The sequence below is a fragment of the Blautia faecis genome, assembly GCF_027662325.1.
Classification (GTDB): domain Bacteria; phylum Bacillota; class Clostridia; order Lachnospirales; family Lachnospiraceae; genus Blautia_A; species Blautia_A faecis.
The window spans coordinates 12229-68250 of record NZ_JAQDKY010000017.1; the positions used below are offsets into that span (position 1 = coordinate 12229).

The 56022-nt window shown below is 42.4% G+C and carries 68 protein-coding genes and 2 pseudogenes; 13 read left to right on the forward strand and 57 right to left on the reverse strand.

The annotated features are described in order from the left end of the window. Positions 1 to 73: 73 nt before the first annotated feature. Positions 74 to 301, reverse strand: coding sequence for a hypothetical protein (locus tag PGQ38_RS09635; RefSeq protein ID WP_118581326.1), 228 nt, complete (start codon positions 299 to 301; stop codon positions 74 to 76). A 240-nt stretch (positions 302 to 541) separates the two neighbouring features. Here PGQ38_RS09635 and PGQ38_RS09640 point away from each other — a divergent pair, with 240 nt between their 5' ends. Then, entirely contained in the window at positions 542 to 1114 is a 573-nt protein-coding gene (locus PGQ38_RS09640) for a xanthine phosphoribosyltransferase (RefSeq protein WP_118581157.1), read from the forward strand. An 83-nt stretch (positions 1115 to 1197) separates the two neighbouring features. Here the strand turns inward: PGQ38_RS09640 and PGQ38_RS09645 are convergent, their stop codons facing one another. The 41 genes from PGQ38_RS09645 to murB all read right to left on the reverse strand — a co-directional run bounded on the left by PGQ38_RS09645 (position 1198) and on the right by murB (position 27989). After that, positions 1198 to 2664, reverse strand: coding sequence for a substrate-binding domain-containing protein (locus PGQ38_RS09645; protein ID WP_195699040.1), 1467 nt, complete (start codon positions 2662 to 2664; stop codon positions 1198 to 1200). 63 nt (positions 2665 to 2727) lie between these two features. Then, positions 2728 to 3372, reverse strand: coding sequence for a WYL domain-containing transcriptional regulator (locus PGQ38_RS09650; protein ID WP_195699041.1), 645 nt, complete (start codon positions 3370 to 3372; stop codon positions 2728 to 2730). Between the two features lie 101 nt (positions 3373 to 3473). After that, positions 3474 to 4199: a type 1 glutamine amidotransferase gene (locus PGQ38_RS09655; protein WP_118581166.1), complete on the reverse strand. Its 726-nt coding sequence runs from the start codon at positions 4197 to 4199 to the stop codon at positions 3474 to 3476. After that, positions 4196 to 5533, reverse strand: coding sequence for a Mur ligase family protein (locus PGQ38_RS09660; RefSeq protein ID WP_195699042.1), 1338 nt, complete (start codon positions 5531 to 5533; stop codon positions 4196 to 4198). Before PGQ38_RS09660 ends, PGQ38_RS09655 begins: the two co-directional genes overlap by 4 nt. Before the next feature lie 125 nt (positions 5534 to 5658). Continuing rightward, complete coding sequence (locus PGQ38_RS09665) at positions 5659 to 6513, reverse strand: phosphatidylinositol-specific phospholipase C/glycerophosphodiester phosphodiesterase family protein (protein ID WP_204453732.1); 855 nt, start codon at positions 6511 to 6513, stop codon at positions 5659 to 5661. Between the two features lie 83 nt (positions 6514 to 6596). Continuing rightward, positions 6597 to 7133 (reverse strand): bL17 family ribosomal protein, encoded by a 537-nt coding sequence (locus tag PGQ38_RS09670; RefSeq protein WP_118581175.1) that lies wholly within the window; start codon positions 7131 to 7133, stop codon positions 6597 to 6599. 110 nt (positions 7134 to 7243) lie between these two features. Continuing rightward, entirely contained in the window at positions 7244 to 8203 is a 960-nt protein-coding gene (locus tag PGQ38_RS09675) for a DNA-directed RNA polymerase subunit alpha (protein WP_118581178.1), read from the reverse strand. Between the two features lie 54 nt (positions 8204 to 8257). After that, positions 8258 to 8851 carry a 30S ribosomal protein S4 gene (gene rpsD, locus PGQ38_RS09680; RefSeq protein WP_118581181.1) on the reverse strand — a complete coding sequence of 198 codons (594 nt, stop codon included), beginning with the start codon at positions 8849 to 8851 and terminating at the stop codon, positions 8258 to 8260. Between the two features lie 22 nt (positions 8852 to 8873). Further along, entirely contained in the window at positions 8874 to 9269 is a 396-nt protein-coding gene (gene rpsK / locus PGQ38_RS09685) for a 30S ribosomal protein S11 (protein WP_148461639.1), read from the reverse strand. Positions 9270 to 9326: 57 nt separating this feature from the next. Further along, positions 9327 to 9695, reverse strand: a complete 369-nt coding sequence (gene rpsM / locus PGQ38_RS09690) for a 30S ribosomal protein S13 (RefSeq protein ID WP_117852568.1) — start codon at positions 9693 to 9695, stop codon at positions 9327 to 9329. A 299-nt stretch (positions 9696 to 9994) separates the two neighbouring features. Beyond that, the gene (gene rpmJ / locus PGQ38_RS09695; RefSeq protein WP_003022746.1) at positions 9995 to 10108 is read right to left on the reverse strand and encodes a 50S ribosomal protein L36; all 114 of its coding nucleotides are present in this window, start codon (positions 10106 to 10108) and stop codon (positions 9995 to 9997) included. Positions 10109 to 10399: 291 nt separating this feature from the next. Beyond that, positions 10400 to 10618, reverse strand: coding sequence for a translation initiation factor IF-1 (infA, locus tag PGQ38_RS09700; protein ID WP_117852566.1), 219 nt, complete (start codon positions 10616 to 10618; stop codon positions 10400 to 10402). 33 nt (positions 10619 to 10651) lie between these two features. Beyond that, positions 10652 to 11410, reverse strand: coding sequence for a type I methionyl aminopeptidase (gene map, locus PGQ38_RS09705; RefSeq protein ID WP_118581184.1), 759 nt, complete (start codon positions 11408 to 11410; stop codon positions 10652 to 10654). An 18-nt stretch (positions 11411 to 11428) separates the two neighbouring features. Continuing rightward, entirely contained in the window at positions 11429 to 12073 is a 645-nt protein-coding gene (locus PGQ38_RS09710) for an adenylate kinase (RefSeq protein ID WP_118581187.1), read from the reverse strand. Between the two features lie 71 nt (positions 12074 to 12144). Then, a complete protein-coding gene (gene secY / locus PGQ38_RS09715) occupies positions 12145 to 13461 on the reverse strand; it encodes a preprotein translocase subunit SecY (RefSeq protein ID WP_148461640.1) in 1317 nt (438 codons plus the stop codon). A 13-nt stretch (positions 13462 to 13474) separates the two neighbouring features. Continuing rightward, a complete protein-coding gene (rplO, locus tag PGQ38_RS09720; RefSeq protein ID WP_118581190.1) occupies positions 13475 to 13915 on the reverse strand; it encodes a 50S ribosomal protein L15 in 441 nt (146 codons plus the stop codon). 21 nt (positions 13916 to 13936) lie between these two features. After that, a complete protein-coding gene (rpmD, locus tag PGQ38_RS09725; protein ID WP_117852555.1) occupies positions 13937 to 14119 on the reverse strand; it encodes a 50S ribosomal protein L30 in 183 nt (60 codons plus the stop codon). A gap of 14 nt (positions 14120 to 14133) precedes the next feature. Further along, on the reverse strand, positions 14134 to 14643 hold the full coding sequence (gene rpsE, locus PGQ38_RS09730; RefSeq protein WP_117852552.1) for a 30S ribosomal protein S5: 510 nt from the start codon (positions 14641 to 14643) through the stop codon (positions 14134 to 14136). Positions 14644 to 14661: 18 nt separating this feature from the next. Next, on the reverse strand, positions 14662 to 15030 hold the full coding sequence (rplR, locus tag PGQ38_RS09735) for a 50S ribosomal protein L18 (RefSeq protein ID WP_118581193.1): 369 nt from the start codon (positions 15028 to 15030) through the stop codon (positions 14662 to 14664). A gap of 17 nt (positions 15031 to 15047) precedes the next feature. Further along, a complete protein-coding gene (gene rplF / locus PGQ38_RS09740; protein ID WP_118581196.1) occupies positions 15048 to 15587 on the reverse strand; it encodes a 50S ribosomal protein L6 in 540 nt (179 codons plus the stop codon). Positions 15588 to 15682: 95 nt separating this feature from the next. Continuing rightward, positions 15683 to 16084 (reverse strand): 30S ribosomal protein S8, encoded by a 402-nt coding sequence (rpsH, locus tag PGQ38_RS09745; RefSeq protein WP_118581199.1) that lies wholly within the window; start codon positions 16082 to 16084, stop codon positions 15683 to 15685. A 198-nt stretch (positions 16085 to 16282) separates the two neighbouring features. Beyond that, entirely contained in the window at positions 16283 to 16468 is a 186-nt protein-coding gene (locus PGQ38_RS09750; protein WP_117852543.1) for a type Z 30S ribosomal protein S14, read from the reverse strand. A 73-nt stretch (positions 16469 to 16541) separates the two neighbouring features. Next, on the reverse strand, positions 16542 to 17081 hold the full coding sequence (rplE, locus tag PGQ38_RS09755; RefSeq protein ID WP_118581202.1) for a 50S ribosomal protein L5: 540 nt from the start codon (positions 17079 to 17081) through the stop codon (positions 16542 to 16544). 22 nt (positions 17082 to 17103) lie between these two features. Then, the gene (rplX, locus tag PGQ38_RS09760; RefSeq protein ID WP_118581205.1) at positions 17104 to 17415 is read right to left on the reverse strand and encodes a 50S ribosomal protein L24; all 312 of its coding nucleotides are present in this window, start codon (positions 17413 to 17415) and stop codon (positions 17104 to 17106) included. An 11-nt stretch (positions 17416 to 17426) separates the two neighbouring features. Continuing rightward, positions 17427 to 17795 carry a 50S ribosomal protein L14 gene (rplN, locus tag PGQ38_RS09765; protein ID WP_022067326.1) on the reverse strand — a complete coding sequence of 123 codons (369 nt, stop codon included), beginning with the start codon at positions 17793 to 17795 and terminating at the stop codon, positions 17427 to 17429. A 14-nt stretch (positions 17796 to 17809) separates the two neighbouring features. Further along, the gene (rpsQ, locus tag PGQ38_RS09770) at positions 17810 to 18064 is read right to left on the reverse strand and encodes a 30S ribosomal protein S17 (RefSeq protein ID WP_302672207.1); all 255 of its coding nucleotides are present in this window, start codon (positions 18062 to 18064) and stop codon (positions 17810 to 17812) included. A gap of 21 nt (positions 18065 to 18085) precedes the next feature. Next, on the reverse strand, positions 18086 to 18295 hold the full coding sequence (gene rpmC / locus PGQ38_RS09775; RefSeq protein WP_118581208.1) for a 50S ribosomal protein L29: 210 nt from the start codon (positions 18293 to 18295) through the stop codon (positions 18086 to 18088). Next, complete coding sequence (gene rplP, locus PGQ38_RS09780; RefSeq protein WP_117852531.1) at positions 18285 to 18722, reverse strand: 50S ribosomal protein L16; 438 nt, start codon at positions 18720 to 18722, stop codon at positions 18285 to 18287. The genes rpmC and rplP overlap by 11 nt, the downstream gene beginning before the upstream one ends. Continuing rightward, a complete protein-coding gene (rpsC, locus tag PGQ38_RS09785) occupies positions 18722 to 19378 on the reverse strand; it encodes a 30S ribosomal protein S3 (RefSeq protein ID WP_117852529.1) in 657 nt (218 codons plus the stop codon). Before rpsC ends, rplP begins: the two co-directional genes overlap by 1 nt. Before the next feature lie 11 nt (positions 19379 to 19389). Beyond that, a complete protein-coding gene (rplV, locus tag PGQ38_RS09790) occupies positions 19390 to 19779 on the reverse strand; it encodes a 50S ribosomal protein L22 (RefSeq protein ID WP_117852663.1) in 390 nt (129 codons plus the stop codon). A gap of 97 nt (positions 19780 to 19876) precedes the next feature. Continuing rightward, a complete protein-coding gene (gene rpsS, locus PGQ38_RS09795) occupies positions 19877 to 20158 on the reverse strand; it encodes a 30S ribosomal protein S19 (RefSeq protein ID WP_015526921.1) in 282 nt (93 codons plus the stop codon). A 15-nt stretch (positions 20159 to 20173) separates the two neighbouring features. After that, complete coding sequence (gene rplB, locus PGQ38_RS09800) at positions 20174 to 21019, reverse strand: 50S ribosomal protein L2 (protein ID WP_118581211.1); 846 nt, start codon at positions 21017 to 21019, stop codon at positions 20174 to 20176. Between the two features lie 195 nt (positions 21020 to 21214). After that, entirely contained in the window at positions 21215 to 21514 is a 300-nt protein-coding gene (rplW, locus tag PGQ38_RS09805; RefSeq protein WP_117852524.1) for a 50S ribosomal protein L23, read from the reverse strand. Next, positions 21514 to 22134 carry a 50S ribosomal protein L4 gene (gene rplD / locus PGQ38_RS09810; protein ID WP_118581214.1) on the reverse strand — a complete coding sequence of 207 codons (621 nt, stop codon included), beginning with the start codon at positions 22132 to 22134 and terminating at the stop codon, positions 21514 to 21516. Before rplD ends, rplW begins: the two co-directional genes overlap by 1 nt. Before the next feature lie 21 nt (positions 22135 to 22155). After that, a complete protein-coding gene (gene rplC / locus PGQ38_RS09815) occupies positions 22156 to 22788 on the reverse strand; it encodes a 50S ribosomal protein L3 (RefSeq protein ID WP_117852520.1) in 633 nt (210 codons plus the stop codon). Between the two features lie 80 nt (positions 22789 to 22868). Further along, a complete protein-coding gene (gene rpsJ / locus PGQ38_RS09820) occupies positions 22869 to 23186 on the reverse strand; it encodes a 30S ribosomal protein S10 (protein WP_117852518.1) in 318 nt (105 codons plus the stop codon). A 568-nt stretch (positions 23187 to 23754) separates the two neighbouring features. Continuing rightward, positions 23755 to 24822: a hypothetical protein gene (locus PGQ38_RS09825; RefSeq protein ID WP_118581217.1), complete on the reverse strand. Its 1068-nt coding sequence runs from the start codon at positions 24820 to 24822 to the stop codon at positions 23755 to 23757. 31 nt (positions 24823 to 24853) lie between these two features. After that, positions 24854 to 25108 carry an HPr family phosphocarrier protein gene (locus PGQ38_RS09830; protein WP_118581220.1) on the reverse strand — a complete coding sequence of 85 codons (255 nt, stop codon included), beginning with the start codon at positions 25106 to 25108 and terminating at the stop codon, positions 24854 to 24856. Then, a complete protein-coding gene (gene whiA, locus PGQ38_RS09835) occupies positions 25105 to 26064 on the reverse strand; it encodes a DNA-binding protein WhiA (RefSeq protein WP_118581223.1) in 960 nt (319 codons plus the stop codon). Before whiA ends, PGQ38_RS09830 begins: the two co-directional genes overlap by 4 nt. Before the next feature lie 17 nt (positions 26065 to 26081). Then, positions 26082 to 26960: an RNase adapter RapZ gene (gene rapZ, locus PGQ38_RS09840; RefSeq protein ID WP_118581226.1), complete on the reverse strand. Its 879-nt coding sequence runs from the start codon at positions 26958 to 26960 to the stop codon at positions 26082 to 26084. A 117-nt stretch (positions 26961 to 27077) separates the two neighbouring features. Beyond that, positions 27078 to 27989, reverse strand: a complete 912-nt coding sequence (murB, locus tag PGQ38_RS09845) for a UDP-N-acetylmuramate dehydrogenase (RefSeq protein ID WP_118581229.1) — start codon at positions 27987 to 27989, stop codon at positions 27078 to 27080. 229 nt (positions 27990 to 28218) lie between these two features. Between murB and PGQ38_RS09850 the strand changes: the two genes are divergently transcribed. Beyond that, positions 28219 to 28638 carry a stage V sporulation protein AB gene (locus PGQ38_RS09850; RefSeq protein WP_173716322.1) on the forward strand — a complete coding sequence of 140 codons (420 nt, stop codon included), beginning with the start codon at positions 28219 to 28221 and terminating at the stop codon, positions 28636 to 28638. Positions 28639 to 28669: 31 nt separating this feature from the next. Here PGQ38_RS09850 and PGQ38_RS09855 read toward each other — a convergent pair whose 3' ends face one another. Further along, positions 28670 to 29674: an AraC family transcriptional regulator gene (locus PGQ38_RS09855; RefSeq protein ID WP_118581232.1), complete on the reverse strand. Its 1005-nt coding sequence runs from the start codon at positions 29672 to 29674 to the stop codon at positions 28670 to 28672. A gap of 221 nt (positions 29675 to 29895) precedes the next feature. Between PGQ38_RS09855 and PGQ38_RS09860 the strand changes: the two genes are divergently transcribed. The 8 genes from PGQ38_RS09860 (at position 29896) to phnE (ending at position 38371) form a co-directional block, all read left to right on the forward strand. Then, the gene (locus PGQ38_RS09860) at positions 29896 to 30366 is read left to right on the forward strand and encodes a SpoVA/SpoVAEb family sporulation membrane protein (protein ID WP_118581234.1); all 471 of its coding nucleotides are present in this window, start codon (positions 29896 to 29898) and stop codon (positions 30364 to 30366) included. Then, positions 30363 to 31457, forward strand: a complete 1095-nt coding sequence (locus tag PGQ38_RS09865; RefSeq protein ID WP_118581237.1) for a stage V sporulation protein AD — start codon at positions 30363 to 30365, stop codon at positions 31455 to 31457. Before PGQ38_RS09860 ends, PGQ38_RS09865 begins: the two co-directional genes overlap by 4 nt. A gap of 113 nt (positions 31458 to 31570) precedes the next feature. After that, positions 31571 to 31927: a SpoVA/SpoVAEb family sporulation membrane protein gene (locus PGQ38_RS09870; RefSeq protein ID WP_118581240.1), complete on the forward strand. Its 357-nt coding sequence runs from the start codon at positions 31571 to 31573 to the stop codon at positions 31925 to 31927. Positions 31928 to 31982: 55 nt separating this feature from the next. Continuing rightward, the gene (locus PGQ38_RS09875) at positions 31983 to 32594 is read left to right on the forward strand and encodes a stage V sporulation protein AA (protein WP_270431529.1); all 612 of its coding nucleotides are present in this window, start codon (positions 31983 to 31985) and stop codon (positions 32592 to 32594) included. 295 nt (positions 32595 to 32889) lie between these two features. Further along, on the forward strand, positions 32890 to 34176 hold the full coding sequence (locus tag PGQ38_RS09880) for an O-acetylhomoserine aminocarboxypropyltransferase/cysteine synthase family protein (RefSeq protein ID WP_148461650.1): 1287 nt from the start codon (positions 32890 to 32892) through the stop codon (positions 34174 to 34176). A 747-nt stretch (positions 34177 to 34923) separates the two neighbouring features. Further along, entirely contained in the window at positions 34924 to 35955 is a 1032-nt protein-coding gene (locus PGQ38_RS09885; protein ID WP_148461651.1) for a phosphate/phosphite/phosphonate ABC transporter substrate-binding protein, read from the forward strand. A gap of 93 nt (positions 35956 to 36048) precedes the next feature. Then, entirely contained in the window at positions 36049 to 36828 is a 780-nt protein-coding gene (gene phnC, locus PGQ38_RS09890) for a phosphonate ABC transporter ATP-binding protein (RefSeq protein ID WP_204453739.1), read from the forward strand. Beyond that, entirely contained in the window at positions 36821 to 38371 is a 1551-nt protein-coding gene (gene phnE / locus PGQ38_RS09895) for a phosphonate ABC transporter, permease protein PhnE (protein ID WP_204453741.1), read from the forward strand. The genes phnC and phnE overlap by 8 nt, the downstream gene beginning before the upstream one ends. A gap of 99 nt (positions 38372 to 38470) precedes the next feature. Here the strand turns inward: phnE and PGQ38_RS09900 are convergent, their stop codons facing one another. From PGQ38_RS09900 to PGQ38_RS09920, 5 genes are all read right to left on the reverse strand, one after another. After that, entirely contained in the window at positions 38471 to 40462 is a 1992-nt protein-coding gene (locus PGQ38_RS09900; RefSeq protein WP_173716329.1) for a glycoside hydrolase family 31 protein, read from the reverse strand. 91 nt (positions 40463 to 40553) lie between these two features. After that, positions 40554 to 42227 carry a glycoside hydrolase family 13 protein gene (locus tag PGQ38_RS09905; RefSeq protein ID WP_270431532.1) on the reverse strand — a complete coding sequence of 558 codons (1674 nt, stop codon included), beginning with the start codon at positions 42225 to 42227 and terminating at the stop codon, positions 40554 to 40556. 103 nt (positions 42228 to 42330) lie between these two features. Further along, positions 42331 to 43173: a carbohydrate ABC transporter permease gene (locus tag PGQ38_RS09910; protein WP_173769318.1), complete on the reverse strand. Its 843-nt coding sequence runs from the start codon at positions 43171 to 43173 to the stop codon at positions 42331 to 42333. Continuing rightward, complete coding sequence (locus PGQ38_RS09915) at positions 43170 to 44057, reverse strand: carbohydrate ABC transporter permease (protein WP_226836902.1); 888 nt, start codon at positions 44055 to 44057, stop codon at positions 43170 to 43172. Before PGQ38_RS09915 ends, PGQ38_RS09910 begins: the two co-directional genes overlap by 4 nt. 130 nt (positions 44058 to 44187) lie before the next feature. Beyond that, the gene (locus PGQ38_RS09920) at positions 44188 to 45453 is read right to left on the reverse strand and encodes an ABC transporter substrate-binding protein (RefSeq protein WP_204453745.1); all 1266 of its coding nucleotides are present in this window, start codon (positions 45451 to 45453) and stop codon (positions 44188 to 44190) included. Positions 45454 to 45824: 371 nt separating this feature from the next. On the opposite strand from PGQ38_RS09920, the gene PGQ38_RS19935 reads away from it, so the two are divergent. Beyond that, entirely contained in the window at positions 45825 to 45965 is a 141-nt protein-coding gene (locus PGQ38_RS19935) for a DUF6783 domain-containing protein (RefSeq protein WP_334304071.1), read from the forward strand. A gap of 34 nt (positions 45966 to 45999) precedes the next feature. Here the strand turns inward: PGQ38_RS19935 and PGQ38_RS09925 are convergent, their stop codons facing one another. Further along, a complete protein-coding gene (locus tag PGQ38_RS09925; protein WP_173771802.1) occupies positions 46000 to 47007 on the reverse strand; it encodes a LacI family DNA-binding transcriptional regulator in 1008 nt (335 codons plus the stop codon). Continuing rightward, positions 47004 to 47507, reverse strand: coding sequence for a GNAT family N-acetyltransferase (locus PGQ38_RS09930; RefSeq protein WP_173769321.1), 504 nt, complete (start codon positions 47505 to 47507; stop codon positions 47004 to 47006). Before PGQ38_RS09930 ends, PGQ38_RS09925 begins: the two co-directional genes overlap by 4 nt. 476 nt (positions 47508 to 47983) lie before the next feature. On the opposite strand from PGQ38_RS09930, the pseudogene PGQ38_RS20985 reads away from it, so the two are divergent. Next, a pseudogene (locus PGQ38_RS20985) lies at positions 47984 to 48160 on the forward strand (tetratricopeptide repeat protein); the annotation flags it as partial. Between the two features lie 78 nt (positions 48161 to 48238). Here PGQ38_RS20985 and PGQ38_RS09940 read toward each other — a convergent pair. The 6 genes and pseudogenes from PGQ38_RS09940 to PGQ38_RS09965 form a co-directional block, all read right to left on the reverse strand. Further along, positions 48239 to 48400, reverse strand: a pseudogene (locus PGQ38_RS09940) (carbohydrate kinase); the annotation flags it as partial. After that, on the reverse strand, positions 48384 to 49748 hold the full coding sequence (locus PGQ38_RS09945; RefSeq protein WP_118581281.1) for an MFS transporter: 1365 nt from the start codon (positions 49746 to 49748) through the stop codon (positions 48384 to 48386). The pseudogene PGQ38_RS09940 and the gene PGQ38_RS09945, both read right to left, overlap by 17 nt. 18 nt (positions 49749 to 49766) lie before the next feature. Further along, entirely contained in the window at positions 49767 to 50159 is a 393-nt protein-coding gene (locus PGQ38_RS09950) for a VOC family protein (protein ID WP_117760520.1), read from the reverse strand. Between the two features lie 9 nt (positions 50160 to 50168). Beyond that, complete coding sequence (locus PGQ38_RS09955) at positions 50169 to 51197, reverse strand: zinc-dependent alcohol dehydrogenase (protein ID WP_204453746.1); 1029 nt, start codon at positions 51195 to 51197, stop codon at positions 50169 to 50171. A gap of 236 nt (positions 51198 to 51433) precedes the next feature. Beyond that, entirely contained in the window at positions 51434 to 52828 is a 1395-nt protein-coding gene (gene ltrA, locus PGQ38_RS09960; protein ID WP_270431537.1) for a group II intron reverse transcriptase/maturase, read from the reverse strand. Between the two features lie 634 nt (positions 52829 to 53462). Next, positions 53463 to 54665, reverse strand: a complete 1203-nt coding sequence (locus PGQ38_RS09965; protein WP_179988302.1) for an ROK family transcriptional regulator — start codon at positions 54663 to 54665, stop codon at positions 53463 to 53465. A 107-nt stretch (positions 54666 to 54772) separates the two neighbouring features. On the opposite strand from PGQ38_RS09965, the gene PGQ38_RS19505 reads away from it, so the two are divergent. After that, positions 54773 to 54913: a hypothetical protein gene (locus PGQ38_RS19505; RefSeq protein ID WP_302199063.1), complete on the forward strand. Its 141-nt coding sequence runs from the start codon at positions 54773 to 54775 to the stop codon at positions 54911 to 54913. 47 nt (positions 54914 to 54960) lie between these two features. Here the strand turns inward: PGQ38_RS19505 and PGQ38_RS09975 are convergent, their stop codons facing one another. Beyond that, complete coding sequence (locus PGQ38_RS09975; RefSeq protein ID WP_118581329.1) at positions 54961 to 55722, reverse strand: helix-turn-helix domain-containing protein; 762 nt, start codon at positions 55720 to 55722, stop codon at positions 54961 to 54963. Positions 55723 to 56022: the final 300 nt, after the last annotated feature.

The following is a 56022-nucleotide window of genomic DNA, read 5'->3' on the forward strand; positions in this document are numbered from 1 at the left end:
AAAGTCTTTTTCAAACATGCTCTAAGGTCGTTGTTGTAAGCAGTAGCTTAAAATCCGCTTCGTGACCTGCAGCTTATATTTCCGTAAAGGAACATCTCTGTTTGATCTGGGAGGTCTGGATGTCAAATATGATGGTGCCATCTTCCAGAACCGTCTTCTCATAGGTTACTTCTTTTCCCTTAAATTTATTCTTTACATATTCTTCCGGGTCTTCTATCTCCACCTCATCTACAAACACATCCCGCATCTGATTCCTGGGGCATTTGTTGAAAATTTCCCAGATTACTTCATACTCTTTCATATTCTCACCTGCTCTTTTTTGTAAAACTATCTGCTCCTTTGTCATCTCCCGCATTTGCATTACTGTTTATCCGGCTGACTGCAGATGTTTTTCACAATAAAGCTAATCCTTTTTCCATAAATTAATTTTATTATAGATATTTTGTACTTTTTTGTCAAAAATAATTGAACTTCTTCAGAGAATGTCGTATCATAGAAATACTAAAATCGAAACGACATGAAGCGAAAAGGAGATATAGCCATGCAGCTTTTAAAAGAACGTATTCTGAAAGATGGCGTTGTGAAACCAGGCAATATATTAAAGGTAGACAGTTTCCTGAACCACCAGATGGACATTGACCTGATCAATGAGATTGGTAAGGAGTTTAAGGCGCGTTTCTCAGACTGCCCCATCACCAAGATCCTCACTATTGAAGCTTCCGGTATTGGCATTGCCTGTATTGCAGCACAGTATTTTCATGTTCCTGTAGTATTTGCCAAGAAATCCCAGAGTGTAAACCTGGACGGCGAGATGTACTGCACCAAGATTGAATCCTTTACCCATAAGAAAGTTTATGATGTTATTATTTCCAAGAAGTTCCTTAGTCCGGAGGATCACGTACTTCTTATTGATGATTTCCTTGCAAATGGCTGTGCTCTTCTCGGACTGATCGATATTGTAAAGAAATCCGGAGCTACTCTTGAAGGTGCCGGAATCGTAATTGAGAAGGGCTTCCAGCACGGCGGACAACAGATCCGCGATATGGGTGTCCGTCTGGAATCTCTGGCTATCATTGATTCCATGACAGATGATTCCCTAACCTTCCGCGATTAATTTTTAGGAGCAAAAATACCAGTAATCACCAAACGATTACTGGTATTTTCATTTTACTTACGTATTTTCATTTTACTTCCGTTTTATGCTTTTCCACTACTCTGCAGCTTGCTATTGCTCTCCTGGTTTTCTCCATCCTTTACAGCCGGAACTTCTTCTGTGCTCACTTCAGGCTCATCCTTTGGAATTACCTGGCTCTTTTTCTCAGGCTCACCACCTTCCGGTGTAAGACTCGCCTCCGGCGTCACTGTCACTTCCGGTGTCGGACTTACTTCCTCGGGAACAGGCGTAGGAGAGGCTTCCGGCGCGATCATTTCTGCCAGATAGAATCCATTATCCACAAGAATCTGATAATTATCCTTATCGATCAGCTTTCCATCACAGGTAACCGTTCCAATGATCTTCACACCATTATCATACTGGGAATAATTATTGATATCAACGTCATCCCCATTCAGGTAGGTTTCCACCAGCTTCGTCAGTGCTTCTGCCAGATCCCGGCGATCCAGCATGACTGTAAAACCGATTTTTTCTTCTGCCACACTTTTAACAGCATCTGCATCTGCATTTACACCTGTGATCAGAGGCCAGTTCTCATCACCAGGCTGGAGCTGCTCTTTTTCCAGAAGCTCCAGAGCTGCCAGAGCAAAATCATCAGAAGCAGTGCAGATAATATCCGGAGTTTTCTCCAGAGAATAAAATTCGTCTATCTCAGATTTCAGCTGCTTCTTCGCAGTATCTGTATTCTGATCCATAATGCTGGTTTCATCAAAAGTCACACGGCCGGAACGGCAGATCAGGGTACCATCGTCAATATACTCCTGCAGAACCTCCATTATTCCGTTAAACAGGAATAACGAGGCGTCATCATCCGGAGAGCCCATAAGAAACTCTATGGTACGGGCACCTCTGTCTTCCCGGACTTTATCCAGTTCTTCTTTCTCTACAATATTTTTGGCAATCTCTTTTCCAATTGCACGCATATTAAAAGTGACAAAATATTTCACGTTGGGCGTATCCATGATCAGATTGTCATAGTCAATCACCGGAATTGAGAGCTCAGAAGCCTCTTCCAGTACATCTGTAAGACCATATGGATCAACAGGTGAAATTACCAGTGCTTTCAGTTTCTCATCCTGAAGAAGCTCCCTGATCTGTTCTGCCTGGGTGTCAGAATCGTCCCCGGCAAAATACATAGCAGCTTCATAACCTGCCTCTTCCAGACGTGATTTCAGTTCTGTACGCTCCAGACTGCTGTTGATATCCTCTCCCTCTTCCGGAAGCAGAACCCCCACCTTATCAAGATTTTCCTCCGGTGCTTCAGTTGTCTCACTTTCTTCTGAATTTTCATCACTTTTATCACTGTCCTGTTTATCGGACTTTTTATTCGTATCCTTTTTGCTGTCAGCGTCCTTCGTGTCTCCAGTGCCCTCATTTTCGTCCTCAACGCTCTCTTTTACAGCCTCGGTGGCTTCATTTTTACCACAGCCTGTGAGAAAAGCACTGCACACCAGAAGTCCGGTAAGAAGTCCTGCAATTTGCTTTTTCATAAAAATTCCTTTCTATGTAACTTCATATCATTCTCTATTTTCAAGCTTTTTCAAATAGTATTCTTACTTATATTCTTTCAGGATTCCCTTCAGATAATCACGGTAAGCCTGAACTGACTTCTTAGGCTTCATAAGGATTACATCTTTCCCCATGCCTGTAAGCCATCCGTAAAACTCAGAGGTCTCATCCACCTGCACTGCAGCAACGAAAGTATCCTCTTCTTTCTCCTTGTACTGGGCATAATTTCCAAGTGCTGCCATGACTTCTTTCTTTTTCTTATTTCTGCAAAGAAGCTTCACCGGTTTATCCTCCTCAGAATCTGACGGTGGAAGCAGCCAGGAATTTTTCGCTTTTTTGTGAGCCTCATTGGAAAATGCATTGCCTTCATTCTCTGCTCCAGCCCTGTTTTTTGCAGAGTCTTCCGGATTTGCACCATTCATTTCTGTAGTGGATGTATTTACGCTCTCTGCGGCAGCTTCTCCGGCAACATAATATCCGGTATACTTTCCTCTTTTAAACTTAATGTCCATGCCAAAGCTTCTCAGCACTTCCATATCGTCATAAATACTTTTTCGCTCAGCACTGACTCCGTTTTCCTGAAGTCTTCCGATAATTTCCTGCATAGTGCACGGATGTGTTTCACTGGTCTCTCTCAATATTTTTTCAAGATAAAGGATTTTCCCTTTTTGATTGATTCCTTTTGCCATATCGTTCCCCTTATTTTTATCTGTACATATCAGAGCATGTTTGAAAAAGGCTCTCTGCAAGGCAGGAATGATTTTCAAACAGGCTTTGGAGCTTGTTTGTATCAGTTCTCTTTTACAAAGCGATGATATACGTAATCATTTGCTGCCTTCTCTTCTGTATCATCCAGCGGCGCAAGCTGGACTTCCTTTCCATATTTCTGCTCAAGAGCATGTGCGATCAGCCAGTCTGCCAGCTGCGGGTTCTTGGGAAGAAGCGGACCGTGAAGGTACGTTCCGATCACATTCTTGTAAACCACACCCTCATAGCCTGTTTTTCCATCATTTCCAGATCCATAGAGTACTTTTCCCAGAGGCTTGCAGTTATTAATACAGGTTCTTCCTCCATGGTTCTCAAATCCAACCACAGGCATATCAAAAAGGTCGCTTTTCAGCACAATATTGCTGATCAGACGTCCCTCTCCCTGTTCGGTGTAAAGATCTACCAGGTCAAGCCCTGTAATGGTTCCCTGATCTGTCTTATAATATTTTCCAAGAAGCTGGTAACCACCGCAGATAGCGATAACTACGCCTCCATCTTCCACATATTTCTTAAAATCCGGCTGAATTTCCTTCAGTTTCTCACAAACCAGCATCTGCTCCCTGTCGGAACCACCGCCCAGTAGCACAATATCCAGTCTGGAAAAATCAATCTTGTCACCCAGTTCAAAAGCAATGGTCTCTGCCTCAATTCCACGCCACTGGCAGCGTCTCATAAGGCACTGGATATTTCCTCTGTCTCCATACAGGTTCAGGAGATCAGGATATAAATGTCCGATTGTCAGTTTCATTCCTTTTCTCCCTCCATTTTCTTAAGAATATTATGAGTGCTGAATAATGCAGTGTAGTTTACCAGAACGTAGAGATTGCCTACGCCGTCTTCAATTCTTTTTCGGATCGCTGTTTCCACATTTTCCTCAAGCATAACCGGAATGTCCACATATTTCATCCGGAGGCGCATATCCTGGCAGCGGATACCGCTGACTGTAATGGAATGAATGCTTGCATCGCCCAGAAGGTCAAAATCCACATCCCAGAGCCAGGAAATATCTGTTCCATCCTGTGCATTGTCGTTGATGGTGATAATAATATCTTTCTGTGTTTTATCCTGCATAACTGCGGAAATATTCTGGTTAAAACCGGCAGGATTCTTTGCAAGGTTCAGCATAACACCAGTGCCTTTAATACGGAACTGTTCCATACGACCATTTTCCGGATTAAATTTCTGAAGCATATTCTGGAAATGCTCTCCGGAAAATCCAGCTGTACGCAGCCCGGCATAAGCAGCCAGAATATTATATACATTATAAAAGCCTTTGTAATTGGCTGTAAGGTGCTTATCCTCCACCTGAAAGGACAGTTGATCACCAACCTTTACATCATGGGCATCATATTTGATTTCCGGTCTTGCAAAGCCACAGGATGGGCACTTGTAATCCCCCAGCTGACTATAGTGGTAAAAACTGTATTCCAGCCTGGCACCACACTTTTTACAAAAACGTCCTTCCCGTATCTCGTTTGCCGCACTCTTCTGGACAGGCTTACTGATTCCGTATGTGATATACGGATTGCCGCTGTCCATAGCAAGATACGCCGAAAGCGCATCATCCGCATTTACGATTACCTGCATTTTCGGTACTGTGCGGATCATCTCTTCCAGAATGTTCATGGTAATATCAATTTCACCGTAGCGGTCCAGCTGGTCGCGGAACAAATTAGTCAGAAGCATGTAGTCCGGCTTCAGGCCTGGAAATACATGGCGGGTAGAAGCCTCGTCTACCTCAATGCAGGCGTAATCTGCATCCAGCCTGCCTGTAGGTCCGGCAGCCAGCACAAAGGCTGCTACAACGCCGTTTAACATGTTAGAACCGGTGTGATTGCAGACTACTTTCTGCCCTTCATTTTCAAGGGCTGCGCAGAGCATGTTGTTGGTGGTTGTCTTACCGTTGGTTCCACAGGTTACAAATATTTTCTTCCGCACCTGAGAAGAAAGATCTTCCAGGATATCAGGATTGATCTTTAATGCGATCTTGCCCGCCCAGGTCACTCCCTGGCGTCCCATTTTCCTGCAGATAAAGCCTGCAGATTTCGCTGCAAAAACAGCAGCCATTGTTCTGATTCTCATGTGTATTTAATCCTTTTTCACTACTATTCACAGGGTAAAGCTCAAAAAGCAATTATGAATGAGCCAATGAATGGCAGTCCTTTTCAAGTATTATTTTCGTATGTTATATAATTAGACAGTGCAGCTTAATTCAGGTTATCTGTGATCAGTACATCTGTACAGACACCTTGCGCCCCATTCGCCAGATATCTTCTGGCTTCCTCTTTGTCATTTATGGTATAAATATATACCAAAATGTCCCGTTCGTCAAAAATTTTCTGCACTTCTTCGGACCAGTAGTCACGATAAATGGTTACAGCCATGATTTTATTGGTTTGACAGAATTCTGCAATATCGTTCAATTCTTCTGTGGTATATTCCTGCCACAGAGAATAGATATATGCAGGAAATTTATACAAAAGTGCTGTTCCAGGATACATGGCTGAATTGTATATTTCCGGGATGATCTGTTTAAGCGTATGCTCGATGCCAGCTTTTATAGAGATTTCCCTGTACTGTGCATAATCCTCAAGAGTACGCTGGTAATTGCGGACAGAATATTGTTTGGAATCTATCATTACAAATGCATCCGGATATTCGTCCAGCAGTTTCAGAAGGTCTTCAAAGGTCATAGGGGTGTATTTCCCATATATAGGCGTATTTAAAAATTCTTCTGAGGATAGAACTATTCGTTCTTCTCCTTCCCATTGTCCAAGAGACTCTTTCCAGTTATGGCGGCACACCCATACTCCATCACTGGTCTGCGTCAGATCCACTTCAAACAGGCGGCAACCTTTATCATAATAATTGATAAAGCTTTCTCTGGAATTTAAGTATGTGAGACCGTCAATCCCACCCAGAGCATGCGTTATAATATTATAATTTTCCCAGTCAAATTCCGGTGTATTCACTGGAATTTCTTTTTTCGCTTCGTACCGAGCGGAGCCTGTCAAAAGCCAGGCTAACAAACAAATTTCTATTAATAAAAGTAACTTTCTCACATTGGTATCCCTAAATTAAGAAAAAAGAGATATCTACGAAACGTAAATATCTCTTTTCTTATGATCAGTAATTCTGTTTCGGATTAAACCAGCTCGATGAGCACTTCCATAGCGCCATCACCTTTACGCTGTCCAATCTTAACGATTCTGGTGTATCCACCGTTACGGTTAGCGTATTTTGGTGCGATTTCCTCGAACATCTTCTTAACCATATCTACATCTTTGGTGTTTTTCTTCTTGCCAGCGCCCTTAGCCGGAACTTCTTTAACCGGGTAGAACACTTTCATCATCTGACGACGAGCGTGAAGTCTGGATGGAGCATCTTTTGTGATCTGCTTCTCAACTTCATCGTAAACAGTTTTCTTCTTACCGTCTACAACTTCTTTCACTCTCTTGCCTTCAGCGTCTTTTCTTGCAACTTTAGCTGTTACAGTAACAGTCTCAAAGTTGTCTTTCTCGCGAACAGCCATAGCTACAAGGCCTTCAGCGATCTTACGGATCTCTTTAGCTTTAGCTTCTGTTGTAACAATTTTTCCATTGTATAACAGATTTGTAACCTGGTTTCTTAACAGAGCTTTTCTCTGGTCAGCTGTTCTGCTTAATTTTCTATATTTTGCCATTTAATTTTCCTCCATCTGTGGGACAGCAGTCCACGCTTGTTCGGTCTTACTGGGCTGCTGCTTAGCAAATCCCCACTGTAATAATCTTACGCGATACCTTTATGGTTATCTTACTCTTCTGTTGGCTGAAGCTGTAAGCCCAGCTCTTTCAACTTGGCAAGTACTTCCTCTAAAGACTTACGTCCAAGGTTACGTACTTTCATCATGTCGTCAGAAGTCTTATTGCAAAGCTCCTCAACAGTATTGATGCCTGCTCTCTTCAGACAGTTGTAAGAACGAACTGAAAGCTCAAGCTCATCAATGCTCATTTCAAGAACTTTCTCTTTCTCATTGTCTTCTTTCTCGATCATAACCTCAGCGGTCTTTGCATTCTCGGAAAGGTCAATGAAAAGGCTTAAATGCTCGCTTAATACCTTTGCTGCAAGGCTTACTGCCTCATCAGGATCCAGCGTGCCATTTGTGTATACATCAAGTGTCAGTTTATCAAAGTCTGTAACCTGACCCACACGTGTATTCTGCACAACCATATTGACTCTCTCAACCGGGCTGTAGATTGCATCAACTGCAATTACACCGATTGGCATGTCATCTGATTTGCCCTTATCCGCACTCACATATCCGCGGCCTTTTGTAATGGTAAGTTCCATTGCAAGTCTGCAATCCTTACCACCGTTTAAGGTAGCGATTACCTGATCCGGATTCATGATCTCGATATCCTGATCTGCCTGAATATCAGCAGCTGTCACAACACCTTTGCCCTCACACTCAATGTATGCGGTCTTCGGCTCATTGTCAGCACTGTTATTCTTAATTGCAAGACTCTTAAGATTCATGATGATCTCTGTCACGTCTTCTTTTACTCCAGGGATGGAGCTGAATTCATGAAGAACACCATCGATCTTAACCTGACTTACTGCAGCTCCCGGCAGGGAGGACAGCATAATTCTTCTAAGAGAATTGCCAAGTGTAGTACCGTAACCTCTTTCAAGAGGTTCTACAACGAATCTTCCAAATTTTTTATCTTCAGATATCTCGGTAATTTCGATTTTTGGTTTATTAAAATCAAACACTATAAATTTCCCTCCTTCTGGGTTGTATGCAATTGAGGGTATTATCAGGGCTCATTATTTGGAGTACAACTCGACGATAAGCATCTCGTTTACAGGAACGTCAATTTCTTCTCTTGTAGGAAGCTCTTTTACAACGCCCTTAAGATTCTCCTGGTCAGCCTCAAGCCAGTTCGGAACAAGTCTTCCGCCTGTTACCTCAAGGATTCCTTTGTATCTCTCAGAACCTTTGCATTTCTCTTTGATCTCGATGCTGTCGCCAGCTTTTACGAGATAAGAAGGAATGTTAACGCATTTTCCGTTTACAAGAACGTGCTTGTGGTCAACGATCTGACGAGCTTCTTTTCTTGTTCTTGCAAATCCCATACGGAAAAGAACATTGTCAAGTCTTGTCTCAAGCATGATCATCAGGTTCTCACCAGTCTGACCTTTCATTCTGTCGGCTTTCTTATAGTAGTTACGGAAAGGTTTCTCCAGAACGCCATAAATGAATTTTGCTTTCTGTTTTTCTTTTAACTGAAGACCGTACTCAGATACTTTACGGTTTGCACGTTTTAACTGTCTTGTGGATTTTTTATCAATTCCTAAATAAATTGGATCCATTCCAAGGGATCTACATCTTTTCAGGACCGGTGTTCTATCTACTGCCATCTTGGCTTACCTCCTAATTCAATTAGACTCTTCTACGTTTTGGTGGACGGCATCCGTTGTGCGGAACCGGAGTTACGTCACGGATACTTGTTACTTCAAGACCGCATGCCTGAAGGGCACGGATAGCAGCCTCACGACCTGATCCTGGTCCTTTAACCATTACGTCTACTGTTTTTAATCCATGAATTAAAGCAGCCTTTGTTGCAGTCTCAGCTGCCATCTGTGCTGCATAAGGAGTAGATTTCCTTGAACCTCTAAATCCCAGACCGCCGGCACTTGCCCATGAAAGAGCGTTTCCTTCGTTGTCAGTCAGAGTAACAATTGTGTTGTTAAAAGAAGACTGGATATGTGCCTGTCCGTGTTCAACGTTTTTCTTGACACGACGTTTTGTTGTCGTTTTTTTAGTTGTTTTTGCCATTTTAAAACTAACCTACGCTTTCCTTAATCAATCAAAATTTATAGTTAGGATACTGAATTATTTCTTCTTATTTGCTACTGTTCTCTTCGGACCCTTGCGTGTTCTAGCATTGGTCTTGGTCTTCTGACCACGAACCGGAAGTCCTTTACGATGACGGATTCCTCTGTAGCATCCGATTTCCTGCAGTCTCTTAATGTTCAGGGCGATTTCTCTACGAAGATCACCTTCTACCATCATTGTCTCATCAATGACAGCCTGAAGTCTCTTAACTTCATCATCAGTCAGGTCTCTGACACGTGTGTCAGGATTTACATTTGCCTGAGCAAGGATTTTGTCTGCACTTGGTCTTCCGATACCATAAATATAGGTAAGACCGATTTCGATTCTTTTCTCTCTTGGTAAGTCTACACCAGCTATACGAGCCATGTACTGTTTCCTCCATTTTCTTTACTGAAAGTTCTGCGTCTTCGTACATCACTTGTATCAGATACAAGGTGAAATGGGATGCATCCATACGCACTCTTTCTTAATTCTTAGTTCCTAATTGGGGTGCCTCGGTATAACACCCAGCTGCTTTTGGCGATTCGCAGCCTTTCCGAAATTTGCGGCCAACGGGCCAACGTTGCCTCCGGTATTAGGCAATACATGCTTAGTTCATTATATGTCAGATGATACAACCCGTCCGGGTGTTTCACCTGCAGCCGCATTCACAAACAATGGATCAATCAACCCTGACGCTGTTTGTGCTTTGGATTCTCACAGATAATTCTGATAGAACCTTTTCTCTTAATGACCTTGCATTTCTCGCAGATCGGTTTTACAGATGATCTTACTTTCACTGGAAATCCTCCTTCCGTAAAATATAGCATTAAAATCTGCAGTTTAGGGCGCAGTTATACACACGTACAAGCGCGTCCGCATTGTATTGTAGCATTATGGTCTACAAAATGCAAGCAGTTTTTTAAATTTTTTTTACATTTTTCTAATTTTTTTAGTTTCCTGAAGTTTGAAACATTTTTTCTGTGTTCAGTTTCTTCTATAATAGAAGAAACTCCTGTACCATAGAAGCATTTTCTCAGGCACAGGAGTTTTATATTCATTAATCCGAATTTGCTATTAACGAATCTGAATTACTTATCTCGCCAGATGATTCTTCCCTTGGAAAGATCATATGGGGAAAGCTCCATTGTTACTTTGTCTCCTGGAAGAATACGGATAAAGTTCATGCGCAGCTTGCCGCTGATATGAGCAAGTACAACATGTTTGTTTTCAAGTTCCACTTTAAACATTGCGTTTGGCAGCTTCTCTAAAACAGTGCCTTCTACTTCAAGTACATCTACTTTTGACATTTTATACCTCCTGTATCGCCTTAATGATAATGATTAATACTCTGTGAGTGTCAGAATCTCCGGTTCGCCATCTGTAATCAGTATGGTGTTCTCATAATGTGCGGAAAGGGAACCATCCATGGTCACCACTGTCCATTCGTCATCCAGCCAGCATACATCTGCTCTGCCCATATTGATCATGGGCTCTATGGCAAGTGTCATGCCTGGAAGTAATTTCACTCCCCTGCGTTTCTGAGGGAAGTTGGGAATCTGCGGATCTTCGTGAAGATGAGTACCAATCCCATGTCCCACCAGATCTCGTACAATACCATAACGGTATTTCGCCGCATACGCTCCGATTGCCTTGGAAATATCATTGAGATGATTTCCTGCTTTCGCGAATTTTATTCCTTCAAAGAAGCACTGCCTGGTTACATCCATAAGCTGCTTGGCTTCTTTGGAAACTTCTCCGACTGCATAAGTACGGGCCGCATCAGAATGATATCCTTTATAGATCAGTCCTGCATCAATCTTTACCAGATCACCATCCTGGATAATTTTGTCCTCCGAAGGAATTCCGTGGACCACTTCATCATTCAGGCTGATGCAGAAGGAGCCAGGAAAGCCTCCATAATTCAGAAAATTGGGAATGCATCCCATGGAACGGATCATATCTTCGCCGATACGGTCGATCTCCTTGGTACTCATTCCTGGTTTAATATAAGGGATCAGCCCGTCATGGACTTTTTCCAGAAGATGTCCGGATTCCCTCATAAGTTCAATTTCTTGTGCTGTTTTTATTGAAACTGACATTACTTCTTATCCTCTATTCTATTCGCCAAGGATCTTCACAATATCACCAAATACCTCATCCAGGTTCTTGGTGCCATCTACAGTTTTCAGTACGCCCTGACCAGTATAGTAGTCGATAAGCGGCTGAGTCTGCTCATGATATACATTCAGACGCTTCTGTACAGTCTCCGGCTTGTCATCGTCACGAAGCACAAGATCCTCACCGCATGTATCGCAAACCCCCTCTGTCTTCGGAGCTGCAAATACAACGTGGTAGGTTGCACCACATTTTACGCATGCGCGTCTTCCACCCATACGGTTCACGATATTCTCATCCGGAACATCAACATCAATAGCATAATCAATCTTGCTTCCCAGCTTGCTTAAAGCATCGGTAAGGCATTCAGCCTGTGGGATTGTTCTTGGAAAACCGTCCAGAACATAGCCGTTCTTGGCATCCGGCTGCTGGATTCTGTCCACAACAAGGTCGCAGGTAAGTTCATCCGGTACAAGCAGTCCCTGGTCCATATAAGTTTTTGCTTTTTTCCCAAGTTCTGTGCCATTTTTGATATTGGCACGGAAAATATCGCCTGTAGAGATATGGGGAATACCATATTTCTCAGCAATTTTCTTAGCCTGGGTTCCTTTTCCTGCACCTGGTGCACCTAACATGATAATTCTCATAAAAAGCCCTCCATTTTCTCATACTACGAATTAAGGCTGTGACGCATATAAGCACCACAACCTTTATTCTTTTAGTTGTTCAGGAAGCCTTTGTAATTGCGGACAAGCATCTGTGATTCAATCTGTTTCACAGTCTCCAGGATAACTCCAACAATAATGATGATGGAAGTACCACCGAAGGATACGTTTGCACCGAATACTCCATTGAAGAAGAACGGAATAACCGCAACGATAATCAGGCCTACTGCACCTATAAATATAATATAATTTAAGATTTTAGTCAAATAGTCTGACGTTGGTTTTCCTGGACGGATACCAGGAATGAAACCACCCTGCTTTTTGATATTATCTGCAACTTCCAGCGGGTTGAATGTGATGGAAGTGTAGAAATATGCAAAGAATACGCAAAGTACAATATACAGAAGCAGTCCCCAGCTATACTGTGGCTGACTTGGATTACACCAGTTATTGGATGATAATCCTCGAATAATCTCACTGCCGATGCCGGTTCCATTAGCTTTTCCTGCAAGCTGTGCGATTACGCCTGGGAAAGACATAATTGAGGAAGCAAAAATAACCGGAATAACACCAGCGGTGTTAACTTTCAGCGGTATATTGGTAGTCTGACCACCCATCAGCTTTCTGCCGACCATTTTTCTGGAATACTGAACAGGAATTCTTCTCTCTGCACCGTTAAGGATCAGTACAAATACCACCATGACAACGATTATTGCAACAATGATAACCCCTGCAAGCAGTCCTTTTGCAATTGTTTTTCCTTTGATGAAGTTCTCATAAAGAAGAGATAAGTCACTTGGAACACGGGAAACGATGTTAATGGTCAGGACGATGGAAATACCATTTCCAACACCCTTCTCAGTAATACGCTCACCGATCCACATCAGCATGGCAGAACCAGCTGTGAGGCAAGCAACTACAGTTAAGCCTTTAAAGAAGTTCATGTTCGGGATCAGACCCTGGCGACCAAAACCGATTGCCATTGCCACAGACTCAAACAACGCAAGACCAACAGTTACATAACGGGTAATGGCAGTAATTTTCTTTCTGCCCTCTTCTCCATCTCTCTGCATCTCCTCCAGAGCCGGAATAGCAATTGTGAGAAGCTGCATGATAATGGATGATGTAATGTATGGCGTGATGTTCAATGCAAAGATTGACATCTGGGTAAATGAGCCACCAGTGAACGCATCAAAGAAATTGAATGCGTCACCAGTGTTTTTAGCAAACCACTCTTTAAAGAAATCGCTATCTACTCCCGGAACAGGAAGCTGTGATCCGATACGGATGACAAGAATCATCCATAATACATAGAGGAGTTTACGTCTCATCTCTTTTACTCTGAAAACGTTTTTGAGAGTTTCAAACATTTGATCACCTCTATTAGATCAGCTCTACTGTACCACCTGCAGCTTCGATTTTAGACTTTGCAGTCTCACTTACAGCATTTACTTTAACTGTAAGCTTCTTGGTAAGCTCGCCGTTTCCAAGGATTTTAACGCCGTCACCAGCTTTGGAAATTGCACTGCTTGCAAGTAAGCTCTCAACTGTAACCTCTGCACCATCCTCAAAACGGTTCAGAACATCAACGTTGATTGCAATGATCTCTTTAGAGTTTCTGTTTGTGAATCCTCTCTTAGGCAGACGTCTGTATAAAGGCATCTGTCCACCTTCAAATCCCGGTTTCTTGTGTCCGGAACGTGCTAACTGTCCTTTATGGCCTTTACCGGCTGTTTTGCCGTTTCCAGAACCATGTCCACGGCCTCTTCTGAAGTTATCGCTGTGCTTAGAACCCTCAGCTGGTCTTAAGTTTGATAATTCCATTATGGCACCTCCTTTTTGTAATTATGCTTCTTCTACTTTTACCAGGTGCTGTACCTGCTGAATCATTCCTCTTGTTGCCGCATTGTCTGGCATCTCAACTGTTTTGTGCATTTTGGTAAGACCCATTGCTTTAACAGTAAGTTTGTGCTTCGGAACTGCGCCAATCGGAGATTTTACTAAAGTAACTTTTAATGTATTTGCCATTTTAATATTCCTCCTTAAGCCAGAATCTCATCAACAGATTTTCCACGAAGTTTTGCAACTTCTTCCGGAGTTTTTAACTGTCTTAAGCCTTCGATGGTTGCAAGAACAACATTCTGCTTATTTCTGGATCCCATACATTTTGTACGGATGTTTTTGATACCAGCTAACTCGATAACGGCACGAGCCGGGCCGCCGGCGATAACTCCAGTACCTTCCGGAGCTCTCTTAAGAAGCATGGAAGCGCTTCCGTAAGAACCTACGAAGTCATGTGTAATGGAACCATTCTCATCTCTTGCTACGGTTACTAATTTCTTAATAGCATCCTCTTTTCCTTTGCGGATTGCTTCCGGAATCTCGGCTGCCTTTCCAAGTCCTGCACCAACGTGTCCATTGCCGTCACCTACAACAACTAAAGCTGTGAAACGGAAGTTACGACCACCTTTAACAACCTTGGTAACACGCTTGATTGATACTACTTTATCTTCTAACTCTAACTGACTAGCATCAATAAGATTACGTTTCATGTGTTTCGCTCCTCCTTATTAGAATTTCAGTCCAGCTTCTCTTGCTGCGTCTGCCAGTGCTTTTACTTTACCGTGGTAAATGTATCCACCTCTGTCAAAAACAACTTCCTCGATGCCGGCTTCCACTGCCTTCTTACCGATTACAGTGCCAAGATATGCTGCTGCTGCAACATCGTCGGTGTTCTCAAGCTGTGCTTTTACGTCTTTCTGAAGAGTAGAAGCAGATACTAAAGTCTTTCCAACGGTGTCATCGATAATCTGTGCATACATGTGTTTATTGGAACGAAATACTGCAAGACGCGGAGTTGTTGCAGTGCCATTTAAATGATGACGTAATCTTCTATGCTTTTTCTCGCGAATTTCCGCTCTAGATGCTTTATTAACCATTTTCTCACTCTCCTTAATTATTTCTTACCAGTCTTACCAACTTTGCGTCTGATAACCTCAGTATCATACTTAATACCTTTACCCTTATATGGCTCAGGTCTTCTCTTATCTCTGATCTCAGCTGCAAACTGTCCAACTTTTTCCTTGCTGATACCGGAAACGATAATCTTGTTACCGTCTACTTTGGTCTCAATACCTTCCGGATCTTCCATTTCTACCGGGTGAGAATATCCAAGGTTTAAAGTAAGCTTCTTGCCCTGCTTAGCGGCTCTGTAACCAACACCGTTAACTTCAAGAGTCTTGGTGTATCCTTCGCTTACACCAACAACCATGTTGTGGATAAGGCTTCTTGTTAAGCCGTGAAGGGATTTCATTTTCTTTAAGTCGTTTGGTCTTGCAACAACTACATGACCATCTTCAACTTTGATTTCCATCTCTGTTGGAAGCGCTCTCTCAAGTGTTCCTTTTGGTCCTTTTACGGTTACTACGTTTCCTTCTGCAACAGATACTTCAACTCCTGCCGGAATAGCAACCGGAAGTCTACCGATACGTGACATACTATGTGTCCTCCTTACTTAGATTATCGGAGAGGTTTTCGCAACCTCTCTGTTTTCAGTGTTTCGTCTACTTCTTGAATGAATGGAGCCGAAGCTTACCATACAAATGCAAGAACCTCGCCGCCTACCTGAAGTTTACGAGCTTCTTTATCGGTGATAACACCTTTATTAGTGGAAAGGATTGCGATTCCAAGTCCTCCAAGAACCTTCGGAAGCTCTTCCTTACCAGCATAAACACGAAGACCCGGTTTAGAAATTCTCTTTAAACCTGTGATGATCTTCTCGTTTTTGTCTTCGCCATATTTCAGTGTGATATGGATGTTTTTAGCAACACCATCTTCAACTAAATCGTATTTTGCAATGTATCCCTCATCAACAAGGATGTTTGCAATTGCAATTTTCATCTTGGATGCTGGTACATCTACTGTGTCGTGTTTTGCAGTGTTTGCATTACGAATTCTTGTAAGCATGTCTGCGATTGGATCGCTCATTGTCATGTTAGTTTCCTCCTCATATTCAGACTTTACATGTCATAGTATATTTATATAAATTTACGTGTTACCTGTGTAACATCATCCCGTGCTGAACTGGTACTGCACCTTGCGGCTTGCACTCGTTAAGGTTTGGGATGGACTTTGCACGAAATTCATGTTCGCCTTACGGCTTACATTCATTAAGCGACTTTCAGCTTCGGCTTACCAGGAAGCTTTCTTAACTCCCGGGATCTGTCCTTTGTAAGCTAACTCACGGAAGCAGATTCTGCAGATTCCGTATTTTCTTAAATATGCATGTGGACGTCCACAAATTCTGCAACGGCTATATTCTCTTGTAGAAAATTTAGCTGGACGCTGCTGTTTGATTTTCATTGCTGTCTTAGCCATGAATCGTTCCTCCTATATCAGATCTGCTGACCCCGGCAAGGAGCCGGCGGTCAACTTTGGAATGTTCCTCTACTTATTTCGCAAAAGGCATGTTGAACAGCTTCAGTAACTCACGAGCTTCCTCATCAGTATTTGCTGTTGTAACGAAGATAATATCCATACCTCTTACTTTGTCAACTTTATCGTACTCAACTTCTGGGAAGATAAGCTGCTCTTTGATACCAAGAGCGTAGTTTCCTCTTCCATCGAATGCGTTAGGATTAACGCCACGGAAGTCACGTACACGTGGAAGTGCCAGGTTGATCAGACGATCAGCGAACTCATACATCTTCTCGCCTCTTAATGTTACTTTACATCCGATCGGCATTCCCTCTCTGATTTTGAAGTTAGCAACAGATTTTTTAGCTTTTGTTGCGATAGCTTTCTGTCCTGTAATCAGCTCCATATCTGCAATAGCTGCATCAAGAAGCTTAGCGTTCTCTTTTGCTTCACCAACACCCATGTTAATTACGATCTTGTCGAGTTTTGGCACTTGCATAACGTTTTTATATCCGAATTTTTTGGTCATGGCATCCATGATCTCATTAGTATAAAGTTCTTTTAATCTACTCACTTATGTCTGCCTCCTCTCTCAATTAATCGATAACCTTACCTGTTGCTTTGGCAACGCGGACTTTTTTGTCACCATCCATCTTAAAGCCAACTCTTGTTGCTTTTCCATCTGCCATAAGCATTACGTTGGAGATGTGAAGCGGAGCTTCTTTTGTGATGATTCCACCATTCTGGTTTGCAGCTGATGGTTTGGTGTGTTTTGTAACCATATTAACGTTCTCTACTAATACGGTATTGTCTTTTACGTTAACGGCAAGGACTTTGCCTTCTTTGCCTTTATCTTTACCAGCGATTACTGTAACAGTATCACCTTTTTTAATCTTCATAGCTGACATTAGGCACCCTCCTATAATACTTCCGGAGCTAAGGAAACGATCTTCATGAATTTTTTCTCACGAAGCTCTCTGGCAACTGGTCCAAAGATACGTGTTCCTCTCGGAGTTAAGTCGTCTTTAATGATTACGGCAGCATTTTCATCGAAACGGATATAGGATCCGTCTTTACGACGAGCGCCTTTTTTGGATCTAACTACAACAGCCTTTACTACGTCACCTTTTTTAACAACGCCGCCTGGTGTTGCATCTTTAACAGTAGCAACGATTGTATCGCCGATGTTTGCATATCTTCTTGTAGAGCCACCCATAACACGGATACAAAGGATTTCTTTTGCACCAGTGTTGTCGGCAACTTTCAGTCTTGTTTCCTGCTGAATCATACTGGTTATCCTCCTTATTTAACTCTCTCTACTACTTCAACCAGTCTCCATCTCTTGTCTTTGGACAGCGGTCTGGTCTCCATAACTTTTACGGTATCACCGATGTTGCACTCATTGTTTTCGTCATGAGCTTTTAATTTATATGTTCTCTTCACGATTTTCTTGTAAAGAGGATGTTTTACATGGTCTTCAATTGCAACTACGATGGTCTTATCCATCTTATTGCTGACAACCTTACCCACGCGGGTTTTTCTCAGATTTCTTTCCACGATTATGTCCTCCTAAATTCACTATTTGGAAGCGTTAGCTTTCGCAGTGATCACTGTCTGGATTCTGGCAATATTTCTGCGAACCTCTTTGATTCGTCCTGTATTGTCTAATTGATTGGTTGCATTCTGAAATCTCAGATTGAAAAGTTCTTTCTTAGCAGCTACTAATTCTTCGTTTAATTCTGCAGCTGATTTTGCCTGTAAATCTTCTACGAATTTATTAATTTTCACTGTTATCACCGCCTTCTAACTCTGCACGAGAAACTATTTTGCATTTACATGGTAACTTGTGCATTGCAAGACGTAATGCCTCACGAGCGATTTCTTCTGAAACGCCTGCGATCTCAAACATAACACGTCCTGGTTTAACAACTGCTACCCAGTATTCCAGGGCACCTTTTCCGGAACCCATACGAGTTTCTGCTGGTTTTGCTGTTACTGGTTTATCTGGGAAAATCTTGATCCAAACCTTACCACCACGTTTGATATAACGGGTCATAGCAACACGGGCTGCCTCGATCTGATTAGATCTGATCCAGCAAGGCTCGGTAGCAACAAGACCGAATTCACCATAATTGATCTGATTACCTCTAAGGGCTTTTCCTCTCATGGAGCCACGGAATTGTTTACGACGTTTAACTCTTTTTGGCATTAACATTATTTATCGCTCCCTTCCTTAGTTCCTTTAGTTGGAAGAATCTCACCATTGTAGATCCATGCCTTTACACCAACTTTGCCATATGTGGTGTCTGCTTCTGCGAAACCATAATCGATGTCTGCACGAAGTGTCTGAAGCGGAATAGTTCCATCGCTGTAGAACTCTGTACGAGCCATATCAGCTCCACCAAGACGTCCGGATACGGATGTTTTGATTCCCTTTGCTCCAGATTTCATTGTACGCTGCATTGTAGATTTCATAGCACGTCTGAAGGAGATACGGTTCTCCAGCTGAAGAGCGATGTTCTCTGCAACAAGCTGAGCGTCTCTGTCTGGTCTCTTAACTTCTTTGATATCAACGATAAGCTTCTTGTCTGTGTATTTAGCAAGTTCAGCTTTAACTTTCTCGATCTCAGCGCCGCCTTTACCGATTACGATACCAGGTTTAGCTGTGTAAATGATAACTTTGACTCTGTCAGATGCTCTCTCGATCTCGATCTTGGAAACACCTGCGCTGTATAATTTCTTTTTGAGGAATGTTCTGATGTTGTAGTCCTCTACCAGATAGTCTGCGAAATCGCTCTCTGCATACCATCTTGAATCCCAATCCTTGATAACACCGACTCTAAGGCCATGTGGGTTAACTTTCTGTCCCATGTCTATCCTCCTTATTTCTCATCCAGCACGATGGTAATATGGCTTGTTCTCTTCTCGATTCTGTAAGCTCTACCCTGTGCTCTTGGCTGGATTCTCTTCATTGTAGGTCCTTTATTTGCATAGCAGGCTGCAACGACGAGATTGTCTGCGTTCATTCCGTTATTGTTCTCAGCGTTAGCAATAGCTGATTCCAGTAACTTTTTGATTACGCTGGAAGCGTATCTTGGGTTGTATGTCAGGATACCAAGTGCTGTCTGCACATCTTTGCCACGGATTGCATCTAAAACGTAGCAGGCTTTCTGAACAGAAATTCTTGCATAAGATAATTTTGCAGACGGTCTTGTCTCTCTATTATTCTCATTTCTGGCTCTCTTAATCTGGCTTCTATGTCCTTTTGCCATTTTAAAGTGCCTCCTTTCGTCATATTCAATATTCAGGTAAACACCTGGGTTGCCCGGACCGCTTCTTGCGATCAGGCAGCCTGGTGAAAAGTACTAACTAGCGAACACCGGATTTCTTTTCGTCTTTTCCGTGTCCTCTGTAGGTTCTGGTAGCAACAAACTCACCAAGTTTGTGACCAACCATATCCTCAGTAATATATACCGGCACATGTTTTCTTCCGTCATGGACAGCGATTGTATGTCCAACAAAAGACGGGAAGATTGTGGAACGGCGTGACCAAGTTTTGATTACGGATTTATCATTTGCAGCGTTTAATGCATCTACTTTTTTAAGTAAGCTCTGATCTGCAAAAGGTCCTTTTTTCAGTGAACGAGACATTCTTAATCCTCCTTATTATTTGCTTAAAGCTTTTCCATCGCGTCTTCTTACGATGAGCTTGTTGGACGCTTTGTTTTTCTTTCTTGTCTTCAGACCAAGAGCAGGTTTGCCCCAAGGTGTACACGGACCTGGACGTCCAACCGGAGCGCGGCCCTCTCCACCACCATGTGGATGGTCATTCGGGTTCATAACAGAACCGCGAACTGTAGGTCTGATTCCCATGTGACGCTTACGACCAGCTTTACCGATGTTGATCAGGTTGTGATCACCATTTCCGATAATACCTACTGTAGCACGGCAGATGATCGGAACCATTCTCATCTCACCAGATGGGAGACGAAGTGTAGCGTATTTGCCTTCTTTAGCCATAAGCTGAGCACCATTACCAGCGGAACGAACCATCTGTCCGCCCTTTCCTGGGTGAAGCTCAATGTTATGAACCATAGTACCAACCGGGATAAGCTCTAACGGTAAGCAGTTACCTACACGGATTTCAGCTTCCGGTCCGTTCATAACTTTCTGTCCAACTTTAAGTCCTTCCGGAGCAAGAATGTATGCTTTCTCGCCATCTGCATAGCAGATAAGTGCGATGTTTGCTGTTCTGTTCGGATCATACTCAACAGATTTAACTACTGCCGGGATTCCATCTTTTCTTCTCTTGAAGTCGATGATTCTATATTTTCTACGGCTTCCGCCTCCCTGATGTCTTACAGTGATCTTACCCTGGTTATTACGTCCAGCGTTTTTCTTTAAAGACACGGTAAGGGATTTCTCTGGTGTTGCTTTCGTAATCTCAGAGAAGTCGGAACCAGTCATATGTCTTCTAGACGGGGTATATGGGTTATAACTTTTGATTCCCATTTCTTTTCTCCTTTCAAATTTGTTCTCACGCTTTTGAATGCGTATATTCGCGATATTCAGAGTGCCAAGAATTCAGAAGAAGCAGGTCGTCATGCTTGCATGTAAGACCGGATTCTTATGAAGACTTGAAAGCGTGTAACGCGACCGAGGAAGCAAAGCTTCCGAGGTGCACTCGTACGAATCGCAAGCTATCAATTAAAGACCCTCGAAGATCTCGATGTCTTTGCTGTCCTCTGTAAGGGCTACGATAGCTTTTTTGGATTTAGCAGTTTTTCCAACTACCATTCCACGGCGTTTTTTCTTACCATCAAGATTCATGGTATTTACGCTTTTAACTTTTGTTCCATCGAACATTTTCTCAACTGCTTCTTTGATCTGAGCTTTGTTTGCTTCCGGATGAACAAGGAAAGTATATTTCTTCTCACCCATAGCAGCCATGGATTTTTCAGTGATCACTGGTCTTTTGATCACGTCGTAATATTTAATATCTGCCATTATGCGTATACCTCCTCGATGGATGCTACAGCGTCTTTAGTTACTACTACAGTACCGTGGCTCATAACATCATATACGTTGATGCCGTTAGCAGCTACAGTCTGTACGTTCTCGATATTTCTTGCAGAAAGGATTACGTTCTTGTCTTCCTGTGCTGTTACAATAAGAGCTTTCTCTGCTTTCAGGTTTGTAAGGACCTTCTGCATTTCTTTTGTCTTTGCATCAGCAAGTGCAAGGCTATCAACAACTACGAATTTATTGTCCTGAACTTTGGAAGTCAGAGCGGATTTAAGAGCTGCTCTTCTTTCTTTTTTGTTCATTTTTACTTCATAATCTCTTGGAGTTGGTGCGAAAATAATTCCGCCGCCTGTCCACTGTGCAGCACGGATAGATCCCTGTCTAGCATGACCGGTTCCTTTCTGTCTCCAAGGTTTTCTTCCGCCACCGCTTACTTCAGAACGAGTTTTCGCTTTCTGAGTACCCTGGCGTTTATTTGCAAGCTGACGAACAACAGCAAGGTGAACAAGATGCTCATTGACTTCAACGCCAAATACTGCATCGTTCAGCTCCATTGTTCCAACTTCATTGCCTTCCATATTATAAACAGTTACGTTTGCCATTTGTGTGCTCCTCCTTTCTTATTATAAGGACTTTACTGTCTCTTTGATTGTAACCAAGGATTTCTTAGGTCCTGGAACAGCACCTTTAACTAACAGTAAGTTATTCTCTGTATCTACGCGTACGATCTCAAGATTCTGAACAGTTACCTGCTCGCTTCCCATATGACCTGGCATGTGTTTTCCTTTGAATACCTTGCTCGGATCAGAACAAGCACCATTGGAACCTGCATGACGATGATATTTGGAGCCGTGAGCCATAGGTCCTCTGGACTGTCCATGTCTCTTGATTGCGCCCTGGAAGCCTTTACCTTTTGAAACTGCTGTTGCATCGATGTGATCTCCAGCTGCAAAGATATCAGCTTTAATTTCCTGTCCTACCTCATATTCAGCAGCGTTCTCAAAACGGAATTCTTTAACGAATCTCTTAACTGCAACGCCTGCTTTTGCAAAGTGGCCTGTTTCCGGTTTGTTCACCAGTTTCTCTCTGATGTCGCCGAAGCCAACCTGAACTGCTGTATATCCGTCGTTCTCATCTGTTTTAACCTGAGTTACGACACATGGACCAGCCTGTAAAACGGTTACCGGAATTAACATTCCATCTTCGTTGAAGATCTGAGTCATTCCGACTTTGGTAGCTAAAATAGCTTTCTTCATCTTTCTTCCTCCTATAGCGGATTGCCCTTTCGGGTAATCATATAATAAATAGCTAAATGCTTATGCATTTACAAGATTAATTATTTTGCCTTCATCTTGATGTCGATATGAACACCAGCAGGCATTTCCAGTCTGGACAGTGCATCAACTGTCTTCTGGGTCGGAGCAATGATATCAATCAGTCTCTTATGTGTTCTCTGCTCAAACTGTTCTCTGGAATCTTTATATTTGTGAACAGCTCTTAAGATTGTAACAACTTCCTTCTTAGTTGGAAGCGGAACCGGTCCGCTAACTGTTGCACCATTCTTCTTAACAGTGTCGATGATCTTTGCAGCAGATGCATCTACTAACTGATGATCGTAAGCTTTTAATGTGATTCTCATTACCTGATTTGCCATAAAAAAAGTCTCCTCCTATTCGTACTCACTATCAGTACGACAAGCGGCGACTGTACACATCTCCGTGTGTGTCCTAAAACATCTTCCTGCTACGGACATTCTCTCACACGTCCCATCCCAAGATGGCTATTGAACTTGTACAGTGACTTGTCGTCAGTTTCCTAACTTGACATTCGCTCCACGGAAAACCCGCCTTACTCGGCGGCAACCTCGCGCTTCATTGCTATCATGTCACAGCAGATATTAGTATACACAAAGGTTTTAAAAATTGCAAGTGTTTTTTTCAAAAAATCCAGATGTTTTTTTGTATTATTTTAAATACAATCTAGGGTGTATCTGAAAAAGGCTTTCTGCAAGATGTGAGTGTGTATATTCCAGTTTTTTCTTTCTTCCTATTATATAGTGCTTCTAATAGTTGTCCGTTATACTCCTGCTGGCAACTGACAATCAGCTTTCATTATTTAATACAGTGGTTCTAAAGCCTCGCGAAGTCATTGTCTTTTCCTTAATAAAAAAAGAGAAGAGGCATCATCATCGAATGCCTCTTCTTTCCTATTATAATAATGAATCAATCTTCATCATCATAGTATTCATCTTCGTCCTCATCTTCGTCAGCAAAGATATCAGAATAATCAAACAAAGTAACCTTTGTTATCTCATCCTTCACAATGTCAGGAGCATCTCCTTCTTTCTTTGCTTTCGCAGCAAGCTGCGCCGGTGAATATCTTGGGATTGCCAGTTTCTTGATCTCAACTGGTTTATCCTCTTCTTCCTCATGAATCTCCGGAGCTGCTTTCTTCTTCGGTGCTGCCTTCTTAGTCTGTGTTGCAGGCTTAGCAGACTTCCTGACTGGTTTGGAGTCCTTTGCGGTAGCTGCTGCTACTTCTTTCTTCAGAAGTTCATGTGCTTCACTTGTAGCACTCTGTACAGCTCTTTGTGGCGCTTCCTCTTCCTCTACATCAAAATCGTCTTCATCGATTTCATCCACAAAGCCACCGGTACGGATCTTACGCTTCTCTTTCTTGCTGCGCTTGCCCTGTGCTTTGATCTCACGCTCTTCATCACGGTACTCACGCTCTTTACGCTTCTCTTCTTTCTTCAGCTCTTTACGGCTCTTCACGTATCCTGGTTCTGTATCCTCCGGATAGTCGTCATAATCATCCTGATCTTTTTTCCAGAGTTCTGCGATTACATAAAGAATAATCAGAAACAGAACGGTAAGTCCAAGAACAATCAGCCCCTCAATACTCTTGGTAGCTGCCATCAGATATCCGATAAACGGAATTGTTACAACAATTTTCGGAAGGTAGCTTCCAATTGCCACATTAATCGGCTGTCCCTGAGAAACAGTTGGATCCATAGCAGTACCTGTACCATTTGCGACATCAGCGCTGGCCAGTGTATAACGATACACTGCATTCTCATCATTTACAAGGATCGGTGTACCCAGAGCTGCTTCTTCGGTTTTAACCGGAATTGCATATGTAACAGATCCCATTGCCAGATTTGACTTGACTGTGGAGTCGTCTCTGATTTCAGTCGTCACTCCAAAGAATGGAGGAACCGCTAATGCAACCACACAAAGTATGGTACATATTACAACAAAATGTACTATAAATTTTAAAAACTTAGACATTGGTAACCATCCTCACTTTTTACGGCAGCCTTTACTGGTTGCTCAGATACTGTTCAATACTGCTCATCGCAGCTTCTTCATCTTCACCATTAGCAGAAAGTGTAATCTCCTCACCGGCGTCAAGTCCCAGTGTCATCATACCCATAATACTCTTGGCATTCACTTTCTTCTTACCTACTTCTACGTAGATTTCACTGTTGAACTGACTTGCCACCTGTACCAGCTGTGCAACGGGTCTGGCTTCAAGCCCTGTGGACAGGTGAATGGTGATTGGTTTTTTAATCATAATAACTCCTCCTTGTTTTCCCTCAGGTCATCTGCAAGCAGGCTTAATTTACGAAGCCGGTGATTTACTCCAGACTTTCCAACCTGTGGGTTCAACATCAATCCTAGTTCTTTAAGTGTTGCTTCCGGATACTGCAGCCGCAATCTGGCGATCTCTTCAAGTCCTTCATTCAGACTCTCCAGGCCCACCTTTTCCTCAAGAAGTCTGATATCCTCGATCTGCTTCACTGCTGCATTAACCGTCTTATTTATATTAGCAGTCTCACAGTTTACCTTCCGATTCACAGAATTGCGCATCTCTTTCAGGATACGGATATTCTCCAGATCCATAAGAGCTACATTTGCTTCCATAATAGCAAGCATGTCTACAATCTGCGCCCCTTCCTTCACATAGAGTACATAAGACTTCTTACGCAGAACCATCTTGGCATCTATATGAAAGCTGTGAATAATTTCCTGCAGCTGCCCGCTGATCTCCTGGCTGGGACATACAATTTCGAAATGGTATCCCTTCTGAGGATCACTGATCGAACCTGCCGAGAGAAAAGCACCGCGTACAAACGCCCTTTTGCAGCAATCCCTCTGATATACAATAGAATTGGATACAAGTGGCATCCCTCCGCTCACTCCCGAAAATTCCAGCTTGGCAGAATCCAGTATTTCCTTTACTAAAAACTGATCAATAATGGAAATACAATAAAGATTTCCCTTTCTGAAACGGTCAATCCGGGAATTTGATACATCTGTCTCTATATTAAATGTTTTTTGCAATAATGTAAAGCCTTTTCTTGAAAGTGCCTCATTTTCTGTCTGGATACGCAGGGATTTTCTCCCATCAGTTCCAGCCTCCAGGCTGCCGCAGAAAGTAAAGATTGCAGCCAGTTCCGCAATCCTGCAGTGTCTTCCGGAGCCGATATGCCTGGAAAGTTCTTCTTTCACCATCCCTGAAAAAGACATTCCACGATCTCCTCTTTCTATTTTTTCAATAGGCGATCTTTATCCACATCTCTGTGCTCCAATCGAAAACCATATTCACCATTTCTGGCAATCCGGCTGTACAACTCCCTTGCAATGGTAACAGAACGGTGCTTGCCCCCTGTGCAGCCAACTGCAATTACAAGGCTTGTTTTACCTTCCTGTGCATACTTAGGAATCAGGAACTCCACCATATCTTCCAGTTTATTTGCAAAAATCCTTGCGGTCTCATTATCCATTACATAATTAAACACGCTTTCATCCATACCGGTAAGGGGACGTAATTCATCTTCATAATATGGATTCGGAAGAAAACGCACATCGAATACCAGGTCTGCATCTGCCGGAATTCCATACTTAAATCCAAAAGACAGAACCGTGACCATCATATTACAGAATTTTTCATTATTTACAAAAATCTTCTCAATTTCCTGGCGCAGCTCCCTTGTAAGAAGGTGACTGGTATCAATAATATAATCAGCTCTCTTACGAAGAAAATCCATTTTCTGGCGTTCCAGACGGATTCCGTCATCTACCCTGCCGTTACTGGCAAGCGGATGGCTGCGTCTGGTTTCCTTATAACGCTTTACCAGCACGGAATCTTCTGCATCCATAAAAAGAATCTCAAAATCATATCCAGCTTCTTTCATATGATCCAGAACCTGTGCCAGTTCTTCCAGAGAGTGACCGCTTCTGGCATCAATACCAAGAGCCGCATTCTGGACTCCTTCTTCATGTACTTCCAGCATCAGGGAAGCAAATTTCTCCACCAATGGAATAGGAAGATTGTCCACACAAAAATAGTGGGCATCCTCCAGCATTTTCAGCACAGTAGACTTACCTGCGCCGGAAACGCCTGTAACAATTACAAATCGCATAATTTATCTCCTGCCGGGCAAAACAGTGTCACTGCTCACGGCCTGACCAGTAGCAGTAAAACGGACTCTTCTGCCTCTTATGTGTCTTAAATCCATTCCAAAGGATTCTTCATGGCTCTAGAATTCTCCCAGAAACTTCACCTCTGGTTCAAGCTTCACACCAAATTTCTCCATAACAATTCTTTGAACATCAGACATCAACGTGGTAACATCTTTCGCTGTGGCATTTCCTGTATTGATCACGAAACCGCAATGCTTCTCAGAAACCTGGGCACCGCCTACCTGATAGCCTCGCAATCCGCTGTCCATGATCAGTTTGCCTGCAAAATAGCCCTCTGGCCGTTTGAAAGTGCTTCCTGCACTTGGATAAGAAAGTGGCTGCTTGCTGGTTCGCATCCCTGCTAGCTCCTGCATACGGCTGCGAATCTCCTCCTGATCACCCTTTTCAAGAGAAATGACAGCTTCCAGAACAATATAGCCTGCTTCTTTTATCACACTGGTTCGATAACCCATGTGAAGTTCATCTGCCTGCAAGGTCAGGACTCCGCCCTCTGGAGTAAGAACCGTGACTTCTTTCAGAACATCCTTCATTTCTCCGCCATACGCTCCTGCATTCATCACCACAGCGCCGCCTAAGGTTCCCGGAATTCCCCCTGCAAACTCAAAGCCAGTCAGCGATGCCTCTCTTGCAGCTGCAGCAATTCCAGATAAAAGAGCTCCTGCCTGGGCATGGATCCTGCTGTCTTCAACTCTGATCTGTCCAAAGTTTCTATACAGCTGCACTACTACTCCCTGATAGCCCTTGTCGCTTACAAGAAGATTGCTTCCATTTCCAAGAATAAAATACGGAACATTTTTTTCCTTACAAACAGCTATGATTTTCTTAATCTCATCAGCATTCTCCGGTACCAGAAAGAAATCTGCCGGACCGCCAATTCGGAATGTAGTATGCCTGCTCATAAGCTCCGCTTCCAGTATCCGGTTATCTTCCAGAATTTCCTGGAACCGCTGTTTTAAATTTACATTCACAGATTTACATCCTCTATCTTTCTATACTCAACTTTTCTATCAAATGATATCTGCGCCAATCCTATTCTTTCCATTGCCGCATCGTTTTATTATACTATTTAACTTCACAAATGTACAGAAAAAACGCATATTTTCCAAGATTCTTTCCATACTAAATGTTGTTATGACAGTTGCAAAACAACAAACTTTTCTCAGCGACAGGTTCGTTTCGTGAAAGGAGATCTCACCCATGCTCCAGCAAATTTTCCTATCCATAGTTGGCTTCTGCTCTGGAATCATCATCGCAGGCGGTGTAGTTGGCCTGCTTATCGGTCTTTCCATCGTTCCCCGCTATGCCGGTATCACTCATACAGGAAAACATATATTGTTATATGAAGATATTACGCTTCTTGGCATTGTATGTGGTAATCTTTTTTTCCTCTATGGCTGGCACATTCCAGGCGGAACCTTTACTCTGCTCCTTTATGGACTTTTTTCCGGTATCTTCCTGGGCGGATGGATCATGGCACTTGCTGAGATGGCAGATGTTTTCCCCATCTTTTCCAGAAGGATCAAACTGACCAATGGAATCCGATGGGTCGTAATCGCAGTGGCCTTCGGAAAAGCTTTGGGATCTTTGTATTATTTTTATAAACGGTGGTTTCCCTGAATTGCGTAAAAAAATCAACGCAGCTAATTTTCTATAATAAATAAGAAGGAACGTTTTTACCAGACTTTCCTTTTTTATCCTTCTTTGACACCTTGGCGCTTTCTTCTTTATTTTCTCCGGTGATTATCGGACATTCATCTGACAGGTCACGGTACCATTTCCGATAATCTGCAGGAGAACAGCCCATCTCTTTTCGGAAAGTCTCTGAAAAATAGCTTGCTCCTGCAAAACCATTTTCCACTGCAATATCTCCCATGGAAGCTGTCTTCTCCAGAACTGCATCCATACTGTTCCAAATTCTGCATTTCTGCAAATATTCGAATGGAGTCATCTCCATATGTTTCTTAAAGAAACGGCAAAAATCACCAGTGCTTACCTGACATGCTTCTGCCATAGCAGAAAGAGTCAGTTTCTCGTTACAATGCTCAGTGAGATATCCTGTCATACGATTCAGTTTCACCCGTTCTCTGATCACTGCATTCTTACATTCCGGACGCGGCTGGGCAAATTTCTTATAAAGACTTCCCCATGCAGTGAACAGCCAGCTCTTCATATCCAGTTCATAGGCCATATCCCTGCCTTCTGCTGTCTGCGCAGCGGCGAGAAGTGCCTGAAGAAGAATGTCTTCATCTGTATCTTCCTCAGCTGACGGCATAAACCTGCAATAAGCGAAGGATTCTGCTTCTGCAACCGGTGAAATATATTTATTCTGAAGGCTCTCATCTCCAGCTGCCAGATACTCTCCAGCCACCTCAATTATATAAAAACTGCTGCTTTCCTTCTCACTTCTGACCAGACGATAGGACTGTCCTGCATTGATAAATAACGCCTCGCCAGCTTCCAGATCTACTTTTTCCTGATTTATCTGACACTGTATTTCTCCTTCTTCTGCCAATAGAAAAGTGAATGCATTCCCACTGATGCATGGCATATGTCCAAATTCCGGCTGAAGCAGTCCCAGCTTATAGATTCTGATCTTATTCTCAGTTTCCTCTGTAAGGAGCTGTACTCCCTTCCCTATAAAATATTTTCCCATAAGGTACCTCTCTTCTTCGGTTTATAATATGAGGCTACTGTCATTCTGTTTATGAGCAATAGCATCATCTTCCGTAATAACTATAACAATACTATCATGATAGTATAAATTCAGCTAAAAAGAAAGTATATTTTACATATTTTTTCACATAATAATAGAAACCAAAAGGTTACTGTACTCTAAGCAAGCAATTCCATTCATCATAGCTACAGGAGGCATTTATGAACAGTTCCATACCAAAAGCAAAGCAGAAACAATACGCCGACTATGTAAAACAGATCACCCCTACCCACAGTCTTCCCATGAACATGGCAAAGGCTTTTCTCACAGGCGGTGTAATCTGTGTCGTTGGGCAGATTATAACAAATTTTGCAAAATCCAGAGGATTAGACCAGGATATGGCCGGTACCTGGTGTTCTGTTACCCTGGTTTTCATCAGTGTTATTCTTACTGGATTTAATATTTATCCAAAGATTGGAAAATTTGGCGGAGCGGGAAGTCTGGTTCCAATCACCGGTTTTGCTAATTCCGTAGCCGCCCCTGCCATTGAATATAAAACGGAGGGTCAGGTCTTTGGAATCGGCTGCAAGATTTTCACCATTGCAGGTCCTGTAATCCTTTACGGAATCATGAGTTCCTGGATTGCCGGAGTGATCTACTATCTTCTGAAAATAATGGAGGTGATTTCATGAATCCACAGACACCAGCCAGACTTACCGGTTCTGCCAGTATGAGCTTTCAGAATCCGGTTTACGTTGTAAGCTGTGCTTCTGTAGTTGGAAAAAAGGAAGGGGAAGGACCTCTTGGAAGCAAATTTGATCTGGTCTGCGAAGAACCTATGTTTGGAGAGGCTACCTGGGAAGCTGCGGAAAGCACCATGCAAAAAGAAGCAGCCGCATTGGCCCTTGGAAAAGCCGGACTTACTCCAGGGGATATCCGCATGACCTTCGCAGGTGATCTTCTGGCTCAGACTACCGCCTCTTCCTTTGGAATTGCCGGAATGGGAATCCCATTTTACGGACTTTTCGGTGCATGCTCCACCATAGGGGAATCCCTCTCTCTTGGCGCCATGTCTGTTGCAGCCGGATACGGAGAACATATTCTCTGTGCCACTTCCAGCCATTTTGCCAGCGCAGAAAAAGAATTCCGATTTCCTCTGGCTTACGGAAACCAGCGTCCTCTCTCAGCCACGTGGACGGTTACCGGGAGCGGTGCCTGTGTTCTCTCCGGAACTTTGCCTGTTCCGGAAATTCCGGAAAAGACTGATCCGCTAATTTCAGCAGAAGGATGTGTCCAAATAACAGGACTCACCACTGGAAAGCTGATTGACTTTGGACTTAAGGATTCTCTGAACATGGGTGGATGCATGGCACCTGCCGCCTGCGATACCATTTACCGGAATTTTTGTGACTTTGACCGAACACCTGATGATTATGATGCAATCTTCACCGGAGACCTGGGAGCTGTTGGAAAACGGATCCTGCTGGATCTGTTAAAAGAAAAAGGATATGATATAGAGTCCATTTATCAGGACTGTGGACTTTTAATCTTTGATGGTGAAACACAGGATACTCATTCTGGTGGAAGTGGTTGTGGATGCAGTGCATCTGTGCTGGCTGCTTATATTCTGCCGGAACTGGCAAAAGGAACCTGGAAAAAGGTGCTCTTTGTTCCTACAGGAGCATTGCTTTCCAAAACAAGTTTTAATGAGGGAGATTCCATTCCGGGGATTGCACATGCTGTAGTATTAGAGCATGTTTCAAAAAAAGATCAAAAGCAGTAAACTAAATAATTGTGCGTACTTCCTGTATAATTGCAGTCCTATAAGCCGTACTGTATTAATTATAATCTGTCTCTACCAACTATCTTTTTCTGTATCTATGAGGAGATGATTTCATGGACTATTTTAATGCATTCTGGGTAGGTGGCCTGATCTGCGCCCTTGTCCAGATTTTACTTGATAAAACCAAACTTATGCCTGGACGTGTCATGGTTCTTCTTGTATGCACCGGCTCTATTCTTGGCGCCATAGGCATTTATCAGCCTCTGATTGATTTCGCCGGTGCCGGTGCTGCTGTGCCATTACTTGGTTTCGGGAATACACTATGGAAAGGTCTGAAAGAAGCCATCGACACAGATGGTGTCATCGGGCTTTTCACAGGAGGCTTCACCGCCTGCGCAGCTGGTGTCTCTGCAGCCCTGATTTTTTCTTATCTGGCAAGCTGGTTTTTTAAACCGAAAATGAAAGAATAACAACGTACTTTATCCTTGCCTGAAACCAACATTTTTTACAATGGGAGTGAATTTCATGAGTGACACACTATACATCCAAACCGAAGAAAACGTGGAGGTTCATCACCCCCATGTCTATCTTCAGGACATTGCCAAGCTATCCTGCACCAATTCCAAAATTTTAAATCACCTAAGGGTTCTCCCGGTAGCAAACCTGGATCCGGACAAGACAGGCCGGTATGTGATTTCTGTTATGGATCTTATAAATGATATCCAGCTCAAAGAGCCTGATCTTGATATTACGCATATTGGCGAACCAAACTTCATCATCACCTATCAGAAGGAAGGAACTGTCAATATTGTTATAAGATGGTGCAAAGTCATATTTGTCTGCCTCGCCACCTTTTTCGGTGCAGGCTTTTCCATTATGACCTTTAACAATGACGTAGACATCCCCGCTCTATTTGAGCAGATCTACACCCAAGTCACCGGACAGCCCACAACCGGCAATACTGTCCTGGAAATCTCCTACTCTCTCGGTATCGGTCTTGGTGTCCTGTTCTTCTTCAACCACTTCGGTAGAATAAAGCTCACCGACGATCCCACACCTATGCAGGTGCAGATGCGTCTGTATGAAGATGACATAAATACCACGATCATTGAAGATATTTCACGAAATAAAGAATGACCGCTCACAGTAAGTTACTGTTCACTCCGTGACCAGTAACACGCTTCGCGATGCACAGAAATCATGCATTCGCATGATTTCGCGCCGCAATTCTCGTTTTTTTTGTGAACTTTGTTCACAAAAAACACCTCGCGGAACATTACCAGTGAACAGTAACCACAGTAACTCTTTCTCGTCACAATTTGCACCAAGCCGTTGCTATTTTTATAAAAAAATGATACTATATCTTTATGTGAATGCTCTCTGTGAACACTTTTCCACAGGGAGCTTATTTTACCAGAAGAGGAGACACATCATGAACAATTACAGAATGGGAACAAAATGTGTTCAGGCCGGATATAAACCGGGAAATGGTGAACCAAGACAGATCCCGATCATTCAGTCAACAACATTCAAATACGATACCAGCGAGGATATGGGAAAACTTTTCGACCTTGAAGCTGAGGGTTATTTCTACTCCCGCCTTCAGAATCCTACCTGCGACCATGTTGCAGCCAAGATTGCTGCAATGGAGGGTGGAACTGCAGCTATGCTCACTTCTTCCGGACAGGCAGCCAATTTCATGGCTCTGTTCAATATCTGTGAGTGCGGAGACCACATTGTGGCTTCTTCTTCCATTTATGGCGGAACCTTCAACCTGATCTCTGTTACCATGGCCAAAATGGGAATCACCGCAACCTTCGTTTCCCCAGATGCTACTGAAGAAGAATTAAACGCAGCTTTCAAGCCAAATACCAAAGTTATGTTCGGCGAAACCATTGCGAATCCGGCACTTACCGTCCTGGATATTGAACTTTTTGCAAAAGTTGCTCACGAACATGGGGTTCCCCTTGTAGTCGATAACACCTTCCCTACACCAGTAAACTGCCGCCCCATCGAATGGGGTGCTGACATTGTTACTCACTCCACCACCAAATACATGGACGGACATGGCGCAGCATTAGGCGGTGCTATAATTGATGGCGGTCACTTTGACTGGATGGCGCACAAAGACCGATATCCAGGACTTTGCACGCCAGATGAGAGCTATCACGGAATTACATATGCTGAGAAATTTGGAAAAGAAGGCGCATTCATCACGAAATGTACCGCTCAGCTTATGCGTGATTTCGGTTCCATGCAGTCCCCGAACAGTGCTTTCATCCTGAATCTTGGACTGGAGTCTTTGCATGTACGCATGCCGAAGCATGTGGAGAATGGACAGGCTGTAGCAGAATTTCTGGAAAGCCACCCGAAGGTAGCTTATGTAAATTACCCGGGACTTCCATCTAATAAATACTATGACAGAGCAAAGAAATATCTGCCAAACGGTGGCTGCGGCGTTGTTTCCTTCGGTCTGAAGGGCGGCCGGGAGGCAGCTTCCACCTTTATGCAGAACTTAAAGCTTGGCGCAATTGAGACTCACGTAGCAGATGCAAGAACCTGTTGCCTGAACCCTGCCACCTCCACCCACAGACAGATGACAGACGAGCAGCTCATTGAAGCTGGCGTACCGGCAGAGCTGATCCGTATCAGCCTTGGTCTTGAGGATAAAGAAGATCTGATCGCGGATATTTCCAATGCGCTGGATGCAATTAAATAATTGCATGCTTTCCACAATAACGGATTGAAATTATAGAGTTTTACACTTTTTATAACTATTCCTACACATAAATCCCCATAACAGACCTTAAATTTGATCTGTTACGGGGATTTTTCTTTCCCTCACTAAAGCATATACCACGTCAATTATTTTCGATGGAGAACTGCCATGTTTTTTTTCCATATTATTGAACTTCGAATAAGCAATAACTTCTCCATCTCCATTTTTACAAATGCTATGCCAGAATTTTTTATTGTAATTCCAGGGCAGGTATGATACAATTTATCCGGTTAACGGAATGCAGCACCAGGGGGAGCGCCCTTGTGCTGCGGTCAGAATTTGTGATGACGAAAACCAGATTGCGAGGGAGCCCGTAAGTCCGGGTTGAGAGGATCCCGTCAGGATCGACCGAAACCTGTTCACCTTTTTTGCAGGTGGATTGTCAGCATCTGCTCGAAAGTCATTTTCGATACATGCTGGGAGGCATGTATTTTTATTTATATGAATAATGAGCCCTTCTCACCATGGCATATTTGAGAATCCATTGCTGTAATCTCTATTCCCAGCTTTGCAGAAAATTTTTTCAAACATTCTATAGTAAGAAATTGGGCAATTTTCTCGTTATAACCGACTTCCAGCAGAAATAAAGTTACTGCCCATTTTATTCGCAGCGATTCGCTTTGCGTAACATTTCAAATGCACAGTAACACATTATATGATCAAACAAAAGCATGGAGGTATTTCACTATGAAGAAACACATTGTATCCGCACTTTCCCTGGCATTATGCCTGGGACTTACCGTTGGGAGCACTGTCACTGTTTTTGCAGAGGACACCAAAACCATTGATTCTCTGAAGATTGCATTTTCCCCATATGCAGATTCCGACACCATCACCACTGCTACCGAGCCGCTGGAAGATTTACTGAAGGAAACATTGCTCACCAAGGGGTATGACGTGGAGAACGTGGACATGACAGTAGGTACAAGCTACACCGCTGTTGGCCAGGCTTTAAGTGCTGGAAGCGCAGATATCGGATTTATTTCAGGCGGAAATTACGTACTTTTCTCTGATGACTGTGACGTTCTTCTTACCGCCCTTCGCTATGGAATCAACAAAGATTCTGATGATCCGAAAGATTGGAATGATGGTACAATCGAAGAAAACACCGATGAGATGTCTACCTATTACCGTTCTATTATTCTGGCAGGTCCAAGCGAAAAGGGACAGGCTTTACTGGAAAAGGTAAATAACGGCGAAGAGCTTACCTGGGATGATCTGAACGATGCTACCTGGGCTGTTATGGGACCAACTTCAGCTTCCGGTTATATTTATCCAAGCTTATGGCTGAACGAAAAATATGGAAAGGGAATCAGTGATCTGGCAAATGCGGTAGAATCTGATTCTTATACAACCTCTCTTGCACGTCTGGCTTCCGGACAGGCTGATGTGATGGTTTCTTATGGCCACATCCGTACCAAATACGCACCGGAATGGAAAGAGACCTTCGGAGGTACAGATGATATGGTAAATCAGACTGGTGTGATCGGAGTTACAGATAAGATTTACAATGATATGATTGCCTACAGCAAAACTTCTGAAGTTATGCAGGATGAAGATTTCCGCCAGGCGCTGGGAGATTCCTTTATTGAGATTGCGAATACGGACGAGGGAAAAGATATTATCAGCGTGTTCAGCCAGGTTGGATATGAATGGGGCGATGACTCCAATTACGATGGCGAGCGCGAGGCGCAGGAGCTGCTGAAGTCTATGGAATAGACTTCAACTTTTCTGAATAGTTACAAAATATTTTAAACTGCCGGGGCAGATTATTTGCCTCGGCAGTAGTTTTAAACGAGGTCAATTTTATCTATGAATTTACAGATTCAGCATATCGCAAAAAAATTTCATAATGGCACAAAAGCCCTGGCAGATGTGGATTTCTCCGTCTCACAGGGGGAATTTGTCTCGGTGATCGGGCCTTCGGGGGCGGGGAAGACAACGCTCTTTCGCATTCTCAATGGAATGATGGAGTGCACTGGCGGACAGGTGCTTCTGGATGATAAGCGCTTTGATTCTCTAAAAGGAAGGAAAAAACGTGAACTGCAAAAATCCATCGCAACCATTTATCAGGACTTTTGTCTGGTGGAGAATTCTACCTGTCTGAAGAATGTGCTGACTGCCGGACTTCCGGATATGGGATTTTTCCAGGGCGTGTTTGGACTTTATGGAAAAACACGTAAAGAAGAAGCTCTGAAACTGCTGGATCGGGTTGGACTTCTGGAAAAGGCAGAGGAACCGATTAAGAATCTGTCTGGCGGACAAAAGCAAAGGGTGGCAATTGCAAGAGCACTTATGCGGCACCCGGCGATCCTGTTGGCAGATGAACCGGTGGCGTCTCTTGATCCAGTTACCGGGAGACAGATTCTAGGGTTGCTGAAGAGTATTCATGAGACGGATGGTGTCACCATTTTAATGAACAGCCATAATCTGGATTTCTCCAAGGAGTTCTCCGAACGGCTTATTGGTCTGAAAAATGGCGAGGTTGTATTTGACGGTAAGGCAGCTGATCTGACTGATTCTATCACCAGACAGATTTATAACAAAAAAGATACCATGCCAGAGAATAAGCGAGGTGTCGCTTATGAATGATAACAAAACAAGCAAATATTCCTTTGTGATACAATTTGCTGTTCCAATTTCTTTTCTGATTTTGTTTTTCCTTGCAGCAAATTTCACAGACTGTGACCTTGTAACTTTCTGGAAACGAAGGAACCACCTCACCGACTTGGTCGTGGATATGATCCCGCCAGATTTTTCCTATATTCAGAAGATCCTGCTGCCACTTTTTTACACCATTCAGATGTCTGTTACCGGAACGGTACTTGGCATCTTTTTTGCCCTTGTACTCTCGCCTTTTGGCGCTGCAAACTTAGGATTTCCAGCTGTAATACGACGGATACTTAGAATTGTAATCCAGATTCTCCGTTCTTTTCCAGCCTTGATTCTGGCGCTTACTGCTACCTTTCTTTTCGGGCTTGGAACCTTTGCAGGTACTTTTGCCATTACCTTGTACACCTTTGCCATTATGACAAAACTTACCTACGAGGATGCAAGTGCCGCCGATGTAAAAGCTTACCAGGCACTTCGTGCTATGGGTGTTTCAAAGTATGTGGCTTATATCCATGAAATTTTACCAGAGATCATTCCTGGCTTTCTCACCAATGCACTTTACCTGTTGGAAACTAATGTACGGCACAGCTCCATTTTAGGATATGTGGGAGCTGGCGGTATCGGACTGCTTCTCAATGAGAAGATTTCCTGGTTGGAGTATGACAAAGTGGGGACCATTCTGCTGATGCTGTTTCTAACAGTGTGTGTGATTGAATATTTCAGTCGGTATCTGGCCGCCTTGATACGAAAAGAGCGCACAATAAAAAAAGAGCAGGCCAGACTGCTGCTTCTGTTTCTGGCTGCCCTGTTTCTGATCTGCACGTTTACCCTTTCCCTGCCGGATTTTTCCAGAACCAGTCCACAGACTTTGCGAAATATGTTTGCTGGCTTTCTGCAGCCAGACTGGAGCTTCTTTTTCTCGGCTGAAAAAGATGGGCTTGGGTATCTTTTACTGGAAACAGTGTGCATTGCTTTTATTGGAACGGTAATCGGAGCCATTGTATCTGCACCGCTGGCTTTTCTAAATACCAAACGTTTCGTACCTGCTCCTGTGTCCTTTCTTTTTAACCTGGTGATCATGGTAATCCGTTCGGTGCCTTTTCTGGTGTATGGACTGATTTTCATCCGGGTATCCGGGCCAGGAGCTTTCACAGGAGTGCTGACATTGGCCGTATGCAGTATCGGACTTTTCACCAAAAGATTTACAGAAGCACTAGATGCCCTGGACCCTCGTCCCTATCATGCGCTGCTGGCCATGGGGGTCCGTCCTCTTCCCGCCATCTGCCACAGTGTCCTGCCGCAGCTGAAGCCTGTTTTCACCTCTATCATCCTCTACCGGTTTGATGTAAACATCCGTGAAGCTTCCGTTCTCGGTCTGGTAGGCGCAGGCGGAATCGGAGCGCCCCTTATTTTTTCCATGAATCAATATGCCTGGGAAAAAGCTGGTGCAATCATGCTGGGATTGATTCTGTTGGTGTGGTTTATCGATATGGTATCTGAAAAAATCGGAGCTGGAAATTGATGGCCAGCTCCGATTTTCTGTCTTCTGGATCCTGTTTAAAAAATCTTTTAAACCTCGTCGTGAAATTTCCAAAGACTTTCAAGGGATCTTTTCATTCTGTTATTTTTCTAATTTTCTATAATTCTCAGCCTTATCGTACTCCTTATGCACGCCATCATCCTCGTACAAAGTATAACTGCTGCCTTCATATCCCAGCATAGTGAGTTTGGAAGTATCAATATCCTTCACACACTCCGCAGCCTCTGCAACCGGAATACACTTACCACTCCGGATAAACAGAGGCACTTCATTTAAGGCAACCTCCACATAATGAACGCCCTTTTCCAGAATCTCCTCAGAAATACTTCCGTCTGTCAGAAATTTCACAAACCTCATTTCTTCCGGAAGGTAAACATAACGCCCTCTTGCGTTCTGCTCGTAAACCGGTGCGATCATAATCTCATTTCCAAGGATCAGCTGGTCTTCCACCCGGATTGCCATCTTATCATCCGGATAAACAAAGCCAAGTGGTTTGAAATACATATCATCGTTTAAAGCGGCCTTCATGTATTCGCTGTACAGATACGGAACAAGGCGGTATCTCGTATTTACCACATTTCGGAAATCCTCAACATTCTCAAACTGATAGCACTCTTGCTCTCTTGTTCCGATTGCGGAATGGTTACGCATAAGCGGAGTAAATACCCCAAGTGCCATATGGCGAAGCACCAGGTCTCTTGTTGCATCCGCGCCAAATCCGCCAAGATCTGCTCCTGTGTAAAGGAATCCGCACATATTCAGAGACGGCAGCATTTTCAGGTTCAGAAGAATGTGTGACCACCAGGATTTATTGTCTCCCATCCAGATTCCGCCGTAACGGTGCATTCCAATATAGGAGGAACGGGAAAACATCAGGAAGCGCTTCTCCGGATCAATGCGGTCGAATGCTTCGCCTGCTGCTCTTGTCATATTGTAGCCAAACAGGTTATGTACCTTGTCGTGACGGATCTTTTTGCCATCCACATTATGATAAAATCTGCGGTAATCTTCTGGGTTGTTTGCGAGTCCGTTTAGCTCGCCCTGCATTTTCCAAATGTGGATCTTACCTTCTTTATCCTGGTAAAACTCTCCGGCAAGTTTCTTCGCCTCTTCCATTCCCTCTGAGGAATAGAAAATAGCAGGCTCATTCATATCGTTCCAGAAGCCTTCAATCCCCTGGCTAATAAGGAAGCTGTATTTGTCTCCAAACCACTTTCTGGCATCCTTGTTCAGAAAATCCGGAAAATGAGTATCCCCCGGCCATACGGCTGCCACAAAATCACTTCCATCCTCCCGCTGGCAGAAGTATCTTTTTTCCACACCTTCCTCGTAAACCTCATAGCCGCTTTCCACTTTTACACCAGCATCAATAATAGGGATCAGGCGTAGCTCCTGGTCTTTCATCTCTTTTACAAAATCCGGGAAATCAGGGAAATTCTCCGGATTCAACGTAAAGTCCTTGTAGGAATCCATATAATCAATATCCATGTAGATCATGTCCAGGGGAATGTGATTCTCACGGTATCCTGCTGCCACCTTGCGAAAATCCTCCTTGGTGGTATATCCCCATCTGCTCTGTCCGAAACCAAATGCAAATTTCGGGGGAATATAGCTGCGTCCAATCACATGGCGGAACTGCTTTACAATATCATAGGCAGATTCACCTTCAATCACATACACATTCAGGTCTGCATCTGCGCATGTCACTTTCAGAGTGTCCATTCTGGTATATCCGATATCAAAAGTCAGTTCAGAAGGGTAATCGAAAAACAGTCCAAATGTTGTCTTTCCGCTTACAATGATAAAGTTGTGGGCACCATACAAAGAACGCTTGTCTTCCGTATGGTTTGGATCATCGGTACAATTGCTGATATAGCAGTATCCTCTTTTATTGATGCCGCGGTTGGCTTCCCCAAGCCCATAAACAATATCATCCTCATCCATCACATATGTAAAATCAAAGCCCTTTTCCAGGCTGATTTTTCCATAAGGAAAAGCGCCATTCGCTGTTTCAATCTTCTCTGTTACTGCCTCCGTATCAAAAGGAGCTCCGTATCTGTATTTTCTGATCATAACAATCTTCCTCGTCTTTCAAAAAAGAGGCAAAAAATTTTGCCCCTTTAAGTCTGGTTATCTGCTGTCCGTTTCTCGTCCAGTAACCTGTTTATTTATATAACACAAATGCCTCATATGGTTTCAGCACGATTTTACCCTTAAATACTTTTCGGTCAAGGTTTGTAATCAGGCACCGGGAACCTTCAAATTCTGCAGGAACTTCAAATTCTGCTGACTGCTCACTGAAATTGCAGACTGTAAGAAGTCTTTCCTCATCCAGCTTTCTCATATATGCAAAAATCTGGTCATCCTCACGGCAAAGCGGTTCAAACTCACCGTACACAATAATATCTTTCTCCTTGCGAAGAGCGATCAGTTTCTGATAATAATGGAAAATGGAATCCAGATCATCCAACTGACTGGCTGCATTGATTTCTTTACAGTTTGGATTTATTTTAATCCACGGCTCCCCATCTGTAAAACCTGCTTTTTCTGAACCGTCCCACTGCATAGGTGTTCTTGCATTATCACGGCTTCTGAGCATCAGACATTTCATCATGTAATCCGGCTCCATCAGCCCTGCATCTGTCAGCTCTGTATAATACTGAATGCTCTCAATATCCTTATAATCTTCCAGCTTATGGAAATATGCGTTTGTCATGCCAAGCTCTTCTCCCTGGTATACATAAGGGGTTCCCTGCATCATATGAAGACAGGTTACCAGCATTTTTGCAGAAGTCTCTCTGTATGCCGGATTGTCATTTCCAAATCTGGAAACGCTTCTTGGCTGATCATGATTTCCCAGGAAAAGACTGTTCCATGCTTTTCCCTGAAGTTCCTCCTGCCATTTGATCATCGTCTTTTTGAAAGCCTTAAAGTCATATCTGTCAGTGGTCCATTTGCCAAACTCCGCATGCGGGGAAGCATCTTCTACATGTTCAAACTGGAACACCATATTCAGCTCGCCACTGTCTTCCCCGGCATATTTCTGTGCCTCTTCAATGGTAACACCAGAAGTTTCCCCAACTGTCATGATATCATATTTGGACAATACCTCACGGTTCATTTCCTGTAAAAATTCATGGACCCGCGGACCGTGAACGCTGTATGGACCGAAATCTCCATACAGGCCGCTTTTCACTTCTCCATCCGGGAAAGCCTGATCCTTTGAAATCATACTGATCACATCCATACGGAAGCCGTCGATTCCCTTGTCACACCAGAATTTCATCATATCGTAAACTTCCTGGCGCACTTTCTCATTTTCCCAGTTCAGATCCGGCTGTTTTTTGGAAAACAGGTGCAGGTAATACATCTGTGTCTCATTGTCGTATTCCCATGCAGAACCGCCGAATGCACCGCCCCAGTTATTTGGCTCTTTTCCGTTTACCGGATTTTTCCAGATGTAATAGTCACGGTACGGATTATCCTTGGACTTTTTGCTCTCCAGGAACCACTGATGTTCGTCTGAAGTATGATTTACAACCAGGTCCATCAGCACCTTGATTCCACGCTCATGCGCCTGAAAAAGTAGCTCCTCGTAATCCTGCATGGTTCCGTAATCTTTGTAAATTCTGCGATAATCTGAAATATCATAGCCATTGTCATCCTGTGGGGACTCCAGCATAGGTGAGATCCACAGAACATTTACCCCAAGTTCCTTCAGATAATCAAGTTTCTCTATAATTCCTCTGATATCACCAATTCCATCCCCATTGCTGTCATTGAAGCTTTTTGGATAGATTTGGTATACAATACTTTCTTTCCACCAGTTCTTCTTCATTTCCTGGCTGTCCTCCTGATATTCTATATTTATTTTCCCACAGAATATTCTTCCCCGGTACATGACCGCAGTGAAATATCCCCATGGCGCGTATTTGTTTTCTCTATTTTACTGCACCGGCTACTACACCATTCATGATCCATTTCTGACAGAAAATATACACGATCAGCACTGGAAGCAGAACAAGCAGATAAGAAGCAAATGCCAGATTATAATCAACAGAAAACTGTTTTTTAAATACATACTGGGCAAGCTGCAGTGTCTGTTGGCTTTCATCACTTAACAGTACCAATGGCATGGTAAAGTCATTCCATGTCCACATGAAGGAAAGAATTGCTACTGTAGCTGTGGTAGGCTTCAGAACCGGGAAAATGATCCTGGAAAAAATCTGAATCGGATTTGCCCCGTCAATCATGGCTGCTTCGTCAAGTGCCTCCGGGATTGCCTTTACCGCACCTGTGTAAAGGAACGTATTCATAGGCAGACCGAAAATAATGTACAGGAATGTAATTCCGAAAATATTATCCAGGTGAAAAGCATTTGCCTGCACAACCAGCGGAAGCATGATTACCTGGAACGGTATAAACATGGCACTGATAAAGTAATAATACATGAGGGAAAAGAATTTGCTCTTTTTACGGTTTCTTGTGATGGCATAAGCGGCAAAAGAGTTTGTGATCAGTGTAAAAATCAGATTCACCACTGTGATAAATGCTGTATTAAGAAACTTTCTTGGAAAATTTGTCATTACCCAGGCATCTGCAAAGTTCTGAAGTCTGATTTTTCTTGGCAGTGCCAGAATGTTGTTCATATCTGTTGGATCCTTGATGGCAATCATCAGTGCCATATAAAGAGGCAGCAGGATGACAAGTACGATTCCAATGATCAGAAGGATCGTAACAGGCCAGTTGTAACGCTCTTTTACTTTCACTGTATTCTGTTTCATCCTAATTTTTCCTCCCTCTTCTCAAGTACACGCAGCTGGAATACGGAAATCAGTACTACTACAACAAAAAGCATAACCGCATTGGCTGACTGATAAGCGAACTGTCCGCCTCCGAAGCCCTTTTTGTAGATCAATACTGCAATAGATGTTGTGCTGGTTCCAGGACCGCCATCTGTCATAGCCATGATCTGATCGTAAACCATCAGATACCCCTTTGCGGAAAGTACCATATTGATGGTAAAAGATGGTGCCAGCAGAGGGAACGTGATTTTGCTGAATCTTTTGAAGCCGGTCGCTCCATCCAGATCAGCAGCCTCATATACATCTGTGTCAATGGACTGAAGTCCTGCAATGTAGATCAGGGTGTTAAAAGCGCATCCGATCCATAAGGATACCGCAACAATTCCCCAGATGGCATGATTGGTTCCAAGAATATTTACACTTAAAGCTTTGATTCCGAGGCCTTTTCCCAGCTGTGGAATCAGGTTCGCAAAAATATAATTGAAAATAAATCCTACGATCAGACTTCCCAGCATATATGGAAGAAAATAAAAAGCTTTGATTGTGTTTTTAAACTTGATCTTTGCATTTAATGCACAGGCCAGGATCAGACTGATCACGTTTACCAGAATGGTAGTGATCACCGCAAATTTGAATGTAAACAAATATGCATTTCCTGTATCCACATCAGAAAACATATGGATATAATTTCGAAGTCCTACAAAATTCCACTCTCCATATCCTCTCCAGTCTGTAAAACTGTACATAACACCTTTTAAGAATGGAATGGTGTGGAAAGTGAAAAACAGAACTGCAAGAATTCCTACATAAATGTAGTAAACCCGGTTAACAGCAGGTTTTTTCCGTGGGGCTTTATTCTTCATGGAATCCTCCCTTATTTTCTTACAAGGCTGCTGTTCACTCAGTGGCCAGCAGCCTTACAATTCATACGGATCAAAAGGTGACAGTTCACGTTCTTCACCTTTCGCCTGTATTTTCCATCAGTCACATAGATCAGTCTACATTTGCAATGTCATATTTCTCATCACACTGTGCAAGGAACTGATTTATATTCTCCTCGTTGTCCATTCCGTTTGTGTAGTTCAGGCACATTTCGGTCAGAAGCGCAGACATATCAAATCCGGATGGATAGTAATGATCTGGGAAGTTTGCAACCTTTCCAGCTGCAATATCTTCTTTCACACCTGCCACTGTCTCATTCTCCTGCTCTACACCTTTTACAGCTGAGAAAGCAAACTGATCATCAATGTACATTTTTGCATTTTCCGGCTCAAGCATAAAGGATACAAATTCTTTTGCCACTTCTTCATTTGCACTGTCTTTGCATACGCCAAGAAGTATATCTACACCAGAGGTTACATAGTTCTGGGATTTCTCATTGGAAGCCGGGAGTGCAAACATATCCACATTGATATCTGCATTTGCATTTTTGTACTGGTTGATTGCCCAGTTTCCATTGATGATCATGGCTGCTTCGCCATTTGCAAAAGCTTTATTTCCATCATCATAGGTAAGTCCCATAAAATCATCCTGAGCATAGTCAAGAAGCTTCATATATTTTTCTGCAATTTCCTCGTGTGTTCCAACGAATGTGGTCTTGCCGGCTTTACGGTCATCATTGAAGCTCTCCGGAGCAAGGTCAGATGCAATACTGTTCCATGGGCAGTTACTTGTCCAAGCATCTTTGTATGTCATAAGAAGTGGCTGTTCACCTGCATCCTGAAGTTTCTCGAGCACATCAATGAATTCATCCCATGTTTTTGGAATCTCAATTCCATGTTCTTTGAATTTGTCAACGTTATAAATGACACCGGAAGCGTTTGTTGCATAAGGAACGCCATATACCTTCTCTTCTTTGTCCTTGTTTACATCATATACCATCTGAAGGTAGGATTCCTGAATGTTGGAAACGTAATCTTCGCTGCTTAAGTCTACCAGCATTCCGGCACTTTCCACCTCTGTATAGTTGTTGTCACCGCCCATTGCTACGATATCAGGCATATCATTCTTTGCCATTCTGGTCTTTAATACAGTTCCTGCATCAGCCGGAGCTGTGATCTTGATTGTCACGTCCTTATGAGTTTCATTAAACTTATCTACCAGCTTCTGAAGAATGTCCTTGTTTTCGGCCTTGCTGGAAAAAAGCTCCAGTTCCGTTCCCTTTGCGGAAGATTCTCCCTCAGAGGAGCTGCCGCATCCGGTAACTGTACCAACCAGCAATGTACCTGCCATTAATGTGCAAATAAGTTTCTTGTTCATCTTTCTTTCCTCCATTATTTTACTCAATGAAGGCTGCGCAGCACTTGTTTATTGAAAGCTTTCCTGGACACGTCTGTCCTGCTTTCCTTTCGGTGGCTTCATAATATCGTAACTTTCCAGCAAAATCAATAGGTTTCTCGAGAAACTTAAATTGTAGACAAACTTTTATTTTGTATTTTGTGCATATTGTATAGTTTTATATCATGAAGATTCATGAGTTCTCAGATTGTCCCCCCTGTCTTATAATTTCCCCTGATAGCAGGGATTTCATGCAAATTGTTTTCTTTATGTAACAGGAATCCAAACGTAAGCTTCTGTTACGAAAAAAACAGTCAGGCTCCAGAGCGTGTTTGAAAAAGGCTTTCTGCAAGATGTGCGTCACAATTTGTGGGAGATTACGCCCGGATGAGGGCAACGTAGCGGGCTACGGCAACCGAATTCGGGTGAAATCTCCCGCAAAGTGGGGCGTGCAGATTGCGGGAATGATTTTTCAAACAGGCTCTATAGCCTGACTGTCTTCTCTTCAAATTCTTTTGAACGATCTGTTCATATTTTCACAGAATCTCTTTTTACAAGGTACACCGGACTTTTTATATTAAACTCTTTTAACTGCTCCCCGGCAACCATCCGAAGCAGGCGGCTGAACGCCAAATGTGCCTTCTGACCTACATCCTGATGAACTGTTGTAAGTCTTGGACGGACCATTCTGGCATAGATACTGTCGTCGAAGCCGGTAACAGATACCTGTTCTGGAACCTTAATCCCATGATCTGACAAAAAGTTCATGGCCTCAATTGCTGCATAATCTGAGGAAAATGCCACTGCTTTTACCTGCAGAAAACGCGGAAGAAGTTCTTTATATTTCTGGATACGGCGGTTTCTTTCCCCCGGGATCACGATCAGACGAGTGCGGCTGCAGAATTTTCCTTCTTTTTCCATAGCCTGCTTAAAGCCCATCCAACGGCTGTAATCACTGTCAATATCTGTTTCTGCAAGAAACAAAGCTTTGTCAAAACCGCAGGAACAGAGGTAACTTCCAATCTGATAGCCGCCTGAATAATCATCCACTCCCACATTCTGGAAAAAATATTCTCCTGCGGGATAGGCATCTATGAGAACCATTTTCTTATTCAGCTTTCTGGACAATTTCCGATATTTTTCATCATTATATCCCAGAATGATCAGTCCTTCTACATTCCATCTGGAAGCAATATCCACCACGTTCTGGATATTCTCCCCTCCGATCAGCATGACATAGTATCCTTTCATTTCAGCTTCCATCTGAATGGTTCCTACCAGTTCTCCTACAAAGGAGTCCTGCAGGGAGTACATTCCATGAGCCTGGGCAAAACCAAGTACCACGCCTATGATCCTGGAACCATGTCCGGACAGCATAACGGAACCCATATGCGGAACATAATTCTGTTCTTTCAGGATTGCCGTTATTTTATCAATGGTTTTCTGGGAAACTCTTTTCGTATTGCCATTTATTACATTTGATACGGTAGTCCTGCTCACTCCCGCCATATCCGCAATATCCTGAAGCCGGATCATCTGATTTTCCTGCTCATATCATGCCATTCTTCCCCGCCCCAAGCGGAACCGGAAATTCCGTTGTCGGTGTAGTCCATTTTTTTGTACATCTCTACTTTGTTATCCAGACAGGTCAGGTACAGGCATTCGCGTCCTCTTTTTTGCTCTCTTTCCACATATCGTGTCATGATTTCACGGGCAAGCCCCTGGTGGCGATACTCCGGAAGAACATCAAGCCCAAGGAGCATAACGTTCTTTCCTTCCGGGTTGTGAAGAGTACTATCCGTAAAAAATTCATCACGAAAAACTGCTTCGTCTGTTGCCACCCCATTGAGAAAGCCGGCAACTTTACCTGTTTCTTTATCCACTGCAACCATAAATGTCTCTGGTGCATTTGCCACTCGTTCTCTCATACTCTTGGCAGAGCAGGCCTCATTTGGCGGAAAACAGATCTGCTCGATCTGAATCACCTGATCTAACTCCTCTGGAAGAATGTCTCTAAATTCGTATTTGGTTGTCATTTTTTCCTCATCCTTTTATATTTCATGCGCTCTCTCCACTTTAATAGGGAAAAGACCGTAAACTCCTTTTTATTATACCTCTGCGTCTTTTTTCCGTCAATGTAATAACGGCAAACGGCATACCTTGAAATATCCCTTGAAGTGTCCCGGAGGACTTCATCGCCGTACTTATCAATCATCCGTACCAGAAAATCAATGCACCGCTCAAATTCAATATTCTGTTGCATAAGCTCCTTCAGTCATTGTTTTGATCTGAGCTTATTTTACAGAACCTGCGGAAAACCACATTGAATAGAAATTGATTGTAAATTGACACAATCACTTTAAAAATATCCGCATTTTCTTAAATCGAATATACGTTCGTGTTATGATAGATATACTCAATCTTAACTACGAAAGGGGAATTTCTATTGAATCGATGCGATTTTTCTTCTATTAGCACTTGTTTAAAAAACCATATCAGCGAAAGTAATCAAATGAGTCAGCCTGATTTTTTATACGAATTATTTGAAGATTTTATGGATGATCCGGCAAATCAGGATTTTTCAATGGATAATGGTCTGGTTTGTCGTTGGCTGACCGGTCAGACTAAAATCAGTCCTAAAATATCCGCTTACTATTCCAAGCCATCCAACCAGAGAAAATTAGCCCATATGTTTAATGCATGGAATGGAAGTAGATTATTACAAAAAGCTATTTCAAACAATAGGAAATATCTTAGATCTGATTGAAAAAGATGTGCGATACCCAAAGTGGCTTGCAACGGTTAGAAGATTTGCCGGAGCACCGCCGGGATTCTGTTCGAACAATTTTCTCCCATCCTGACTGTGTCCTGCTTCCGTAAAATCAATCAGCAATTCTCCCAATGCCACGATATCAACTTTTTCTTCCATTTTTCAGTTCTTCCACAATCTCGTTATAACGTTTTTTATTTAACCGGTAGAAAAATAATACAACCGCAGTCACAATCCACAGTGCACCTGGAATCGTCGTAAATGCATGTTTCATAATTGAAAGTACAATTGCATTTTGTGTCTGATTTGCAATATAACCATATTTTCCAAGTAATCCTGCTAAAAGTGCTGTTCCAACTGCCATTCCGACTTTATTTCCAAGTGAAATAAATGCATACTGAAAACCATCATTTCTAAGTCCGGTTTTCCACTCCCCATATTCCACACAGTCTGGAATAATTGCATAGATTGCGGTATTAAATCCAGAGAAAAAAAACTGTGTGAGACCAGATAATGCATAAAAAATAGCCGGTGATTCTTTGGCATTGAAGAAAAACATAGTCAACATGAAAATTCCTGTAAATAAAGCAAAGAAAGATGCTGTTCTTCCTTTGTTATTTAACTTGCGGAATAATGGTTGAAAACAGGCTGCCCCGATGATAGAAGGAATAATGATGCACATCGAATAAGTTGTGTAGTAGGAGGCATTCCCTTCCACATATGTAAAGTAATACAGAATATCTGCGTTTCTACCATACAGTGTAAATCCAAATAATATCTGTCCTGCCAATGCAAGAAGATATGGTCTGTTCTGCATGACTGCTTTCAATTGTATCTTTACAGAAATTTTTTCTTTTTCCGGAGTAAGCACTGCCTCTTTCGTCTTCGCAAAGCAGAAGAAATGACAGGCTGTAAAAATACATCCATATATGACCGCAACCGTCAGATATCCTGTCTTTGCACTATGACTGCCGAATTTGCTGAGCAGTGGAACTGTGATAATATTTATCACACCAATTGCAATCATCGCTGCAACCGAACGGGATGTATTTATTTTTGCACGTTCATCAATATCCTGTGTCATAGCACCACACAAGGTTCCATATGGAATATTCACACAGGTATACCCCAAAACCAGCAGACAATATGTAATTACCATATAAATGATCTTTCCATTCTGCGGCCAGTCGGGTCTTGCCCAGAATGTCATAACAAGAAGAATCGCTGTGATTGGTGCCGCTACTAACAGCCATGGACGGTACCGTCCCCATCTCGATTTTGTTTTATCTGTAAGTCCCCCGACGATTGGATCATTGATTGCATCCCAGAATCTTGAAAAAAGCATAAGTGCTGACACAGCCGCCATACTGATTCCGAACACGTCTGTATAAAATATCATCAGAAAATTACTGACGAACATCCAGCTGAAATTACATCCAACATCACCAAACCCATATGCAATCTTACTGATCAGCGGTACTTTTCCATTTTTGTTTTCGCTTCCCATATGTCTCTCCTATTTTTATCAGAGTTTCTGACAGAACTCTATTCTTTCCTCATTTGGTCCCTTAATCATAAAATACTTCACACCATTTTCCCAAAATGGTAGTTCTTCGATTCCGTCTGTAATAATTGTGTATTTTTCATTGCAGATTTTCTGATACATACTTTCAATGTCTTCCACATCAAGTGCAACATGTTGGTATGCACCGTCTGACATTGCAGCCTGCCCATTTTCAAAAGTCTCTATACAGTAATTTTTTATCTGTAAAAATGCCACTTTTTCCCCTGCTTTTTCATTATAAGACTGCATAATCACTTCAAATCCAAGACTCTTATAAAACTCAACTGTTTTCTGTAAATCGTTTGTCGGAAGCCCGACATGGGCAACTCCGACAATTCCATATTTATTTTCCATACGAACTCCTTACTTTTCACTGACGTTGATAATTACTTTCATCGTTGTCTCGCGGTTATCATCAATATACTGGTATGCTTTCAGATAATCTTTAAAAGCAAATGTCTTTGAGATGAGCGGTTTCAAATGAACTTTGCCCTCATTTACCAATCTGATTCCATCTATATAATCATCATGGCGGTACATCATCGTGCTCTTAATGTCAAGTTCGTGGTCATTTGCCACTGCAAGATCTACTTCTGCCATTCCTGCAAAAACAGCCACCAGTACAATCGTGCTTCCTTTTCTTGCATATTTAATTGCCTGTCCCATTGTGATATTGTTTCCGGCACAGTCGTAGATCACATCCGCCTTGTCCGGTCCAAATGCTTCGAGCATTGCCGCACTGAAGTCTTTATTTTTGGTATTCACACACACATCAATTCCACATTCTTTTGCCTTTGCCAGTCTAAGATCACTGATATCTGTGATCATCACTTTCGCTGCCCCCATTCCTTTTGCTGCCTGTGCCACGAGATTTCCAATCGGTCCTGCTCCAAGAACTGCAATATTCATGCCAGCCACATCACCTATCTGTTTTACACCATGAACTGCCACAGCAAGAGGTTCAATCATAGCGCCTTCTTCATAGGACATATCTTCTGGAATAGGTGTTACTTTAGATGCATCCACTGCAAAATACTCAGATGCTGTTCCTGTCGTCTGAAATCCCATTACTTTTAATTCCTCACAGAGATTATACTTTCCATGACGACATGGATAGCAATGTCCACAATATACCTGAGGCTCTATCGTCACCTTCTGTCCCACATGAAACTCTGTGACATTTTTTCCAAATTCTGTAATCTCACCGGAAACCTCATGTCCTTGTGTTACCGGATATTTTGTAAACGGATGTTTTCCATGATAAACATGAATATCTGATCCACAAACACCAATATTCATAATCTTTACCAAAACCTGATTTTCCTTTACCTCCGGAACCGGAACCTCTCTGAAAATAATTTTTCCTGGATTTGTCATTACCTGTTGTAACATAATTGTTTCCTCCTTTTTCATGTCGTTTTATTTTATGTTTTATAAAATGTTTTATTAAAGTAATTACATTATTACAATGTAAACACAATTTGTCAATATGTTTTTTCATATTTTTATACATTTCATAATTTTAAAATACATTTTTTGTATATTTTTCACAATTAAATCGAGTAGGAGGCGGTGACTAACCGCCGTCCTCTCATATCACCGTGCGTACCGTTCGGTACACGGCGGTTTCAATAGTTGACGTGCACAGACTGATAGGCTGTGGCTAAATCATAGAAGCCACTGTTTATCAGTCTTTCTTTTGTCATGGCTTTCTTAACTGTCGTCAGATTGGCACAATACCAGTGTCCCCTTCGACAGTTTGCCGCCATGTTCGCATAATATTCATGGATTCCCATTTTTATCAGATTTCTCTTCTTTGTTCTGGGCAATTTCCATTGTTTCCATATACACATACGTATTCTGTGATAGAGCCATCCGTTGACGTCATCTATGTTGTTCTTCATACTTGCAATTCCGTAATAGTTAAGCCATCCCCTCGCATACACCTTGATTTTCCCAAGGCTTGGCTTGATTGACTGACATCGCTTACGGGAAGATAACTCCTTCAGTCTGGACTTGAACTTCTTCCATGACTTCGTATGAACTCGGACATAAATGCCTTTTCCGTTCCTTCCCAATGCAAAGCCAAGGAATTTAAAATTTCGGATTGCAAACACGCTGACAGTACGGCTCTTTTCTCGGTTGACTGTAAGTTTCAGCCTCTCCTCAAGATATTTTGTACTGCTTTCCAAGAGTCTCTCTGATGCTCGCTTGCTCTTTGCAAGAAGCACGATGTCATCTGCATATCTTATGCATGGAACACCTCTTTTCAAGAATTCCTGGTCGAACTCATTGAGGTAGACATTTGCCAGCAACGGTGATAGATTTCCACCTTGTGGCGAGCCTTCCTCTGTGTCAATGACTACTCCGTTTTCCATTACACCGCTCTTCAGATAGCGCTTTATCAGCTGTACTACACGTTCATCTTTTACATTCTTTCGGAGAAGATTGATGAGAATTTCGTGATTAAGAGTATCGAAGTACTTTGACAAGTCAAGGACTACAGCAAATGTATAGCCTTGTTCGGCATACTCCTTAACCTTAAGTATTGCGTCTTTTGCACTTCTGTTCGGACGATAGCCATAGCTACCCTCTGCAAACAGCGGTTCATAGATTGGCACTAACTGTTGGGTTATTGCCTGTTGAAGTGTACGGTCTACCACTGTTGGTATGCCAAGCTTTCGCACACCACCATCTGGTTTGGGAATCTCAACTCGTCTTACTGAAGACGGAGTATACTTTCCACGATAAATGCGGTCGGTTATCTCTTGTTGATGTTCCTTTAGATATGGAAGAGCCTCCTCAATGGTCATGCCATCAATTCCTGGCACTCCCTTGTCTGCCTTGACTCTCTTATACGCTCTGTTAAAGTTGTCTTTATACAGTATCGCTTCCAAAAGTCTCGGCTGTGCACTGTCTCTTTCTTTCCATATCCGATTGAATGACCTAGACGCTTTTGCATACCCTTCGTGTTCCGCACTATCTCTCTGCGAACAGCCATTGTTTTCAATGTTTTCTTCCATAGACGGTCATTCCTCCTTTCTCGGTCATACTTAAGACTCCTACTGATTCGGTCCTTCACCTCTCGGCTACTATGACCTCTGCTGACTTCTGTGCGTTCAGCATTGCTTTATGCAATGGTTACCTCTTTCAAGGCGTACCGCACAGACCTCCCTGGGTACCACACGTTTCTTCCTCTCCATCCATCAGCCTCATTTATCACGCAGGATTCCGTGTAGTTATTGGGCTTTGACTTGGGTGGCAGTCTTACCCTCATGCATAACCTTATATGAGATTTCTGTTCGTCAGACCAGAGATTTGCCCGTGGTTAGTCTGTTCCCACATCCGGCTTCCTTCAGATTCCACCTCACGATGGACACCCTTGCCTTCGGCTATATCCTTCCCACTACCGGGCGGATTCGGGACTTTAACCCGTTAGAAACGTGCGCCGCCAGGCGCACCACGCAAAAAAACGGAAAGGAAACCGTAGTTACTGTTTTCTTTCCGTTTTTTACTATAATTTCTTTTTTTAATTTTACACAACTTCTCGTTTTTCACACATATAAAGCGGACATCCGCATTCGCTTTGCAACCTGTCAGTGGGAGCTGTACCGTACGGAATTTTCAGTTCAGAAAATTCCTACCTGTGAACAGTTACTACAATTCTACCATATGTTTTGTGAAAAAGTATTTCGCGGCTCCAACAGCTGACGCTTCTTTCTTATACGAACAATTTTTCAAGTATGAAACATCGTGCTCAAAGCCATTATATGCCATCACTTTTTCTCCCAGTGGTATCATATAATCTGACAATACACCTCCCACATCACCTCCTAGTATGATATCCATATCATATGCCATCCGCAGATTTGATATCAAAACAGCAAGATGATCCAGATACTCATTCCATTTCTGCAAAATTTTTTCATTACCACTTTCAATTTTTTCCATAAATGCATCCAGTGACTGCCTGTTATCTTTTGTCAGTACACTTGCAGCACAATATGCATCTGCACATCCTGATTTACCACAATAACACTTTCTTCCACCGGGAACGAGTATCATGTGACCAAACTCCCCTGCTTTCTGGTTCTGCCCTCGAAACAGCTTTCCATCTATGCAGAATGCACCTCCTAATGTGTGGTTCAAAGACAGATATATCGCATTTGGATACTTTTGCTTTTTTTCTGCAAGCATTGCAGCATTAGCATCGTTTTCAAAATATGCTGGAATTTCCAGAGCCTGCTCTAAAAAGCGCAGACTATAATTCTCTATACCTAAAGCATGGGATTTTAAAACAATCCGTTCTTTCTGATCAATAATTCCTGGAATCGCCACTCCAATCCCAAGTAGCGTGTCCTTCGCTACTTCGCCTTCCAGAAAAGTTTTGACCTTTTGTGCCACCTCTGTACAATAAGATAATTCAGCCGTAAATTTTAAACGGATGCGATCTTTTTTTATAATCTCATCTCCAAGATTTACTAATACCATTTCTATATGATTCGCTGTAATCAAAATTCCCATTGCATGACAGTATGACTTATTAATCCCTATACTTTTTGCCTTCCTTCCACCGGTTGAAGCATATTCCCCAGTTTCTTCCAACACCCTTTTTTCTAACAAGTCATTCACATTTGCTAACACAGTCGGCATACTCAAGTTTAACTCTTTTGCGATTTCTGCCTTGGATGTAACATGATTGTTTAGAACATAATTAATTATTTTTTTTCTTGTTATATTTTTTTTATCTTTATTTTCCGTTTTCTTACCCTCTTTTATTAAATATATTATAAAAGAATTATATGCTTTTTTATTCTTCTTGTAAAGTAATGTTCTATAATAAAAATTTGCTGCATTCAGAAATAGTTACTGTTCCCTCCGATTTTCGTATGCTTATCTCACAGCAAAGCAGTACCACACCGGTACAGCCTGCTGAATCAATCAATACGAAAACGGAGGTATTTTTTATGCGAGAACTCAGAAACACAAAAATCATCGCTGTAGATCATGGCTATGGCAATATGAAAACAGCAAACACCGTCACGCCAACCGGAATCAAAGCCTATGAAACAGAACCACTCTTCTGCATCATTCCATATTTCCCATGAAGAATGTTGTAAATTAGTACTATCCACAACGATAACAGGTAATTTAATTATTCGTATTTTTTCCCAATAATGTAAATCGAAACTACCATACCACCTAATATCATAATTAAGAAAATTTTATTCAAAATATCCCATAAAGCTATATTGAAACAATTGATTATTATAATACCTGCAAGAGGATATAGAACAACCGTTGCAAGTGTCCATATTTTTAAAGTTGTGCAGATGTATATCCAATTTCCATTGTTAAAAGATAAACCAACTAGATGTATTCTAAAAATTCCTTGTGAAACATAATTTATCTTATTGGCATCATAATATGTTGGTAATATGTCTTTTGCAAAGAAACAAAACCATGCACCAAATAAAAGCATTCCCCCTGTAACCAGCAATATATCCCCTTTCATCTCAGCTAACGAACTTTCAGATACAACTAACATAATAATTTCTGTAATAGATATAAAAAAACATAACAAATATGCTAATATCCAGTTTTTTCTATGCTGGTGAATAGAATCCCTAACAGCCATATCGAGAGAGCCTACCACCAATTCCTCGATTTCTTTTTTTTCAATATTTTTCTGTGTATCTATTTTTTCTCCACGTAACAATTCTGTAACGGTAACATCTAATATATCAGCTATTGGTATGAGTAATACGACATTGGGCATACTAAGACCACGTTCCCATTTGCTAACTGTTTTATCTGATACATATAATTTTTCAGCCAAATCCTTTTGAGTTAAATTCTTTTCCTTTCTTAATTCGGTTACAAATAAACCGAATTTTTCATTACTAATCTGATACATATATCCACCTCCTGCACACATATTATAATGAGAGTGTGCATAAATCAATCGACCAGCAGTAGAATTGCAGAATATTAGCACATAATTCATCAAATAATCTCCCCATTATGATTATTTCTATAAAGTTATATTCGAATATTTTTTAAGCCATACTATGGAATAATTAAATCGGCAACTTATAACTATGACGGAAAAAAACAGCCTTCCGAAACTTAGAAAAGATCACTTTCTATAGAATTGTAATTTGCTTCTTTGGCCCCTTATAAACACAAAAGCTGAACAAACAGGATTTTTCGTCCT

Bases quoted from the DNA above. Each gene is read 5' to 3' on its own strand.
- PGQ38_RS09635 (WP_118581326.1), bottom strand. From the start codon at position 301: ATGAAAGAGTATGAAGTAATCTGGGAAATTTTCAACAAATGCCCCAGG.
- PGQ38_RS09640 (WP_118581157.1), top strand. From the start codon at position 542: ATGCAGCTTTTAAAAGAACGTATTCTGAAAGATGGCGTTGTGAAACCA.
- PGQ38_RS09645 (WP_195699040.1), bottom strand. From the start codon at position 2,664: ATGAAAAAGCAAATTGCAGGACTTCTTACCGGACTTCTGGTGTGCAGT.
- PGQ38_RS09650 (WP_195699041.1), bottom strand. From the start codon at position 3,372: ATGGCAAAAGGAATCAATCAAAAAGGGAAAATCCTTTATCTTGAAAAA.
- PGQ38_RS09655 (WP_118581166.1), bottom strand. From the start codon at position 4,199: ATGAAACTGACAATCGGACATTTATATCCTGATCTCCTGAACCTGTAT.
- PGQ38_RS09660 (WP_195699042.1), bottom strand. From the start codon at position 5,533: ATGAGAATCAGAACAATGGCTGCTGTTTTTGCAGCGAAATCTGCAGGC.
- PGQ38_RS09670 (WP_118581175.1), bottom strand. From the start codon at position 7,133: ATGGCAAAATATAGAAAATTAAGCAGAACAGCTGACCAGAGAAAAGCT.
- rpsD (WP_118581181.1), bottom strand. From the start codon at position 8,851: ATGGCAGTAGATAGAACACCGGTCCTGAAAAGATGTAGATCCCTTGGA.
- rpsK (WP_148461639.1), bottom strand. From the start codon at position 9,269: ATGGCAAAAACAACTAAAAAAACGACAACAAAACGTCGTGTCAAGAAA.
- rpsM (WP_117852568.1), bottom strand. From the start codon at position 9,695: ATGGCTCGTATAGCTGGTGTAGACTTACCAAGAGAGAAAAGAATCGAA.
- infA (WP_117852566.1), bottom strand. From the start codon at position 10,618: ATGTCAAAAGTAGATGTACTTGAAGTAGAAGGCACTGTTTTAGAGAAG.
- map (WP_118581184.1), bottom strand. From the start codon at position 11,410: ATGTCAGTTTCAATAAAAACAGCACAAGAAATTGAACTTATGAGGGAA.
- PGQ38_RS09710 (WP_118581187.1), bottom strand. From the start codon at position 12,073: ATGAGAATTATCATGTTAGGTGCACCAGGTGCAGGAAAAGGAACCCAG.
- secY (WP_148461640.1), bottom strand. From the start codon at position 13,461: ATGTTTGAAACTCTCAAAAACGTTTTCAGAGTAAAAGAGATGAGACGT.
- rplO (WP_118581190.1), bottom strand. From the start codon at position 13,915: ATGGAATTATCAAACTTAAGACCAGCTGAGGGTTCTAAGCACAGCGAT.
- rpmD (WP_117852555.1), bottom strand. From the start codon at position 14,119: ATGGCAAATACATTAAAAGTTACTTTAGTAAAATCTCCGATTGGCGCA.
- rpsE (WP_117852552.1), bottom strand. From the start codon at position 14,643: ATGAAACGTAATCTTATTGATGCTAGTCAGTTAGAGTTAGAAGATAAA.
- rplR (WP_118581193.1), bottom strand. From the start codon at position 15,030: ATGGTTAATAAAGCATCTAGAGCGGAAATTCGCGAGAAAAAGCATAGA.
- rplF (WP_118581196.1), bottom strand. From the start codon at position 15,587: ATGTCACGTATCGGTAGACTTCCGGTTGCTATTCCGGCAGGAGTTGAA.
- rpsH (WP_118581199.1), bottom strand. From the start codon at position 16,084: ATGACAATGAGCGATCCAATCGCAGACATGCTTACAAGAATTCGTAAT.
- PGQ38_RS09750 (WP_117852543.1), bottom strand. From the start codon at position 16,468: ATGGCTAAGACAGCAATGAAAATCAAACAGCAGCGTCCAGCTAAATTT.
- rplX (WP_118581205.1), bottom strand. From the start codon at position 17,415: ATGTCAGCTATGAAGATTAAAAAAGGTGATACTGTTACAGTAATCGCT.
- rplN (WP_022067326.1), bottom strand. From the start codon at position 17,795: ATGATTCAGCAGGAAACAAGACTGAAAGTTGCCGACAACACTGGTGCA.
- rplP (WP_117852531.1), bottom strand. From the start codon at position 18,722: ATGTTAATGCCAAAAAGAGTTAAACGTCGTAAACAATTCCGTGGCTCC.
- rpsC (WP_117852529.1), bottom strand. From the start codon at position 19,378: ATGGGACAGAAAGTTAACCCACATGGCCTTAGAGTCGGTGTTATCAAG.
- rplV (WP_117852663.1), bottom strand. From the start codon at position 19,779: ATGGCAAAAGGACATAGAAGCCAGATTAAGAGAGCCAGAAATGAGAAT.
- rpsS (WP_015526921.1), bottom strand. From the start codon at position 20,158: ATGTCTCGTTCACTGAAAAAAGGACCTTTTGCAGATCAGAGCTTACTT.
- rplB (WP_118581211.1), bottom strand. From the start codon at position 21,019: ATGGGAATCAAAAGTTATAACCCATATACCCCGTCTAGAAGACATATG.
- rplW (WP_117852524.1), bottom strand. From the start codon at position 21,514: ATGGCAGATATTAAATATTACGACGTGATCAAAAGACCAGTGATCACT.
- rplD (WP_118581214.1), bottom strand. From the start codon at position 22,134: ATGGCAAACGTAACTGTTTATAATATGGAAGGCAATGAAGTTGGAACA.
- rplC (WP_117852520.1), bottom strand. From the start codon at position 22,788: ATGAAGAAAGCTATTTTAGCTACCAAAGTCGGAATGACTCAGATCTTC.
- rpsJ (WP_117852518.1), bottom strand. From the start codon at position 23,186: ATGGCAAATCAGGTAATGAGAATCACATTAAAAGCTTACGATCATCAG.
- PGQ38_RS09825 (WP_118581217.1), bottom strand. From the start codon at position 24,822: ATGTCTAAGTTTTTAAAATTTATAGTACATTTTGTTGTAATATGTACC.
- PGQ38_RS09830 (WP_118581220.1), bottom strand. From the start codon at position 25,108: ATGATTAAAAAACCAATCACCATTCACCTGTCCACAGGGCTTGAAGCC.
- whiA (WP_118581223.1), bottom strand. From the start codon at position 26,064: ATGTCTTTTTCAGGGATGGTGAAAGAAGAACTTTCCAGGCATATCGGC.
- rapZ (WP_118581226.1), bottom strand. From the start codon at position 26,960: ATGCGATTTGTAATTGTTACAGGCGTTTCCGGCGCAGGTAAGTCTACT.
- PGQ38_RS09850 (WP_173716322.1), top strand. From the start codon at position 28,219: ATGCTCCAGCAAATTTTCCTATCCATAGTTGGCTTCTGCTCTGGAATC.
- PGQ38_RS09855 (WP_118581232.1), bottom strand. From the start codon at position 29,674: ATGGGAAAATATTTTATAGGGAAGGGAGTACAGCTCCTTACAGAGGAA.
- PGQ38_RS09860 (WP_118581234.1), top strand. From the start codon at position 29,896: ATGAACAGTTCCATACCAAAAGCAAAGCAGAAACAATACGCCGACTAT.
- PGQ38_RS09865 (WP_118581237.1), top strand. From the start codon at position 30,363: ATGAATCCACAGACACCAGCCAGACTTACCGGTTCTGCCAGTATGAGC.
- PGQ38_RS09870 (WP_118581240.1), top strand. From the start codon at position 31,571: ATGGACTATTTTAATGCATTCTGGGTAGGTGGCCTGATCTGCGCCCTT.
- PGQ38_RS09875 (WP_270431529.1), top strand. From the start codon at position 31,983: ATGAGTGACACACTATACATCCAAACCGAAGAAAACGTGGAGGTTCAT.
- PGQ38_RS09880 (WP_148461650.1), top strand. From the start codon at position 32,890: ATGAACAATTACAGAATGGGAACAAAATGTGTTCAGGCCGGATATAAA.
- PGQ38_RS09885 (WP_148461651.1), top strand. From the start codon at position 34,924: ATGAAGAAACACATTGTATCCGCACTTTCCCTGGCATTATGCCTGGGA.
- phnC (WP_204453739.1), top strand. From the start codon at position 36,049: ATGAATTTACAGATTCAGCATATCGCAAAAAAATTTCATAATGGCACA.
- phnE (WP_204453741.1), top strand. From the start codon at position 36,821: ATGAATGATAACAAAACAAGCAAATATTCCTTTGTGATACAATTTGCT.
- PGQ38_RS09900 (WP_173716329.1), bottom strand. From the start codon at position 40,462: ATGATCAGAAAATACAGATACGGAGCTCCTTTTGATACGGAGGCAGTA.
- PGQ38_RS09905 (WP_270431532.1), bottom strand. From the start codon at position 42,227: ATGAAGAAGAACTGGTGGAAAGAAAGTATTGTATACCAAATCTATCCA.
- PGQ38_RS09910 (WP_173769318.1), bottom strand. From the start codon at position 43,173: ATGAAACAGAATACAGTGAAAGTAAAAGAGCGTTACAACTGGCCTGTT.
- PGQ38_RS09915 (WP_226836902.1), bottom strand. From the start codon at position 44,057: ATGAAGAATAAAGCCCCACGGAAAAAACCTGCTGTTAACCGGGTTTAC.
- PGQ38_RS09920 (WP_204453745.1), bottom strand. From the start codon at position 45,453: ATGAACAAGAAACTTATTTGCACATTAATGGCAGGTACATTGCTGGTT.
- PGQ38_RS19935 (WP_334304071.1), top strand. From the start codon at position 45,825: ATGTGCGTCACAATTTGTGGGAGATTACGCCCGGATGAGGGCAACGTA.
- PGQ38_RS09925 (WP_173771802.1), bottom strand. From the start codon at position 47,007: ATGATCCGGCTTCAGGATATTGCGGATATGGCGGGAGTGAGCAGGACT.
- PGQ38_RS09930 (WP_173769321.1), bottom strand. From the start codon at position 47,507: ATGACAACCAAATACGAATTTAGAGACATTCTTCCAGAGGAGTTAGAT.
- PGQ38_RS09945 (WP_118581281.1), bottom strand. From the start codon at position 49,748: ATGGGAAGCGAAAACAAAAATGGAAAAGTACCGCTGATCAGTAAGATT.
- PGQ38_RS09950 (WP_117760520.1), bottom strand. From the start codon at position 50,159: ATGGAAAATAAATATGGAATTGTCGGAGTTGCCCATGTCGGGCTTCCG.
- PGQ38_RS09955 (WP_204453746.1), bottom strand. From the start codon at position 51,197: ATGTTACAACAGGTAATGACAAATCCAGGAAAAATTATTTTCAGAGAG.
- ltrA (WP_270431537.1), bottom strand. From the start codon at position 52,828: ATGGAAGAAAACATTGAAAACAATGGCTGTTCGCAGAGAGATAGTGCG.
- PGQ38_RS19505 (WP_302199063.1), top strand. From the start codon at position 54,773: ATGCGAGAACTCAGAAACACAAAAATCATCGCTGTAGATCATGGCTAT.
- PGQ38_RS09975 (WP_118581329.1), bottom strand. From the start codon at position 55,722: ATGTATCAGATTAGTAATGAAAAATTCGGTTTATTTGTAACCGAATTA.